This is a genomic window from Mycobacteroides sp. PCS013, assembly GCF_049532645.1.
Taxonomy (GTDB): domain Bacteria; phylum Actinomycetota; class Actinomycetes; order Mycobacteriales; family Mycobacteriaceae; genus Mycobacterium; species Mycobacterium gwanakae.
Window position 1 is genome coordinate 57672 of sequence record NZ_CP150131.1, and the last position, 57671, is coordinate 115342.

The window sequence follows — 57671 nt, forward strand, 5'->3', positions numbered from 1 at the left end:
GATTGCGATCTGGCGGTTGCCGGTGGTGTGAACGTTCTGTTGAGCCCGGTGACAGTCATTGCCGCCTCGCGCGCCAGGATGCTTTCACCGGTCGGTCGCTGCAAGACGTTCGATGCGTCCGCCGACGGCTATGTGCGCAGTGAAGGCTGCGGGATTCTTGTGCTCAAGAGATTGAGCGATGCGGAGCGCGACGGGGACCGGGTCCTGGCCGTGATTCCGGGTAGCGCGGTGAACCAGGACGGCGCATCCAGCGGACTGACCGTTCCCAACGGAGGGGCGCAGCAACGACTCATCGGAACGGTCCTTGCGCGTGCCGGTCTGGCGGGCGGGGACGTCGATTACCTTGAGGCGCATGGAACGGGCACCCCGCTGGGTGATCCGATCGAGGTGCAGGCGGCGGCTGCGGCCTACGGTGGCTCGCGCGAGGCAGACCGGCCGCTGCTGATGGGCTCGGTCAAATCCAACATCGGCCACACCGAATCGGCTTCCGGTGCAGCAGGTCTCATCAAGGTGGTGCTCTCGCTCCAAAACGGGGTGCTGCCGCAGAGTCTGCACTTCGAAAAGCCGTCCCCGCACATCCCGTGGGAGTCGCTGCCAGTTCGGGTGGTGGACAAGGCCATTCCATGGGAGCCCAACGGTCGGCCACGGCGCGCCGGGGTGAGCTCGTTCGGATTCACCGGCACCAATGCCCACGTGCTCATCGAGGAGGCACCGCGACGGGCAGTGGTGACGGATGAAGGTGGCCCCGACGGCACCGCCGCTACACCAGAAGTTCAGGGCGACAAGGTGAACGTCCTCCCGTTGTCCGCCAGGTCGCCGGAGGCGCTGGCCGCGGTGGCGCAGCGTTATGAGTCCTGGTTGAGCGCCCATCCAGAGGTCGACATCGAGGATGTCTGCCTCACCGCGGGGAGTGGGCGGTCGCACTTCGAACATCGTGCCGCTCTCGTCGTGGACTCGGTGGAGTCCGCGCGCGAGGGGCTGGCCGAGTTGGTTCAGAACCGGCTGCGCCCCGGTGTGGTTCGTGGCGAACACACGAACCATCCGACAACGGCCTGGCTGTTCACCGGACAGGGCAGTCAATATCCCGGTATGGCGCGTGAGTTGTTCGACGCAGAGCCGGTTTTCGCCGAGACCGTCACACGCTGCGCGGAAGCCGTCAAGGACATCGTCGAGCGCCCCTTGCTGGAGGTGATGTTCGCCACCGATCGCGAAACGGGCGGAGAAGCCGGGAAGGTGCTGCGGCACACGTCATTCGCGCAGCCGGCCATCTTCGCCGTAGAGATGGGTCTGGCCCGGCTGTGGCAGTCGTGGGGCATTGAGCCCGACGTGGTGCTGGGCCACAGTGTTGGCCAGTACGCGGCCGCATGCGTCGCCGGAGTGTTCAGTCTGGAGGACGGTGCGCGACTGATCGCCGAGCGCGGCAGGCTCTTCGGAAGTCTGCCCGCGGGCGGGCGCATGGTGGCCGTCTTCAGCGACGCCAAGCATGTCGAACAGATCGCGAGTGATTTTCCGCGTGTGTCGGTGGGCGCCTACAACGGACCGAACACCGTGCTGTCGGGTCCGGGCGAGGATGTGGAACAGGCGGTCGCGCGCTTCGAGGAGGAGGGAATCCGGTGCACCTGGCTGGAGACCAGCCATGCGTTCCATTCCGAGCTGCTGGACCCCGTCCTCGACGAATTCGAGTCGTACGCAGCGCAAGTACAGTTCGCGACTCCCACGTTGCCGCTGGTGTGCAACCGCACGGGTGCGGTGCTGACGGCACAGACCCCGATCGACGCCCAGTACTGGCGACGGCATTCCCGTCAGCCGGTGCAGTTCGCCGAGAGTGTGCGCACCGTGGCCGCGCTGGGTTGCTCGGTGCTGATGGAGATTGGCCCGCAGCCGGTGCTGACCGGCGCCGCGGTGCAGGTCTGGCCGGAGCACTTGGCCGCTCCGCGGGCGATTGTCTCGCTGCGCAAGGGTGTTGGCGACCGACGCCAGATCGCCGAGGCGCTGGCCGCGGCGTACGTCGGCGGTCATCGGCCCAATTTCGCCGCGCTGCGGCGCCACCCGCGTAACACGCTGGAACTGCCGACCTATCCCTTCCAGCGCCGCCGCTTCTGGCCGAAGTCGTCCGGCGCCGCCATCGAAGGCGGGGGCGGCTTGTCCGCGGGCATCCTGGGTCGAGGTGAGGACCTGGCCTCCGGCGATTCTGTCTACATCAGCCGGTTGTCGGTCAGGTCGCAGCCCTGGCTGTCCGACCACGTTATCTACGGCACCGTCGTCGTACCCGGCGCAACGTATGCCGCGATGGCCCTGGCGGCCGTCGGCACTCCGGCACGGGCCAAGGATGTGTTCTTCTACGAGCCGATTATTTTGCCGGAGAAGAGCTCTCGTGAGGTGCAGCTGACGCTGCATCCCCTGGAGGATGGCAGTGGGTCGAAGTTCCAGGTTCACAGCCGTCCCTATGGCGAACGCGATGTTGACTGGTCACTGAACGCCGAAGGCACCGTCGTGCCGGGTATCGATGACAGCGCCGACGATGCGGCCGGCCAGTCCTCGGAGGCCGAGCCGGTTGACGCGGCCATAGAGCGGATGGAGCGCATGCGTCCGAACGAGCTGTTCGAAACCTTCGCTGATCTGGAACTGTCCTGGGGCCCAACCTGGTCCGGCTCTCTGAAGTCACTCTGGCTTGGTCAGGGTGAGGCCATCGGCGACGTCCTCGTCGGTGAGGAACTCGCAGAACAGCTCGGTACCGAGCCGATGCACCCGGTGCTGATGGATCTGTGCACCGGTGTGGCCTTCCCGGCGTTCCCGGCCCTGCTCGCGGCTGAGCAGGGCATCAACGACCTGTTCCTGCCCTTGCGGTACGGCCAGGTGACATTGAAGGAAAAGATGCCACGGCGCTTCTACTGCCGGGCCCGGTGGCATGAGAGCGCGCTGGACAGCGAGACCCAGGTCTTCGATCTCGATTACCTCGATCGCGATGGACGTCACCTCGGTGGGATTCGCGAGTTCACGGTGAAACGTGCGCCGCGCGAGGCATTGCTGCGTGGGCTGGGCGGCGATGCCACCCGTCTGCTGTACACCCTTGGCTGGCACGAGGTTCCGGTGCCAGCCGCCGCGGAGGACGGCACCGCGACGGCAAGCGGTACCTGGCTGATCGCAGGGTTCGACGAGCTGGCCGCCAGGGTGCCGGGCTGCATCCCGTTCGATCGGACGAGTAATCCGGAACTTCTCGGACAGGTGCTGGCAGAGGCCAAGGAGCGCGGCGTGCCGTTCTCCGGTGTCGTCTGGCGTGCCGCCGCACCGGGTGCGCAGGAGTCGAGCACCGATGAGATCGCGCGTCTGGAGACCGAGATCGCCAACCTGCTCAGTGCTGTGCATACGGTGCAGAACGGCGCACAAAATGGCGTGAAACTTCCCGACGGTCTCTGGATCGTCACCGAGCGCGCCGTGGCCACCGAGTCGGGCGAGCCGGTTGATCCGGTGCAGGCCTCCCTGTGGGGATTCGGGCGCACCACCATCAACGAGGAACCGGCGCTGCGCGCCAAGCTCGTTGATGGTGACGGCTCACCCGAGGCTGTACAGGCGCTGGCGAATCTATTGGTTACGCCGGTCGAGGAGCCCGAAATTGCTGTGCGGCAGGGCAAGCTGCTCGCCTCGCGGTTGTTGCCGTGGTCACGCAGCGGCAATCTCACGGTGCCGCGCGGGAGCGACTACGCCCTGTTGCCCACCGAACGGGGTGCCATCGACAACCTGCGGATCACCGAGAAGGAGGTCGAGGCGCCGGACGAGGGCTACGTGCAGGTGCGGGTGGAGGCCGCCGGTCTCAACTTCCGTGACGTGCTCAACGTGCTGGGTCTGTACCCGGGTGACCCGGGCCCGATTGGCGGTGACTTCGCCGGTGTCGTCACGCAATTGGGTGAGGGTGTTACCGAGGTCGCGGTGGGTCAGCGGGTCTATGGCTCCATGCAGGGTGCCTTCGCCAGCCGGTTCAACGCACCGGCTCAGTTCCTGGCGCCGATTCCGGACGGGATTAGTGCGGTCGAGGCCGCCACGATTCCCGCTGCGGCGCTGACGGTTCGGCTCGCCTTCGACTGGGCGCAGCTGAAGCCCGGCGATCGTGTGCTCATCCACGCGGCCAGTGGTGGTGTGGGATTGGCTGCGATACAAATGGCGCAACAGTGCGGTGCCGAGGTTTATGCCACAGCGAGCACCTTCAAGCGGGCGACCGTGCGCAAGCTCGGCGTGAAGTATGTGTATGACTCGCGTACAACCGATTTCGCCGACCAGATCCTCGCCGACACCGATGGGCACGGCGTTGACGTGGTGCTCAACAGCCTCACCAGCGAAGGGTTTGTCGAGGCGACCGTGCGGGCCACCGCCAAGAACGGCCGTTTCGCCGAGATCGCCAAGCGTGATATCTGGACTTCGGAGCAGATGGCCGAGGCCCGCCCAGATATCGCCTACGAGATCGTCGCGCTGGACACGGTGATGTTCCAAGAGCCCGAACGTATTCGGGGCTTGCTGACGGAGGTTTCGGACGGTTTGGCCAAGGGGGAGTGGACACCACTGCCCGCCGAGATCTACCCGCTGACGGAGGCCAGGACGGCGTTCCGCCGCATGCAGCAGGCCCGCCATATCGGCAAGATCGTGTGCCAGATGCCGAATCCACTGGCACCACAGCAGGATCGGACCTATCTGATCACTGGTGGACTGGGCGCGATCGGCCTGCACACCGCGTCGTATCTGGCTCAGCTCGGTGCCGGCGACATCGTGCTGACCAGCCGCCGTGCTCCAGATGTGGACGCGCAAAGGTTGATCGAGGAGATCAGCGAGCGCTCCAAGGCCCGCATCCACGTCTTCACCGCCGATGTCGGCGAGGAGTCCGAGGTTGTGAAGCTGCTGGAGCGGATTCGGGCGGAGCTGCCCCCGCTCGGCGGCATCGCGCATCTGGCAGGCGTGCTCGATGACGCCCTGCTGGGTCAGCAGAGCGTGGAGCGGTTCCGGACCACCTTGGCGCCCAAGGCGTTCGGTGCCGATTACCTTGACAGGCTGACGAAGGACGAGGACCTGGACTTCTTCATCGTGTCCTCCTCGGTGTCGAGCTTGTTCGGTTCGCCTGGTCAGTCCAACTACGCGACGGCCAATGCGTGGCTCGACGGTCTGATCGCGCGGCGCAGGTCGCAGGGTCTGCCCGCCACCGGCGTCAACTTTGGGCCCTGGGGGCAGGGAGGTATGGCCTCCTCGGAGGCGGCGACCGCGAACATCAGTGCGCAGGGCTTGATTCCGCTGGATCCCTCGGCGGCACTCGCGGCTCTGGCCGAGGTCATTGCCAACGGCACGGGCCAGGCCACCGTCATCAAGGCCAACTGGCAGCGTGCGGCGAAGGTGCTGGGCAGTTCGCGTCCGCCGATCCTGGACCTCGTGTTGCCGAGTGCCGTGGGCGAGGTGACCGGTGACAGCGAGTTGCTCAAGCAACTGATGGAGATACCGGTGCCGCAGCGGGCTGGTTTCGTGACCGAGTTCCTGCAGCGCGAGGTGCAGAACTTCCTGCGCCTGGCGCAGCCGCCGGCCGCGACGAGCCGGTTCTTGGACCTCGGTACGGATTCGCTGATGGCGATCGAGCTGCGTAACCGGCTGCACAGCCAGTTCGGCGGCAAGTTCACCATCAACGCGACGGCGGTGTTCGACTACCCGACCATCGGTGGGCTCGGTGAGTACCTGGTGGCGCAATTGCCGGATGCGGAATCCGAATCGCAGGAAGCACAACCCGCGGCGGAGCCAGCGCAGTCCGAGTCAGAGCCGGACACGGTGCTCGCGCCATCTGACGAAGTATCCGAGCCGGCGCGGTGAACCCGTAGCCGTCCAGGTAAGTTAGCCAGCCTGGACGGCTACGGTATCTGTTGGCCGGTGACTAGTGGAGCGGGTGCGGTCTGAGTCGATTTTTTGCGGACATCACTCCTCTGCGCAACGCCGATTTCCGGCGTCTGTGGCTGGCCGGGGTCGTCACGGTCATCGGCGCTGGGCTCACGCTGTTCGCGGTCCCGGTTCAGATCTATGCGCTTACCCACAGTTCGGCGTACGTGGGACTGACGGGCGTTTTCGGTTTGGTGCCGTTGGTGGTGTTCGGACTGTGGGGCGGCGCGCTGGCGGACCGGATGGACCGACGGACCCTGCTGATCATTACGGCCATCGGGCTGGGTGTTTCTTCGGTGCTGTTGTGGCTGCAGGCCGCGTTATCCGTCGACAACGTGTGGGTGGTGCTGTGCCTGCTCTCGGTACAGCAGGCCTTCTTCGCGGTGAATTCACCGACGCGCGCCGCGGCGATTCCACGGATGCTTCCGCTCGATCAGCTGCCGGCCGCCAACGCGCTGAACATGACGGTCCAGCAGTTCGGGTTCATCGCGGGGCCGCTGCTGGCCGGGGTGCTGCTGAAGTGGGTGGATCTGTCCACCTTGTATCTGATTGACGCCATCGCGTGTTTGGCGCCGATCTGGGCGACAGTCCGGCTGCACAGGATGCCGCCGAGTAGTGCATCAAAAGATCTGCAAGCCAACACTTCTGGCCTTCGTGACGTCCTCGAGGGTTTCCGCTATCTGGCCGGGCACAAGATCGTCCTGATGTCTTTCGTGGTGGACCTCATCGCCATGATCTTCGGGATGCCGCGCATCCTGTTCCCGCAGATTGCCCACGAGGGGTTCGGTGATCCAGCCGACGGCGGCACCGTGATCGCGCTGCTGTCGGCGGCGATATCGGTGGGTGCGGTGATCGGCGGGGTGTTCTCCGGCTGGTTCCATCGGATCGACCGCCAGGGTCTGGCGGTGGTGGTCAGCATCGTGGTGTGGGGGCTGGCGATGGTGGGTTTCGGGCTCACCGCGCACGCGCCGCTGCTGTGGCTGTCGCTGGTGTTCCTCGTGATCGGCGGCATCGCCGACATGGTGTCGGCGGCTTTCCGGACAACGATCCTGCAATCGGTGGCGACGGACGATGTGCGCGGCCGCTTGCAGGGTGTGTTCACGGTGGTGGTGGCCGGAGGGCCGCGGGTTGCCGACTTCACGCACGGTGCGGCCGCCGCGGTCGTGGGTACGACGGCGGCCGCCGCCGGCGGTGGTGCGCTTGTGGTGGTGGGGGTGATCGTTGCCGCGCTCCTCGTTCCGGTGTTCGTGCGGTTCCGGACGTCGGACGAGATCACAGCGGAGGATGCGAGCGAGGCTGACCAGGACAAGGTGCAGCCCCAGTAGGTTTCACCCCATGGACGCTCTGACGCCAGTGGACTTGCGGCGACTTCCCCGGGACAAGCAGCTTGCTCTGGGCCGCGGGCTGCGTGACCAGATGCCGCGGCGACGCCTCGCGGAACTTCCCGATCAACCGCACCGGGATCCGATCGCGGTGCTCGCCGCGCAGAACACGTCCAGGATCCCGTCGCTGGTTCCGGTGCGCCGCGAGCGCATGTCGGAATCGCCGTTCGCGTTCTATCGTGGGGCGGCCGCGGTCATGGCCTCCGATCTTGCCGGCACGGCAACCACCGGGGTACCGATTCAGATCTGCGGTGACGCACACCTTTCCAACTTCGGGCTCTTCGCCTCGCGTGAGCGTGCGCTGCTGTTCGACGTCAACGATTTCGACGAGACCGCGATCGGTCCGTGGGAATGGGATGTCAAACGACTGGTCACGAGTGTGGCGATTCTCGGCCAGGAATTCGGGATGTCAGACGACGCGGTGCGCGCCAGCGCCACCAAGACCGCCGCCGCCTACCGCACCCGGATGCGCGAATTGGCGCAGCTGTCTGCCCTGGAGCGGTTCTATCTCAAGACGACCGCGCTCGAGGTGCTGGATCTGGTCTCGCGACTGTCCAAGAGCGCGTCCAAGCTGGCAACCGAAACGGTCTCGAAGGCCTCCCGCAACACCTCGCATCGTGCGTTGAAGAAGCTGACGGCGACCACCGTCGACGGTCATTACCGAATCGTGGAGCAGCAGGACATTGCGGTCCGGGTCCCGGAGGTGGGTTTCTCCGAAGCCGCCGCGATGGTGGAGGAGTACTTCGGTTCGGTGCCCGAGGACGTCGTAGCACTGCTGGCATGCCATCAGTTCGAGGACGCCGTGGTGCGGGTGGTCGGTGTCGGAAGTGTGGGCACCCGTTGCTATCTCGCCCTGCTCACCGACGCCGATGGGTCGCCGCTGTTCCTGCAGATGAAGGAGGCTTCGGCCTCGGTGATCGAGCCGTATTTTCCGCAGGAGTTACGGCTGGATCATGGGCGCCGGGTGGTGGCGGGCCAGCGGATCATGCAGGCCAGCGGTGATCCCTTCCTCGGTTACGTGTCCTCGACGCGTCGCGGCAGCTTCTACGTGCGGCAGTTCCGCGATATGAAGGGATCGGTGGAGATCGCCAGTCTCACGGATCCCAACGACCTGGCGCTGTACGGGTCTCTGTGTGCGATGGCGTTGGCGCGTGCCCACGCCCAATCGGGTGTACCCGGGGTGATCGCGGGCTACCTCGGCGCGGGGGCCGATCCGAATACGGCTGATGCGGCCTTCGCTGACTTCGCCGATGCCTACGTGCGCGTCAATCGTGCGGATCACCAGCGGCTGCTCGATGCTTCTGCGGAGCAGTGGCTGCCGAGCTCCTGATGTCCTAATTTGTGGGATACCCGACCTGGACGCCATTACCCAGGTGGCGAACACTAAGAGGCGTGACGCGTTCGGTGGTGATTCTGGGTTTTCCGGGAGTTCAGGCCCTCGACCTGGTGGGGCCGTATGAGGTCTTCTCGACCGCATCCCAGTACTTGACCGGTACCCCCGGCTACGACGTGTCGCTGGTGTCGAGCAATGGCACTCCGATCGCTACCGGTTCGGGTATGGAGTTGGTCACCCGACCGCTGCCTGATCCCGGTGCGGGATGCGACACCTTGGTCTTGCCTGGCGGCGTCGGCGTGCCTGCGGTTCAGCGGGATCCGGCCGTCATGGAATGGATCCGTGCTTCGGCACGCTGCGCGCGACGGGTGGTCAGCGTCTGCAACGGTGCGTTCCTGGCCGCCGAGGCCGGTCTGCTCGACGGTTGCCGGGCCACCACCCACTGGGCTATCGCCGAGACCTTGGCTAGTGAATTCCCAAGCGTCACAGTAGATCCTGACCCAATCTTCATACGCAGCTCGGACAAGACGTGGACGGCGGCCGGGGTGACGGCGGGTATCGATCTGGCGCTGGCCCTCGTCGAAGACGATCACGGCGCGGAGGTGGCGCAGACGGTGGCGCGCTGGCTTGTTCTGTATCTGCGCCGTCCGGGTGGGCAGTCGCAATTCGCGGCCCCGGTGTGGATGCCGCGGGCCAAGCGCATGCCGATCCGCGATGTGCAAGAGGCCATCGAGGCGAAGCCTGGCGGATCACACCGAGTGCCCGAGCTGGCTCGTCTGGCCGCGATGAGCCCACGGCATTTCACCCGGGTCTTCACCGCGGAAGTCGGCGAGGCGCCGTCGGCCTACGTGGAACGCATCCGTTCCGAGGCCGCGCGCCGTCAGCTCGAAGAGACCGACGACACCATGGTGGTGATCGCGGATCGCTGCGGGTTCGGATCTGCGGAATCCTTGCGCCGCAACTTTGTTCGCCGCATGGGCGTATCGCCCGATCAGTACCGCAAGACCTTCTATCGCACCGAAAGGGCTTCGTTATGACTCAAATCGCCATCGTGCTGTACCCGGATTTCACCGCACTGGACTTCATCGGTCCCTACGAGGTGTTGCGGTTCATGCCCGACACCGAAGTCCGCTTCGTCTGGCATCAGCCCGGACCCATCACCGCTGATTCGGGCGTGCTGGTCATCGGTGCCACGCACTCGTTCGAGGAGACCCCCGCACCCGATGTCGTGCTGGTGCCCGGTGGGCCCGGAACGACCATGGCGGCCCGTGATGAAGAGCTACTGGAGTGGTTGCGCCGAGTGCACCCGACGACCACGTGGACCACCTCGGTGTGCAGTGGTTCGCTGGTATTAGCGGCAGCCGGTCTCCTCGAGGGCCAGCGGGCCACCTCGCACTGGTCCACGCTGCCGCTGCTGAAGCCGTTCGGGGTGACCCCGGTCGGTGATGAGCGCATCGTGCGTGCGGATCACGGCGGTGTGGTCACCGCGGCGGGGGTGTCCGCGGGTATCGACCTGGGGCTGTGGCTCGCGGGCCACATCGCCGGGGAGGAGCGGGCCAAGGCGATTCAGCTGAGTATCGAATACGACCCGCAGCCGCCCTTCGACTCCGGGCACATGTCCAAGGCCAGTGCCGCCACCAAGGCCACGGCGACCGCCGGGCTTGCCAAGGACACGTTTAAGCCGGCGATCATCACCGCGGGCGCGATGTTGTTGTGGGACGGTGCACTCGCGACGGTGCGCCGGAAAGGGAGCCGCCGCCGGTCGCTCAGCACCCGGGTGGACCCCCGACCTCGACCCTGACCAGGCGCCGTGTGGAGGGAGCGACTACCTTCTCTATGAACGTTCTCATGGAGCCGCTGAACCTCAGAAGGGATGCCTGTGGCCGACAACAACGATTTCGCTACTCTCCAGTACCCCGGAGGCGAAACGAAGCTGGATATCGTCCGCGCGACCGAAGGCTCGGATGGCTTCGCGCTGGGGAAACTGCTGGCTGATACCGGCTACACCACGTTCGATGCGGGGTTCGTCAACACCGCGTCGACCAAGAGCGCAATCACCTATATCGACGGCGACGCCGGCATCCTGCGCTACCGCGGGTACCCGATTGAGCAGCTGGCCGACAAGTCCACCTTTATCGAGGTGAGCTACCTGCTGATCTACGGCGAGCTGCCCACGCCGCAGCAGCTGGAGGACTTCACCACCAAGGTTCAGCGCCACACTCTGCTGCACGAGGACCTGAAGCGGTTCTTCGACGGCTTCCCGCGCAACGCGCACCCGATGCCGGTGCTTTCCAGCGCCGCGAACGCGCTCAGTGCCTACTACCAGGACTCGCTGGACCCGCATGACGACGCGCAGGTCGAGCTGTCCACGATCCGGTTGCTCGCGAAGCTGCCGACCATCGCGGCCTACGCGTACAAGAAGTCGGTCGGGCAGCCGTTCCTGTACCCGGACAACACGCTTACCCTCGTCGAGAACTTCCTGCGGATGACCTTCGGTCTGCCGGCCGAGCCCTATGAGGTGGATCCGGAGATCGTCCGCGCGCTCGACATGCTGCTGATCCTGCACGCCGATCACGAGCAGAACTGCTCGACCTCGACGGTGCGGCTGGTCGGTTCGTCCGACGCGAACCTGTTCACCTCTGTCTCCGGTGGCATCAACGCGCTGTGGGGCCCGCTGCACGGCGGCGCCAACCAGGCGGTGCTGGAGATGCTGGAGCGCATTCGCTCCGAGGGCGGCGACACCCACGACTTCGTGCGACGGGTCAAGAACCGCGAGGACGGCGTCAAGCTCATGGGCTTCGGGCACCGTGTCTACAAGAACTACGACCCGCGTGCGCGCATCTGTAAGGAGCAGGCCGACAAGATTCTCGGCAAGCTCGGCGGGGACGATCAGCTTCTGGAGATCGCCAAGGCCCTCGAGGAAGCCGCACTCACCGACGATTACTTCATCGAGCGCAAGCTGTACCCGAATGTCGACTTCTACACCGGTCTGATCTATCGGGCCATCGGCTTCCCGACGCGCATGTTCACCGTGCTGTTCGCGTTGGGCCGACTCCCCGGCTGGATTGCGCACTGGCGTGAGATGCATTCGGAGCCGGGCAAGATCGGTCGCCCGCGTCAGATCTACACCGGTTACGGAGAGCGTCAGTACCCGTAGCCTCCCTCGGGAGATGACAAAGCTCACATAAATCTGTTTGCATCGCTAACAGTTGTAGTTTCACAATGGTTGTGTGGAAGCAGCCGTCGGTGCGCTCAGTGAGCGCCGCAAGATCGTCATCCTGGGTTCTTGCTGTCTGAGTCTGCTCATCGTGTCGATGGATTCCACCATCGTGAACGTGGCGCTACCGACCATCCGGGCCGATTTCGGTGCCAGCACCTCACAGCTGCAATGGGTCATCGACATCTACACCCTGGGGCTGGCCTCGTTGCTCATGCTCTCGGGTGCCGCGGGCGACCGGCTGGGGCGGCGGAAGGTTTTCCATATCGGGCTGTCGATCTTCGCAGTGGGTTCACTGCTGTGCAGCGTGGCGCCCACCGTCGGGTTGCTTATCGCCGCGCGTCTGCTGCAGGCGGTGGGTGGCTCCATGCTCAACCCGGTGGCGTTGTCCATCATTTCGCAGGTCTTTACCGGGCGCGTGGAACGTGCCAGGGCGCTGGGCTTTTGGGGCGCGGTCGTCGGGATATCGATGGCGCTGGGCCCGATAGTCGGCGGGCTGCTGATCGAATGGGTGGGCTGGCGTGCCGTCTTCTGGATCAACCTGCCGGTGTGTGCGCTGGCGTTCACGCTGACGGCGATCTTCGTGCCGGAGAGCAAGTCGGCGACCATGCGTGACATGGACCCGGTGGGGCAGGTGCTCGCCGTGCTGTTCCTGTTCGGCATCGTGTTCACGCTCATCGAAGGGCCGTCGCTGGGGTGGGCCGCGCCACAGCTCATCGCGGTTCTGATCACCGCGCTGGCGGCATTCGCGGTGTTCCTCAGGTATGAGTCCCGGCGGCGGCACCCCTTCATCGATCTGCGGTTCTTCCGCAGCATCCCGTTCGCGTCGGCCACTCTCACCGCGATATGTGCGTGCGTGGCATGGAGCGCGTTCCTGTTCACGATGTCGCTGTACCTACAGGGCGAGCGGCACTTCTCGGCCATGCACACCGGTTTGGTCTATCTCCCGATTGCCGTTGGCGCGCTGGTGTTCTCACCGATCTCGGGCCGTATGGTGGGCCGGTTCGGCGCCAGGCCGTCACTGTTGGCGGCGGGCGCGCTGTTCTTCACGGCCTCGCTGTTGCTCACCCGGGTTACGACGGCGACACCGATCTGGGAGCTCCTGGTGGTCTTCGCCATCTTCGGCGCGGGATTCTCCATGGTGAACGCACCGATCACCAATGCCGCGGTCAGCGGTATGCCGCTGGATCGCGCCGGCGCGGCCTCGGCGGTCACCTCCACGAGTCGTCAGGTGGGCGTAAGTATCGGTGTGGCACTGTGCGGTTCGATCGGTGCACCCGCGCTGTGGTTCATGTGTGCGGGCCTCGGGCTCGCCATCGCTACGCTCGGTATCGTGTCCACGTCACCGTTCGCGCTGCGCTCGGCGCAGCGACTCGCACCGCTCATCGAGAGCACTGCCTCACGGGAGGTTTCTCGTGTCGGATAGGCCCCTCGCGGATGAGGTCTGGCGCACCATGGCGAGCCTGGTACTGGACAATCGCGATGGTTGGCGTCGGACGGTCGTCGAGGCGACCGGCCTGCCGTTCAGTCGGGTGCGCATCCTGAGAAGGCTTGCGCGACAGTCTATGACAGTGAAGGGAATCGCGGAGGCCACGGCGCTGGATGCTCCAGCGGCAACGGTCGCGGTGAGCGATCTGGAGCAGCGCGGGTTGGTGGTGCGTCGCGTCGACCCCGACAATCGACGGTGCAAGCGTGTGTCGTTGACCGACGAAGGCCAGCACCTGATAGCGGTCATCGCAGAGATGGACGATCCCGCACCGGCAGGTCTGGCGGCGCTGAGTGAGGCCGAACTGAAGAACTTGCGGGCGATCCTGGAGCGGGCGGCGTCCCTCAGTTAGCGTCGAGCACGGCCATCGCCGCGTGATATCCGCCGAGACCTGAGACGCCGCCGCCGCGCCGCGAACCTGAGCCGCACAACAGGATCCGGTCGTGGTCCGTGGCCACGCCCCAGCGTTGTGCGGCGGTCGCCAGCGGGTCGTCGTCCTCGGCGAACGGCCAGTGCAATCCGCCGTGGAAGATGTTGCCCGTCGTCATGCCGAGGGCGTGCTCCAGATCTCCGGTGGTCTTGGTCTCGATACACGGGTTGCCGTGTGAGTCGGTGGCCAGCACATCGGTGATCGGCTCGGCCAGAACCGAATTCAGCGATGCGAGCACGCCGGCCTGCAGTTCCTCGCGCGTTGCGGACAGTCTGTGCGGTGTGTGCAGCCCGAACACTGTCAGCGTCTGCACGCCGGATGCCTGCAGCTCCGGCGACAGAATGCTGGGATCGGCCAGTGAATGACAGTAGATTTCACACGGCAGCGGGTCGGGGGCGGCGCCCGCCTGTGCCTGCCGGTAGGCGTTTTCCAGCTGCGTGTACGTCTCGTTGATGTGGAAGGTGCCGCCGAAAGCCTGCTCCGGCGTGACCTTTTCATCGCGCAGGTGCGGCAGGCGGGTCAGCAGCAGATTGACCTTCACCTGTGCGCCAGGCTGACCCTCCGGTGGATCTTCGCCGAGGAGACGGGCCAGCACGGTAGGCGTGACGCCGCTGAGTACACGCTCGCCGATTACGGTGTGCTCATCGTCACCGGCCCGATAGCGCACCTCGCCCTCGGGATTGATCGACAAAACCTCTGCCCCGGTGCGCAGTTCGGCACCGTACCGTCGGGCGGCCGATTCCAGCGAGCCCGTCACGGCGCCCATGCCGCCGATGGGTACGTCCCACGGATTCATCTGGTGATACAGGAAGCAGATGTTCTGCTGCAGAGAAGGATCATCGGCACTGGCGAAGGTTCCGATCAGTGCATCGGTGAGCAGGACTCCGCGTTGCAGGTCGTTGGGTGTGGCCGCACGGATCACCTCGCCGATGGGTGCCTCGATCAGCTGCTCCCAGGCCCCCGTGCGGATGTCGCTTCGGCGCCGCAGTGGCTCCAGCATCGAGTCCCACAATGGCCGGGTGACCGAATCGCAGAGTGCTCCGAACTCTGCGAAATCATTTGTGCTGGCGAGAAACCCGCTTCGGCCGCCGTCCTCGGGATCCGGCGTGTACGACGCGTATTTGCGTCGAGCCAGGCGCACATTCAATCCCAGGTCATCGATGATCTGCCGCGGCATCAGGCTCACCAGGTACGAGTAGCGCGACAGCCGGGCGTCCACGCCCTCGAATGCTGGTGCCGAGATCGCCGCCCCGCCGAGCACGTCGAGCCGCTCCAGTAACAGCACCCGCTTGCCTGCGCGTGCTAGATACGCCGCAGCGGTCAAGGCATTGTGCCCGCCACCGACGATTACGGTGTCATAGCTATCGGTCATGACCTAACGATAGGGTCGATCGCATGACGAAACCCGAGATCGATTTTCAGCCAGGTCCAGCGCCCACCGAACTGGTCATCAAGGACATCACCGTCGGTGATGGCGCGGAGGCCGCGCCCGGATCGGTCGTCAACGTTCACTACGTCGGTGTCGAGTTCGAGAGCGGCGAGGAGTTCGACAGCTCGTGGAACCGCGGCGAGTCCATCGAGTTCCCGCTCGATGCGCTCATCCAGGGTTGGCAGGACGGTATCCCCGGCATGAAGGTGGGCGGACGCCGCCAGCTCACGGTGCCGCCGGCGCAGGCCTACGGCGAGGCGGGTGCGGGGCATCAGCTGTCGGGTAAGACGCTGGTGTTCGTGATCGACCTGCTCGGCGCGCGCTAGGGCTAGTGCCCGGGGAGGCGCAGCACCAGTCGTGCGCCTCCCAGCGGGCTGGACTCCAAAGCGGCTGTACCGCCGTGGAGTTCGGCCTGCTGTGCTACCAGCGCCAGCCCCAGGCCGGAGCCGGTGTGTGATGCGGTGGAGCCGCGGGAGAACCGTTCGAAAACCAGCTCGCGCTCGGCCTCGGGGATACCGCTGCCGTTGTCGTCGATGGCGATCTCCACGCCGTGCACGGTGCTGATCGCGGAGAGCCGGACTTCCGATGCGCCTCCGTGGCGGACCGCGTTCTTGATCGCGTTGTCGATCACCAGCCGCAGCCCGGCGGGCAACCCCAGCATCAAGATGGTCGACGAGGGGACCAGAGACACCTCGACATTCGGATAGCTGCGGTCCGCATCATGCGCGGCGCGGTCCAGCAGCTCGGTGATATCGACCGGTACGTGGTCGTCCTCGGTGGTCAGGTCGCCCTGTGCGAGCCGTTCGAGCGCAGAAAGCGTTGCCTCGATGCGGGTTTGGGTCCGCACGGTCTCTTCGAGGATTTCGGCCCGCTGGTCCTCGCTGAGGTTCAGGGTGGAGAGCACCTCGAGGTTGGTCCGCATCGCGGTGAGCGGGGTGCGCAGCTCATGTGAGGCCACCGCGGAAAAGTCGCGTGCGGTTTCGAGGGCCGCCTTGGTCTTTTCCTGTTCAGTGTTGATGCGTTCGAGCATTCCCTCGACCGCCTCGGAGATTTCGACGGCCTCGCGCACGCCGCGCACGTTCACGTCGTCGGGGTTGGATTGTGCGTTGATGAGACGGGCCTGCTGCGCCAGCAGCCGGAAGGGGCTCACCACGATGAGGGAGATCACCCAGCCCACGATCACGGTCCCGATCAGTACGCCGCTACAGATCGCGAGGATGCGGATGTGGTACCGGTCGATCTGCCGCTGGGTCTCGGCGATCGGGGCACCCACCGCCACGGGGATGTTGCCCGGGGCGATGAACGACCGGACCCGGTATTCGACGCCGTTGATAGTGGTGTTGGCGTAGCCGGGTTCCAGTAGCGGCAGTTCCACTTCACTGGGAATGGACTTGGTCAGCCCGGCCACGCGGGCGGTGAGCACCAGACCGTCGGGGGTGTCGATCTTCCCTTCCGAACTGATCACCGAATTCAGCAGGCTTGAGACGGCACCCAGGCTGGACACCGAGTCCAGCCGACGATCCAGCTGGCTGTTCTGGTCATCTTCCACACCGAGCCACACCCAGGTGCCCAGCGTGACGACGAGTGCCATCACCCCGAGCGCGGCGATCGCGACAAGGGTGCGCAGTGAGAAGACCCGCATGGGCCGCTCCAGCAGTCGGTATGCCAGATCGGTGATCCGCTGGCTGCGGTGCTTACTGGGAGTGGTCATCGAGAGTTACTGCGAACGCAACACGAACCCGACACCGCGCACGGTGTGCAGCAGGCGAGGCGCGCCACTGGTCTCCAGCTTGCGGCGCAGGTATCCGATGAAGACGTCGACGACGTTGGTGTCGGCGGCGAAGTCGTATCCCCACACCAGCTCGAGCAGCTGGGCCCGGGACAGCACCGCGGTCTTGTGTTCGGCCAATACGGCCAGCAGATCGAACTCGCGCTTGGTGAGGTCCACCTCGACGCCGTTGATCCGGGCGCGCCGGCCGGGGATCTCGACCTCAAGAGGGCCGACGGTGATGGTCTCGGTGGACGAGGTCGCCACCGCGCCGCGGCGGCGCAGTAGGGCCTTTACCCGGGCCACCAACTCGGCGAGCACGAAGGGTTTGGTCAGGTAGTCATCGGCGCCCGCCTCCAGGCCCGCGACCCGATCATCCACCGAGGTGCGCGCGGACAGCACGCAGACGGGTACGTCGTTGTCCATCGCGCGCAGCGCGGTCACCACGCTGACGCCGTCGAGGACGGGCATGTTGATATCGAGCACGATCGCATCCGGGCGATGCTCGGTGGCGCAGCGCAGCGCTTCGGCGCCGTCGCTCGCGGTATTCACCTCAAAGCCGGACAGGCGCAGGCCACGCTCCAGCGAGGCGAGCACGTCGGCGTCGTCGTCCACCACCAGTACCCGCGGGGAGGGGTGCCCGGCATCTGGTGATGAGCCGCTTGCGCGAAGTCCATCAGGCATGTCTGCCATCTTGCCCGATGCAGTGCTCAAAACGTTCCATCTGCGGACGTCGGTGCCGTCCCGTGCGTCGCCAGTATCATGAAAGCTGATAATCCGGCGACCCATACCGAAAGCTTGCGCATGCCAACAAAAGCACCTGTAAAGCTAGTCTCCTCTGTTGCTGGCGTTTGCGCCGTCCTTGGTTTGGGGCTGCTTTCCGGGGGTGTGGGCGTCGCTCACGCCGACCCCGCCTTCCCGGATCTGAACGGGTTCGCCGCGGTGGCACCCGACGGATTCTTCGTGACCAACGAAAACTCTTCGGTCCGCTCGATCCACTTCTCCACCCCCGACGGAATCGGTTGCATGTTCCGTGCCTCGGCGAACATCACGCCCACCTCGCGTCAGCGGCTCAGCTGCGACGGTGCCGTGCCCGGGATTCCGGGCGATGCCCAGAACGCCCCGAACGTGCCCGGTGTCGGTGGCGCGAGCGCCAATGTGCCCGGACTGGGTGGCGTGAACATCCCCGGTGTCGGTACATGCCCGATGGGCACCGTCGCGCAGAAGGGCGATGGCGCCTTCGAAATCAGCAAGGGCGCCTGGTCCTGTGGCACCAAACCCGAGGCACCGGTGCTCAACGTCGGGCAGAAGCTCACCTACGGCAACGTCACGTGTGCTGTCGGTGCGGGCAGTCTGACCGCATGCCAGGTGACCATGGGCGATCAGAAGCACGGTTTCGTGCTGCAGCCCTCAGGCAGCACGTCCTTCTAGGTAGTTCATCAGCTCGACGACGGCGGCACGCGACGCCCGGTTGGCGCCGATGGTGCTGGCCGAGGACCCGTACCCCAGCAGATGGACGGCGGGTTGTCCCGCGACCTGAGTGAGCAGCCGGCCGGTCATGGTGATGCCGCCCCGGCTGTTGCGCAGGTGTAGCGGCGCCAGGTGATCCAGTGCGTGCCGGAATCCGGTACACCACAGGATCACGTCGACATCCAGTGTGCTGCCGTCCGGCCAGGTCACACCGGTCGGGGTGATGCGGCTGAACATGGGCAGTCGGGCCAGCACACCGCGCCGCGCGGCTTCGGCGATCTCGGGTGTCCAGGGCAGTCCGGTCGCGGACACCACCGAGCGTTGCGGTTCCCCGTGCCGGGACCGTTCATCGACGCCGGCGACCGCGGCCCGCAGTCGGTCGACGGTGAAATCGGTGACGAACACCGGCTCGCGCCGGGTCACCCACGACGTGCGGGTGACCGTCGATATCTCGGCCAACAACTGGACCGCCGACACTCCGCCCCCGACCACCAGCACGTGCTTGCCGGCGAACTCCTCCGGTGTCCGGTAGTCGTGGGTGTGCAGCTGACGTCCCCCGAAGGTGGCCGAGCCCGCGGCGAAGGGGATGAATGGTTTGTCCCAGGTCCCGGTCGCGTTGATCAGTCCGCGGACCGTGAAATCGCCCGCGGAGGTTTCGAGCGAGAAGCCGCCCGCAATTGCCTGCACCTCGCTCACGTGCACGGGCCGACGGACATCAAGGGCGTAGCGATGTTCGTACTCGTCGAAGTAGCGGGGCATGGCGGTCGACGCCTTGATGGTGCCCGTCTCCTCGAACGGCAGTCCGGGCAGTTGATAGATGCGGTTGGTGTTGTCGAGCGTCAACGTGGGCCAGCGGAACTGCCACGCTCCGCCCGGGCCGGGGGAGTGATCGAGGATGACAAATCCGCCGCCGGGCTCAAGGCCGCGCCGCCGGAGGAAGTACCCCGCGGCGATCCCGGCCTGCCCGCCACCAATCACGGCGACGGTAGTCATGGGCGCCATATTAGGGTGGTTGCCATGATCGGTGTAACTAGCGACGGTCCCGTCACCACCATTGAGCTGCAGCGCCCAGAACGGCGTAATGCGGTGACCTACGAGTTGGCGCTCGCCTTCGCCGAGGAGGTCCGCAAGGCCGCCGAAACGGCACGCGTCATCGTCATCACCGGGCAGGGCACCTCGTTCTGCGCGGGTGCCGACCTGTCCAGCGGCGCTCCTGATCCCGATAAGTTCGCCGATGCCTGGCAGCACTCGATCAAGAGCATCGACGCCGCCGACATTCCGGTCATCGCCGCCGTCAACGGCCCCGCCATCGGTGCCGGTGTCATGCTGGCGATGGTGGCCGACCTGCGTGTGGTCTCCGAGACCGCGCGCTTCCAGTTCCCGGTCGCCAAATACGGTATCGCCCTGGATAACTGGAGCATCCGCAGACTGTCTTCGTTGGTCGGCTACGGACGCGCACGCGGCATGCTGCTGGCCGCCGAGCCGCTCGACGCGCAGGCCGCCTTGCAGACCGGCATGGCCAACCGGATCGGAGAGCTTGCCGACGCGCAGGCATGGGCGGCCGAGCTAGCCGGGTTTGCGCCGCTGGCCCTCAAGCATGCCAAGCGGGTACTCAACGACGACGGTGCGTTCGAGGACCAGCTGCCCGAGCACAAGGTGCTGTTCGACAAGGCGTGGAGTAGCCAAGACATCATCGAGGCTCAGGTCGCGCGAATTCAGAAGCGTCCCCCGAACTTCCAGGGAGCCTGAGCGTGCGGGCGCTCTGGGTTGGCGCCGGCGCAGCTCTTGCGTCGACGTGGTTCGGGCGCGCCCTGCGTGACGTCCCGCGAACGCTGGGCGCCAGCAAGGAGCGCATCGCCGAGGTTGCGCAGGGGTCACCGCAGTACCGTGGTGGTTCCTTCCATAACGCCGAACCGGCACGGCAGTTTTCGCCTGATGCCGAGGCCACCACGGTGGTGTGGGATGTGATCACCCGGCGTAGCGCGGGTGCGCCTAAAGGCCAAGTGCCGCTTGTGGTCCCTGAACTTGGCGGTCCGCCTGCCGATTTGGCCGCCACCTGGTTCGGGCATTCCAGTGTGCTCGTAGAGGTCGACGGGTATCGGGTGCTCACCGATCCGGTATGGAGCGACAGATGCTCGCCCTCTCGAGCCGTTGGGCCGCATCGTCAGCATCCTGTCCCGGTGGAGCTGTCGGCATTGCCCGCGCTGGACGCCGTGGTGATCAGTCACGACCACTACGACCATCTCGATATGGACTCCATCATCGCGCTGACCCGGAGCCAGAACGCGGTTTTCGTGGTGCCGCTCGGGGTAGGCGCGCACCTGCGCAGCTGGGGTGTCTCACCGGCGCGGGTCATCGAGCTCGACTGGGACCAGAGTCATCAGCTCGGAAAGCTCACGCTCACCTGCACGCAGGCCCGGCATTTCTCCGGCAGGTCGCTGTCCCGCAACACCACGCTGTGGGCATCTTGGTCCATCGCCGGACCGAAACATAAGGTGTTTTTCGGTGGCGACACCGGATACACCAAGGCTTTCAAGGTCATTGGTGACACCTACGGGCCCTTTGATCTGACGCTGTTGCCGGTCGGTGCCTACAACACCTCGTGGGCCGATATCCACATGAACCCCGAAGAGGCCGTCCAGACCCACCTGGATCTCGCGACGTCTCAGGCCCCACTCCTACCGATCCACTGGGCGACGTTCAACCTGGCCCTGCATCCGTGGGCCGAGCCGATCGAGCGGTTACTCACCGCCGCCGACGAGCAGGGCGTCACTGTCGTGGCGCCCAAGCCCGGGCAACGGGCCGATATGCGGCAGCCCGTTGCCCCCGACGGCTGGTGGCGTCTTTCCTAACGCTTGTGCGCTTGAAGCAGGAACGCGGGCTGCTTGTTGCGTCCCTTCTCGTCCTTGTGGAACAGCGGCATGTCGAAGTTGGCGCCGGGTATCACCTCGGGGATGTTCGAGTGGATGAATGCCGGACTCAGCTCGTCGATTACCCAGTACGGTTCGACCGCCGCGCGTAGCTCGTCCTCGGTGACGGCGTTGGGGCCGATTCCCGGTGGGAAGGCGCCTACCGCGAAGACCAGCACGTAGTACGACGCCTCCGGCGCCGCTGCACGGGAAATCGACCGTTGGTAGGCCTCGCGGGCCTCGACCGGGATCGAGTGGAACAGCGTGCTGTCGACGATGGTGTTGAAGCGCCCGTCGTATCCGGAGAACTCGGTGATGTCGGCGACCTCGAAGCTGGCGTTGGACAGTCCGCGTTCGGCCGCAGCGCTGCGAGCGGCCTCGATGGCCGTCGGCGATAGGTCGAGCCCGACAGTGACATGTCCCAATGCCGCCAGCCGCAGCGCGGTTTCGGCGTGGCCGCATCCGACATCCAGGACAGAGCCATGGAACTTGCCCGCATCGATCAGCGCCGCGAGTTCGGGCTGAGGCTCGCCGATGTTCCACGGCGGATCGCCTTGGAAGAGCTCACCCTTGCCTTGATATGTGGCGTCCCAGTCCGGAAGTTCATTCGATGTCATACCACCTGACATTACCCGCGTCGACCGGGAATGTGGCGTGACAATCTGGCCAAATAATTGCGCAAGGTTCCCACTCGGCAGCCGTGCCAGGCGCGCGCCGGTCGCTACTCTGCAGGGGTGGCAACGATCGAGGGATTGACCGTTGGCGGATTGACCGCCGCTGACGTCGCTGAGCGCGTGGCGCAGGGGAAGACCAATGACGTCCCCTCGCGTGCGGCACGCAGTGTGTCGGACATCGTGCGAGCCAACGTGTTCACCCGGATCAACGCCATTCTCGGGGTGCTGTTGGTCATCGTGCTGTCCACCGGCTCGGTCATCAACGGTGCGTTCGGTCTGCTGATCATCGCCAACAGTGCCGTCGGCATCATTCAGGAGCTGCGCGCCAAGCAGACGCTCGACAAGCTGGCGATCGTCGGTCAGACCCGTCCCATGGTGCGCCGCGACGGTGCCGCGACAGCACTCGCGCCCAACGAAGTGGTTCTCGACGACATCATCGAGCTGGGGCCCGGCGATCAGATCGTGGTGGACGGCGAGGTCATCGAGGAGGCCGCTCTTGAGGTCGACGAGTCGCTGCTGACCGGAGAAGCCGACCCCATCGACAAGACCGTTGGCTCTCCGGTGCTTTCGGGCAGCTTCGTGGTGGCGGGCAGCGGCGCGTACCGGGCGACCAAGGTGGGCCGTGAGGCATACGCGGCCAAGCTGGCCGAGGAGGCGTCCAAGTTCACCCTGGTGCATTCCGAATTGCGCAACGGCATCAACAAGATCCTGCAGTTCATCACTTACCTGCTGTTGCCCGCGGGTGCGCTGATCATTTACACCCAGCTGTTCACCACCGATGACAGTTGGCAGGAATCGGTACTCCGGATGGTGGGTGCCCTGGTCCCGATGGTTCCCGAGGGGCTCGTGCTGATGACGTCAATCGCCTTCGCGGTGGGTGTGATTCGCCTGGGTCGGCGCCAGTGCCTGGTGCAGGAGCTGCCCGCCATCGAGGGGCTGGCCCGGGTGGACACGGTCTGCGCCGACAAGACCGGCACCCTCACCGAGAATGGGATGCGGCTCTCGGATGTGAAAACGCTGGACGGCGGCGATGATCAGGCGGATGCGCTGACGGCGCTGTCGCAACTGGCGGCCGATGACCCGCGGCCCAACGCAAGTATCGCCGCTATCGCCGAGGCATACGCCACCCCGCCGGGCTGGAAGTCGACGGCGATAGCGCCCTTCTCGTCGGCCAAGAAGTGGAGCGGCGCATCCTACGGTGAGTACGGCAACTGGGTGATCGGTGCCCCCGATGTACTTCTGGACCCGACCGACCCGATCGCTACGGCGGCCGAAGAGATCGGTTCCCGGGGCCTGCGGGTGCTGTTGCTCGCCTCGGCGGAGCTGCCGGTCGACGACGCCCACGCACCCGGTGCCATCACCGCACGTGCGCTGGTGGTGTTGGAACAGAAGATTCGCCCCGATGCGCGCGACACCCTTGAATACTTTGCCTCTCAGCATGTCTCGATCAAGGTGATTTCCGGTGATAACGCGGTGTCGGTGAGCGCGGTGGCTCAGACGCTGGGGCTCTCCGGCGCCGCCATCGACGCGCGCACCCTGCCTTCTGATACCGACAAGCTGGCCGACACCCTTGCCGATGCCACCACCTTCGGGCGGGTGCGGCCCGACCAGAAGCGGGCGATGGTCAAGGCGCTGCAGTCGCACGGCCATACCGTGGCGATGACCGGTGACGGTGTCAACGACGTGCTCGCGCTCAAGGATGCCGACATCGGTGTGGCGATGGGCGCCGGTAGCTCGGCCTCGCGCGCGGTGGCTCAGATTGTCTTGTTGGACAACAAGTTCGCCACCCTGCCCTATGTGGTTGCCGAGGGGCGGCGCGTCATCGGCAACATCGAACGGGTTTCCAACCTGTTCCTCACCAAGACGGTGTACTCGGTGCTGCTTGCGCTGACGGTGGGGCTCGCGGGACTGGGCTCGAAGATCTTCCACTACGGTGCGGTGCCGTTTCCGTTCCAGCCGATACACGTCACTATCGCCGCCTGGTTCACCATCGGTATTCCGGCGTTCATCCTGTCGCTGGCGCCGAACAATGAACGCGCACAGACGGGATTCGTGCGTCGGGTGATGATGTCGGCAATCCCGTCCGGCCTGACGGTGGGCATCGCGACGTTCCTGTCCTATCTGTTGGCTCGTCAGATTCTCCACGTCACGGGGAACAGCACGCAGGCGTCGACCGCCGCGCTGATCACCGAACTTGTTGCGGCGGTGTGGGTGCTCGCCGTGGTGGCACGTCCCTATCGCTGGTGGCGGGTGGCGCTGGTGGCGTTCTCGGGCCTGGGCTACGCGGTGATCTTTGCGATCCCCTTGGCGCGAGAGACATTCATGCTCGATCCGGGCAATCCGGCGGTCACCGGGCCCGCGTTGGGCATCGGTGTTGCGGCGGCCGCCGTGATCGAGGTGTTGTGGTGGCTGCAGGGCAAGTGGTCTGGTCAGCCCCGCCATTTCTGGGCCACCGACGACGACTAAGTCGCCGCAGATAATTCGGGTGCGCGGCATCGCAGCTGTTCGCTATCTTTGCTGACGCGGAGATCAAGCGGCGTCCCGGCATCGCCGGTCGGCGTACCGCGTGTTGGGTCTTCGCCTTGTCGGCACGCCTCCTCAGGCTAGGGGGTTCGAGTCCCTCACGGGATGGCTTCCGGGCCGTGCGCCTTACGGTTCACGGATCGGCCCTGCGGGGAACGCTACGGCGACTTCCCCCCGCCGGCTCGCGATGCGGCCCGGAAGTCGTTCCTCCGCAACGGAATTACAACGTCAGAGGTAAGAGAGGTGAATAAGGATGAGTATGTGGGAAGAGATCTTCGGGCAGAAGATCACGATCATGCAATGGCAGCGCGGTGTGCTGTACCGCGACGGCGTGTTCAAGGCGGTGCTGACACCAGGCGTGCATTACACGCGCCCGCGTACCGACACCTTGGTCACCGTGGACATGCGTGCGCAGTCGATTCAGGTGGTCGGTCAAGATGTGCTGACCGTCGATGGTTTCACCGTGAAGGTATCGGCGGCGGTCGAATACAAGGTGTCCATGCCGGACGTTTTCGCCACCGCCGAGAATGGCTCGGTGCACTGGGGCATCTACCTGCGTGCTCAGCTGCGGGTGCGTGACGCCGTCGCTGCGTTGACGCTCGATGAGCTGTTGGCTCAGCGGGGACAGTTTCTGGGCGCCGATGCCGTTGCGAGGCTCGCGGCCGAGGCCGAGGACTTCGGCGTCACGGTGACCCGGTTCGTCGTCAAGGACATCATGCTGTCCGGCGAGGTACGTAAGGCACTGGCCGGGCCGCTGTTGGCCCGGGAGGCGGGTAAGGCCGAGTTGGAGCGGGCCCGCGCCGAGGCTGCCGTGCTGCGCTCGATGGCTAACACCGCCAAGCTGCTGCGGGAGAATCCGGAGCTGCTGCAGCTGCGGACCCTGGAGTCGGTGGCGGACGGCAAGGCCATGGTTGTCCTCAACCGCTGAGTGCCCTAGAAGGAGAACCGCATGATCCTGCCGATATCGCGCAGGGCAGGGATATGCGAGATCACCTTCATCTGGATGCGGCCCGACAGTGGCAGGTGCTCCTCACCTGCCACGTCGGTGCTGCGCAGGTCGTCGAGGCAGTGCAGCCCGGGATGTAATGCCTCGATCTGGCCGGGGTCGTCGATACCCCAGTGCAGGGTGGCGCCCGCGTTACGCACCGCGGGGACAAGCTTCTGCAGCGTGATTCCGATGCTGCCGTAACAGTCGAAAGCCAGCTGTCCGCTGGGGAATCGGCCGGTGATCCGCCGGATCAGGGACTGTCCCTCGGCCTGCGTCAGGTACATCGTCAAACCCTCGAACACCGCGAGCGTGGGGCGATCTGCGGGGATATCGTCCAGCCATGACTCCTCGGTGACCGAGCTGCCCAACATCCGGTAGTCCCCACCGCGTTCGGGGAGCAACGCGCGCCGCAGCGCGATGATGTCGGGGTAGTCGACATCGACCCAGCGCACCGTCTCGGGCGGATTGATCCGGAAGATACGGGTGTCCAGCCCGCAGGCCAGATGCAGCACCGTCGCTTCCCGGTGTGCGGCGAGGAACTCCGAGGTCCAGACGTCGAGTTGGCGGGCGCGTAATGCCACCCCAATCGCCTGGGTTCCTTTGATCTTGGTTTTGGAGAAGTCGTAGTCGATACGACCGACGGCCTCGGCGGCGTAGTGGTCATGAAGAACCGAATTCGGGGACACGGCGTCCTGTGCCCGGCCGTACAGGGTGGCCAGCATGGTCTCTGGGGCGCCGCTCAGCGTGATTTTCACGCGGTCCGTCACTCGACCCAACATACGCCGCGAACTCGTACTACAGTTGCGCCGTCCCAGACCGAAGGAGAACCTCACATGGCTGATTTCAAGGGCCTCATCGACAAGCTCAAGAGCCTGTTGGCGGGCAACAAGGACAAGGTGAACCAGGCCGTCGACAAGGTCGGCGACGCCATCGACTCCAAGACCGGTGGCAAGTACTCGGCGGTGGTGGACAAGGTGCAGGACGCCGCCAAGGGCGCGGTCGAGAAGGTCGAAGGGGCCGCAGCTCCTAAGGACGGCGACGCTCAGTAACCGACTGGCGCCGCTGCTGGCGGCGCTGGTGTTGGTCACGGCGGCCTGCGCGCGGGTAGAGGCGGAAGGTGTTGCACCTCCGCCTCCCTCGCCGCCGCCGGGTGAGGTGCTTTCCGATGCGCCGTTGTCGCTGGCTCCTGATCTGGATGCCCTCGCCGACGGCCACCTCATCCGCTACATGTCGACCTCGGGTGCCACCGGCACCCCCACTGAGGTGACGGGTGTCGTGTTTTCACCGAAAGGTCAACCTCCACAACAAGGTTGGCCCATTGTGTCGGTGGGACACGGCACCACCGGTCTGGATGACGAGTGCGCGGTCTCGCGTGCTCCCGATCTGCGCGGCTACATCTGGTTGGTGCGCAACCTCACCAAACGCGGCTGGGTGGTGGCCATCACGGACTACGAGGGGCTGGGCGTACCTGGCCCGCATCCGTATCTGGAGCCGCGATCCGAAGGATTCAACGTCGTCGACGCGGCGCGTGCCGCGATGTCGCTGATTCCCGGGTCGTCGACGACATGGGCGGCGATCGGTGCGTCCCAGGGTGGCCAGGCGACCTGGGCGGCCGCCGAGCTCGCAGGCGACTATGCCCCGGAGCTGGACTTTGTGGGTGCGGCCAACCTGTCCCCGGCGGCAGATCTGACCGAGATGGCGACGCACGTCGGTGACGGACGGTACGACTGGAGCCAGCTCTCGATGATGCCCACGCTGCTCACGGGGCTGTCGGTCACGGTCCCCGAGCTGAGGCCGGAGAACTTCCTGCACGGCTCTTTTCAGGACAATCCGCACGATAAGGCGCTGCTGCTGGGATGTCATAACGGGCTGGATCCGGCGCGGGCGGCGGCCATAGGTAGATTGCGCGCCAACGATTTTCACCGCACCACGCCGCAGGATGCGGAGATCTTCGCGCGCGCGTTGAAGCGGATCTCGTTGCCGTTGGGGCCGGCTTCCGGCCCGATGCTCGTCTACGCGGGTGGGGCCGATCGGCTGATCGACGCGCGCTGGATCCACACCGCGGTGCGACGGGCCTGCGCATTGGGCGACACCGTCCAGGAGATCGTGGCGCCTGGTAAGGGCCATGTGGACCCCGAAGGGGAGCGGCTGGGGGTGCAGTGGATCGCGGATCGGTTTGCCGGGATCCCGCCCCCTAGTAACTGCTAGCCGTCTGTTGAAGTCGCTCCGGTATCGTCTGCCGACGTGGCAGCCAAACTGAATTCCTCCATCGATGTGCCCCTCCCTCCGCAGGAGGCCTGGGAGCACGCCTCGGATCTGCGGCGTTTCGATGAATGGCTGAGTGTTCACACCGCCTGGCGCAGCGCGTTGCCCGAGACGCTGGAAACGGGCACGGTGATCGACTCGATCGTGTGTGTGAAGGGCATGTACAACCGGGTCAGGTGGACTCTTAAGAAGTACGACCCTCCGACGGGACTGTCGCTGGAGGGACAGGGCAGAGGTGGCGTGAAGGTCAAGCTCCGGGTGACGATCACCCCGAAGGGGCCGGGTTCGGTCGTCGACTTCACCCTGCATTTGGGCGGTCCCGCGATGTTCGGCCCGATCGGCGCGGTGGTGGCGGCAGCGTTGCGCAGTGACATCGACGCCTCGCTGTCGAAGTTTGTTCAAGTTTTTGCGTCCGCCTCATAATCGCCGTTTTTTGCGTTCTACCTGCGAAAACGTAAGCGACCGTTTGTGATTGGCTCCGTATCGAGTTGGTGTCGGTTGTTGGCATGCTCCCGAACAAGGAGCAATATGGATATATGTCAATCACACGGAAGTTCATCGGAACGGTGTTCGCCGCAGGTGCTGGCGCGGTACTGATCGCTGCTGCGCCCGCCGCCGTGATGACCACCGGGGTGCCGACAACCACGTCTAACCAGGTGGTTCTTGCCGATCCCGGCGGCTCAGGCAGCGGTGACGCAGGTGGCGGCGGTGGCTGCTACAACGGCGTATGCGGCGGATGGAACCCAGGGCAGGGTGGCTGGGGCCACGGCTGCTACAACGGCGTTTGTGGTGGCTGGGACGGCCAGCGCGGCTGGGGCAACTAAGCCCTCTCGGCCGGACGTCAGTCCGCGAGCGGCCTAAGGGCCTGCGCCAGGGCGTCGTAGGCGTCCCGGCGAGCTGACCCGGTGCCCAACAGGTGATCCGGCAGGATCACCTCGTCAACACCCTCCTGTGCCCACGGTGCCATCTGCTCCGCGATGCGGTCTGCGGTGCCGTACAGCACCGGAATCGGTGATGTCGCAGCAGTTTCCGCGGCGCGTGCCTCGGACTGCGGGCTGTCGGTGACGATGATGCGGGCCTGGGTGGAACGCCAAATCGTCGCAGGATCGCGGCCGATCTTCTCGGCTGCGGCGTCCAGACGGCCCGAGACGTCACGGAACGCTCCGGGCGTGGACCACTGATTCCACTCCTGGGCGTAACGGGCGGTTAGGCCGAGCATGCGCGGCTGTGTGGCGCCGATGAGGATGGGTAGCGGGCGCTGCAACGGCTTGGGTTCGCAGATGGCCTCCGCCAGCTGGTAGTACGCGCCGTTCGCCGTGGTGGCTTGCTCATTGAGCAAGCCGGTAATCACTTGCAGCCCTTCGGAAAACCGGTCGACGCGCGGTCCGGGCTTGCCGAGTTCGAGCCCGTAGCGCTGGTGTTCGTTCTCTTGCCAGCCGGCGCCCAGTCCGAGTGTGAAGCGCCCCTGGCTCACGTGATCGACGGTGGCCGCCCAGTTGGCAAGCACCGCCGGATGCCGGAAGGTCATCGACAGCACCAGGGGAGCGAGCCGGATCCGTGAGGTGGCCGCGGCGAGCGCGGCAAAAATCGCGGTGGCTTCGTGGAAGTCGGTGCGCTGTTCGGCGGTGTCCGAGTGCGCCATGAAGTGGTCTGCGGCGTAGAAGGCACGCCACGATCCGCCGTCGGCGTACTGGGCGATATCCAGCAGATCTGTCCAGGATTGGTTGGTTTGTCCCCATATCGAGAAGCGCATGTTTTCCAGCCTAGAGCCGGTGCACATATCGCCGTTATTGCGTACTACCCTCGAAACGGTGGAGGAGCAACCAAGGGGTCGGCGGGCAGAGGTGATCGCGGCCGCCATTGAGGTGGCGGGCACCATGGGTGTCGGGGGTCTTACGTATCGCTCGGTGGATGCGGCGGCGAACGTCCCGAGCGGTACTACGTCGAATCATTTCCGTACACGCGATGCGCTGCTGCTGGGTGTCATTGTGGAGATCGAGAAGCTTCGCCGGGCCTTCTGGCGGGCGCTTGTCACCGAGATCAATCCGACGACAGTGGCTGATCTGGTCGGTATCGGCACTGCGTACGCCAACGGGGCCGTCGGAATGATGAGTACCCGGGTGCGCGCGTACATGGCGCTTCTCATGGAGGGGTGGAGCCATCCCGAGCTGCGAGAGCCGCTGCAGCGGGGCCGGGATGCGCAGATTCCCCGCACACTGCAGCTCATGCGCAAAGTCGACCCGATAACCCCTGAGCTGCATGCGGAAATCTTTCAGGACTATCTGACGGGCATCATCTACCAGCAGCTGGCCAACCCGTCGCCGAATTTCAATCCGCGCCCCGGGATTGAAGCGTTGCTCACCGGCCTGGTGACGCCCCAGGTAACGCAGGAATAGGGTTCTCGCGCCAATCGGTGTCGGTGACGATTCGCCGCGAAATGCGTTCAAGTGCTGCCTGAATCTGCTCACGGTCTGCCCGATCTTCGAAATCGGGTGTGCGGGAGAGTCGTTCGACCAAGTACTGGTTTATTGCCTCGCTGATCTTGTCGACTTCCTGGCGTCCGGGATCGGTGAGCCAGACGTGGTCGTTGGTGCGCAGGGCGTACCCGTTTTCGACGAGTTCGTTGAAGGCGGGGTCGATGACCTCCGGCGGTATCCGGTACCACTGCGCGATTCGGGACACCTCGGCAGACCCGGTGGCGCGCAGGAATCGGTTGGCCTGCACCAGGGCCCACAGTGGCGCGATGGGCATCGACACACCCGCGTGTTCGCGTAGCTTATGCAGGCCGATATGCGGGAATCCGCGCATGGCATTGCTGATCGCGATCTCCAGCAGTTTGTCTGGTGAGAACGAGTTGGGCATGCCGAAGCCCTCACCCATATCGGCGGCAAGGGCCGAGTCGGTCCCGCGCAGCGGGACCTCTTTGAGGAACAGTGCGACGACGAAGCCGATGACGGCAACAGGTGTGGCGCAAAGGAACACAAGGTCCAGTGAGTCGGCGTAGGCGTTGATGACCGGTATCGCGGCATCGTGTGGCAGTGCGTGCAGTGCCTGCGGTGACGCGGTGGCCTCGGGTGGCACTTTTACTGAGCTGATCTCGCGTGCAAGGAAATTGGAGAACAGTGACCCGAATATCGCGGCGCCGAATGAGCTGCCGATGGTGCGGAAGAACGTCACACCGGAGGTCGCGACGCCCAGATCGTCGAATCGGGCCGTGTTCTGCACGATGAGGGTGAGTACCTGCATCGAGGCGCCGATGCCCACTCCCAGAATGAGCAGATACAGCGACTGCAGCAGGAAGGGCGTCGAATTGTCCATCCTGGACAGCAGCACCAGTGCGACAGCCATGGTGGCGGTGCCGAGGACGGGATAAATCTTGTACTTGCCGGTGCGGCCCACCAGGATGCCGGTTCCGGTGGAGGTGATGAGCATGCCCGCAACCATGGGCAGGGTGCGCATGCCCGACACGGTGGCCGAGACACCGTTGACGAACTGCATGAACGTCGGGAGATATGTCATCACTCCGAGCATGGCGAAACCAACGACAAAGCTCAGCACGCAGCAGATCGTGAAGACCGGGTCGCGGAATAGCCGCGGTGGCAGGATCGGTTCGGACACATGGGATTCCACCCAGACAAACACGCCTATCGCGGCGACCGCGCTGACGAACAGTCCGATGATCACCGGTGAGGACCAGGGGTAGGTGGTGCCGCCCCAGCTGGTCGCCAATGTCAGTGCCGAGGCGCCCAATCCGATGAGCACGATGCCCCAGTAGTCGATGACGGGGCGCGTCGCCTTGGCGAGAGCCGGGATGGCGGCAGCCGCGACCACGATCACCACCACCGAGATGGGCAGGTTGATGTAGAAGGCCCAGCGCCAGCCCAGATGATCGGTGAACAGTCCGCCCAACAGCGGGCCGATCACGGTCGTCACCCCGAAGACCGCCCCGAGCATGCCCTGATAGCGGCCGCGCTCGCGCATGGGAATGATCTCGCCGATGAGGGCGGTCGCCGTCACCATGAGTCCACCCGAGCCGAGGCCCTGGATCGCACGCGCACCGACCAGCATGGCCATCGATCCGGCCATGCCGCAGAGCAGTGATCCGGCCGCGAAGATGACGATGCAGGCGATGAAGACTGCGCGCCGTCCGAAGAGATCACCGAACTTGCCCATGACGGCTGTGGCCACGGTGGAGGCCAGCAGATAGCTGGTGACCACCCACGACTGGTGCCCGGCATCTCCGAGATCGGCGACGACAGTGGGCAGGGCGGTGGCGACAATGGTGCCGTCCAGCGCGGCCAGGAGCATCCCGAGCAGGACCGCGACGAAGATGAGGTTGCGGCGCTGCACGCTGATCATGGAGCTCGCGGCTTCCTGATCGACTGTTTCGGGCTCAGGTGACTGCGTAGACATCGTTACCCACTCTAAGGTATTCGATTTGCTATTCGCCTATTCTTGCCCACATGGCCGATGGGCCCAGTACAAGACGTAGTTCGGTAGTTGCTGCGTTGCCAAGGGTGTTTCCTCGGCTTCATATCGAGCCGGTCGGATCGGATACGCCAGGCCTTCCGCAGGCGTGGCGAGGTATCGCGTCTTTGTCCGGACGCGAGGCGGCGAGAGAAGCACTGGTGTTGTGGCGTGAGGTGGCGCCGGACGGCTTCTTCCGGTTGATCGGACTGCTGGATGCGCACTGTGCCGACGTCGTGGTGGTTCGTGTGAGCGGTAAGGAGGCAGAGTTCTCAAGCCTCGCCCTGATGTACGCCATCGCGGGGAGTGGGGATCAGGAGTCTGATTGGCAATTCCGGTTTGGGCTAGCCCCTGTGGATGATTCCACTGCGCGAGGCCGTGTTGGTGTGAACTGGGCTCGGCAAGTGGTCTTCATACCCGCGCTTGAACGGTTCGGCGCCTGGCAGGCGGTCAATGTCGTGGTGAGACCGGTCATCTGGGAGCGGATACCGCGTGGCCTCCGTCGCATCTATACGGATCTGCACAACGGCTTCCTTAAGACATTGCACGGTGACGACCGCGGTCTGGTCACCATCGAAAGTCTGTGCACCATCGACAACTTCTACAAACATGACGACTTCGCCGGCGACTTCTGGGTCAGTGCGATGGGGGCCGACGGACAACTCATCCTGCCGCGAGACCAATGGCCCGACCTGGTTGATCTCCTCCGTATCGCAACTGTGCAGTGGCGTGGATGGATGTGTAGATATCGGCGACGCCGATTCTGGGCGGGTGTGGGAGTTGTGGCAACGTGACGGGCTTGAACGCGGGAGCGGCGACCTTTTCACGCGTCTGGATGACTTGTTGGTCGGGTCCTTCCACGCGCCTCCCGGTGGGTGGGAATGCATGTGAGCGGCGGCCGTACCCCCACTCCCGACCTGGGTGTAACGTACGTCACAGGGCTCGCATCGATGACCGACAGGAGCAGGCAATGAAGCATGCAGCACCCGGAACCGAAGGCAGCGCAGTCACTTTCGCGCCCCGGTACGAGAACTTCATCGGTGGCGAGTGGGTTGCCCCGTCGGATGGCCAGTACTTCGATGATTCCTCGCCGATCGACGGCAAGGTGTTCACTCAGGTCGCCCGCAGTACCGCGCCGGATATCGACAAGGCACTGGACGCCGCCCACGCCGCGGCCGAGGCATGGGGCAATACGTCAGCGGCCGAGCGGTCCAACACGCTGCTCAGGATCGCCGACCGCATGGAACAGAACATCGAGCGACTCGCGGTCGCGGAAACCTGGGATAACGGCAAGCCGATCCGCGAGAGCCTCAATGCCGACATACCGCTGGCGATCGATCACTTTCGCTACTTCGCCGGAGTGCTGCGCGCTCAGGAGGGATCGATCTCAGAGATCGACCACGACACCGTGGCCTACCACTTCCATGAGCCGCTGGGGGTCGTCGGCCAGATCATCCCGTGGAACTTCCCGCTGTTGATGGCTGTCTGGAAACTGGCGCCGGCGCTGGCGGCGGGAAACTGTGTGGTCCTCAAGCCCGCCGAGCAGACGCCCGCCTCGATCCTGGTGCTCATGGAGCTGATCGCCGATCTACTCCCGCCGGGAATAGTCAATGTGGTCAACGGGTTTGGTGTCGAGGCGGGTAAGCCGCTGGCCTCCAGCCCGCGCATCGCCAAGATCGCCTTCACGGGTGAGACCACCACCGGGCGCCTCATCATGCAGTACGCGACCGAGAACATCATCCCCGTCACTTTGGAGCTTGGCGGCAAGAGCCCCAACATCTTCATGCCCGACGTGATGGCCGCCGATGACGCGTTCCTGGACAAGGCGCTCGAAGGCTTCACGATGTTCGCACTCAATCAGGGCGAGGTATGCACGTGTCCCTCACGGGCGCTGGTGCATTCGTCCATCTATGACGAGTTCATCGCGCGTGCGATCACGCGTGTCGAAGCCATCGTGAGTGGGGATCCGCTCGATGAGGACACCATGATCGGTGCGCAAGCCAGTAACGATCAGTACGAAAAGATCTTGTCCTACATCGATATTGGGCGAAAAGAGGGCGCACAGGTGCTCACCGGTGGGGACGCCCGAAAGGTTGCCGACTACCCGGATGGTGCCTATATTCAGCCGACCGTGTTCGCCGGCACCAACAACATGCGCATCTTCCAGGAAGAAATCTTCGGCCCGGTGCTCTCCGTGGCGAAGTTCGACTCACTGGACGAGGCGCTGAAGATTGCCAACGACACGTTGTACGGCCTCGGCGCGGGGGTCTGGTCGCGCGATATGACCAACGCCTACCGGCTGGGCCGCGGCATCAAGGCGGGCCGGGTGTGGACAAACTGCTACCACCAGTACCCTGCGCACGCCGCGTTCGGCGGTTACAAGAAGTCCGGTATCGGCCGCGAGAACCACAAGATGATGCTCGACCACTACCAGCAGACCAAGAACCTCTTGGTGAGCTACTCGCCCGACGCCGCGGGCTTCTTCTGATGCGCGCTCACGCGAAGGAAGTCCGGCCCTGATCAATCGAGTAGAGCTCACTGCGGCGGCGGCCGAGCTGTTGGCTTCGCTGGTGGCTCGACATGGGCCTGTGATGTTCCACCAGTCCGGCGGCTGCTGTGACGGCAGCGCGCCGATGTGTTACCTGCGCGGAGAATTTCGTGTGGGTGCCTCGGATGTGTTGCTCGGCGAGGTTAGCGGGGGTACACCGTTCTGGATGAGCGCCGACCAGTTCGAGTACTGGTCACATACACATTTGACGGTGGACGTGGTGCCTGGGCGAGGGTCTGGATTTTCGCTGGAGGCGCCGGAGGGGGTGCGTTTCCTTATCCGGTCGAGGTTGTTCACCGATGACGAGGTGCTCGCGTTGGCGAATCAGCCGGTCAGGACCGGCGCCGACGGGTGAGGCGCTGCCGATTCCTTCGTGTTGTCGGTTGCCCGCAGAGGTAGTAGTTTGCCCTTGTCGGAGGCTGTCTGGTCGGGTCGGTCGTAGGGGAGTGTCATCCAGTGTATGTAGCTATTCGAACTGCTGCGGTTGCTGCGGTGTGCAGTCTGTGTGTCGGGACAGGTCTGGATGCGCGCACCGTGCGGCCGGTCCCTTCTCTAACCGCCACGGCCACAACACATTCCGTGACGAATCGGGCAGTTTCTCTCACGTCGTTCTCTGACTTGCTGGCGGTGGCTGCCCCGCAGAATGATGCTGGGGCGCAATCGAATCCGGTGGCTACCGGGGTGCCGAGTAGCGGCGAACTCATCGGGACAGTCGCCAAACTCCTCAAGGCGTCACAAGCCGCGTCGACCGGTTCGGCTCCGGCGATCACCGCAGCCGCCGTCGATCCTGTCGATCCGCCGGTGGAGCAGCCGGTAGATCCGCCCGTCGAGCAGCCCACAGATCCGCCCGCGGCCGACGAGCCGGCGCCACCCACCAACTTCCCGGGGACCCATTGGCCTGCGTTTGGCACCCCGTCCTACTTTGCGCAGTTGGCCTTTGCGGTGTTCCACGTTGTGGCCTTGCCGATCACGGTGCCTGTGCAGTTCTTCCTGGGCAGTGCCGAGGGTGTGCCGACGGTGATAGCCGCGGCACTCAATGACTTATCGGGCTTGCTGGGCCAGATACCAGGGTTCTCATCGCAGCAACCGGCGGCGGAAACGCAGCAGAAGGTCGCAGAGGCCTCCTCGCTGTTGCCGAAGACCGCGGCGGCGGAGGCCGAAGCGCCCGCCACTGAGGAGCCGGCTCCGGCTCCGGCGCCAGATCCCTTGCCGACCAACTTCCCGGGCCCGCGCCCCGCGTTTGGCACGCCCTCCTACTTTGCGCAGTTGGCGTTCGCGGTGCTGCATGTGCTGGCGCTGCCGATCACGGTTCCGGTACAGGCGATCATCGGCAACACCGAGGGTGTGCCGACGGTGATTGCCGCCGCGCTCAACGACTTGTCCGGCCTGCTGGGGCAGGTCCCGAAGATATCGCTACCCGGGACCGATCCAGGGACCACGCCGGAGACCTCCTCGAAGCAGGTCGATCAGGCTGTCACCAAGCCGGAAACCGCGTCCGAGAAGTCCGAGACCACAAAGCGCGACGTTGATGCGAAAACTGCCAGTACCGAGCACACGGAGCACGGAGCGAGGCCTGGCGAGACGCCCGCAGAGGCGCCCAAAACCGAGCATGAGGCCAAGCCCGCTGACGCCCCTGCCGATGCGACGAAGGCAGATCCGGCTAAGGCTGTTGAGCCCAAGGTTGATCCGGCTAAGGCCGTCGAGCCTAAGGTTGACCCGGCTAAGGCTGTAGATCCGACGAAGGTCGTTGACCCCACGAAGGTCGTCGAGCCGGCGAAGGCTGTCGATCCCACGAAAGCCGTTGACGCGACGAAGGTCGTTGACCCGACGAAGGCTGTCGAGCCGGCTAAGGCTGTTGAGCCCAAGGTTGATCCGGCGGCGGCAGCGTCTACGAAGCCCGAGCCTGCCAAGCCGGTTGCGGTCAAGCCGGAGACCAAGCCCGAATCGGTCAAGCCGGAGACTAAGCCGGAACCCGCCAGCAGCCCGGTGAAGGTCGTCCGCGACAGCCTGAAGTCGACACCCGGTGGAACCACCACCACCGGCGGCACCAAGACGACCGAGGGATCCAAGGGGGCAGAAACGGACAGCAAGACGCCCGCTGCGTCTACGGCGACCAAGGTTCGCGAAGGATCGACCCCCTCCGTGGGTGGTACGTCCGATAAGCCTGCGGAGAAGCCCTCGACGGAGAAGCCGTCGACCGGCAAGAGCTCACCGTCGTCGGAAGGGAGTTCGCATTCCTCCGAAGGAAAGACGCATTCCTCCGAGGGCAAGTCACACTCGGGGTCTACTGACTGACGATGATCGTGAGCGTGTTGCCGTCGCGTTCGATATGAAGTCCGGCGCGACGGGCAACCGCAGCCACTGAGGCGGCGTCATTGGGTTCGGCTCTGCTGCCGGCGAGGATACGTGCCAGTTTTCCCTTGTGCGCCTTGTTGAAATGGGTGATCACCGTGCGTCGCCCATCGGGATGCTCTGTGAGGCAGTCAACGGTTATCGCCTGCGGTAGCCGCCCCAATCCCGCGTACGAGCCTGAGCGCAGGTCCACCACCAGTTCGTCGGCGGCCAGCTCCGCCAAGACAGGTTCCAGTACCGGCTTCCACCGGGCGGATAACGACGGCTTTCCGGGCAGCTTGGACGAGGCCGACAGCCGATAGGCAGGCACCGGATCGTCGGCGCGTAGCAGTCCGAAGAGTGCCGAGCCGACAGCGAGGCGTTCGCGTGCACGTGTCGCGGAGGCGCCGCGCAGAGACGTCACGTCCAGGGCGTCGTACAGCACGCCGGTGTACCGCTGCAGGGCAGGCATCGTGGGGGAGACCCGCAGCTCGGCATTGCGCTGGATTTCGGCGTCCTGAGACGCCGAGATGCCCAGCGCCTTCCTGCATGCCGGAGGGTCGGCGGCGAGGGCGACGAGTTCGTCGACGAGTGCCGCGCGCACCGGATTCAGCGACGGCGTGGCCAGCTTGTCCAGGCGCAGAGGAACATGATCTCCACCTTCGCGTTTGGTTTCTGAGGGTGGTAGCAACACGATCACGCCACAGACCGTAGCGAACTGGCCGCCGCTTACGGCGCAGCGGGTCAACAGCTGCGATGAGTTTTGGCGGTCCGGATGGTCGATATGGGTGAGCGCCCCATCCAGTACAAGGAGACCCCATGCCCACTCGTGAAGAAACTCCACTCGGTGCCCCCGCGTGGATCGACCTTGCCTCGTCGGATGTCGAGAAGTCGAAGGCCTTTTACAGCGCGTTGTTCGGCTGGACCCTGCAGGATGCGGGCCCCGAGTACGGCGGCTACATCAACGCGCACAAGGACGGTAAGGCGGTCGCGGGAATGATCGCGAACAATCCGGAGTGGAATGCGCCCGACGGATGGACAACCTATTTCGCCACCGACGACATCGACGCCACGCTCCAGAAGGTGGCTGACAACGGTGGCGGAAACTGCATGCAGGCCATGGAAGTTCCACAGCTCGGATATATGGGCCTTTTTGGCGACCCCTCAGGAGCTGTGGTGGGACTGTGGCAGCCCTTGGCCCACAAGGGGTTCCAGCTGGTCGCCGAGGCGGGTGCACCGGTGTGGCATGAGCTGAACACCCGTGAATACGACAAGGCGGTCGACTTTTACACCAAGGTGCTTGGTTGGGATACCAAGGTGGAAGGCGATTCCGAGGATTTCCGGTATGCGTGTGCCCAGCACGGCGGAGAACCGATTGCCGGGGTCAACGACGCGACAGTGGGTCAGTGGACGCTTCCGGAGGGCGTTCCGGCGCATTGGGCGGTCTATTTCGGTACGTCGGACACCGACGCCAGTGCGGCAAGGGCTACCGAGCTCGGGGGCGTGGTGCTCACACCTGCGCAGGACACCCCATATGGCCGGATGGCGCTGGTTCGGGACACCACCGGCGGTACCTTCTGGTTGTGCTCCGTCGATTCCTGATCGCGGATAGGGCATCCCGGCGTCGTTAAATGTCTTCGAAGGTCGGGATGCCCCACTCCTCATGCCCGCCGCCGTGCAACAAGGTGGCACGGGTGACCGAGCGGGCACCGAACCTCTCGCGTAGCTCGTCCAACGTGCTGTCCAGCGCTAGTGTGTTTGTCTGCGAACTGTCGAATGGCAACTCCAATTGCGTTACGCCGCAGGAGTCGAAGTTGGAGACAGAGAAACCGATCAGGGTGATGCCCCGTTCCGCGACCAGCACAGCGGCCTCGGCGACAAGCTGGCGTGCCACGGCCAGTAGGTGTTTCGTGGAAGTCGTGGGCCGTGACACGGTGTGTGAGCGCGTCGCGCGCGTGTAGTCGTCGAACCGTAGCCGGAGTACCACCGTTCGGCAGCTGCGGCCGGTGCCACGCATCCGGCGCGCGATCCGTTCGATGAGTTGTGTGGCGATCGCGTCGATCTCGTCGCCGGTGCGCCGCCGTCTGCCGAGCGCACACTGTGCGCCGATTGAGCGCCGCCGCCGACCACCCTGCACCCGTCGCGGATCGACATTGTGTGCCAGGCAATGCAATTGATGCCCCATGGCGCGGCCAACCATCGACGCGAGGGTGGACTCGCCAAGATCGGCGATGTCGGCGACGGTGTGGATTCCGTACACCCGCAGCTTCTCGGCGGTGATGGTGCCGACGCCCCACAGCGCCTGCACCGGCAAGGGGCGCAGGAATGTCATTTCTTCGTGAGGTTCGACCACCAACAGTCCGTCGGGCTTACCCTGACGGCTGGCGACCTTGGCCAGGAACTTGGTGCGGGCGATGCCGACGGTGATCGGTAGACCGGCTCGACGGCGCACCTCCGCACGTAACGTCTCCGCGATATCACGCGGAGTGCCCGAAATGCGCAGTAGGCCAGCGACATCGAGAAATGCCTCGTCGATAGACAGCGGTTCGACCAGCGGGGTGGTGTCTCGGAAGACCTCGAAGACCTTCTTGCTCGCGGCACTGTACGCATCGAAACGCGGCGGTACCACCACGGCCCTCGGACATAGCTGTCGTGCCTGTCGGCCCCCCATCGCGGTGCGCACGCCGCAGCGCTTGGCTTCGTAGCTGGCGGCCAACACGACACCGCCTCCAACGATCACCGGGCGGCCGCGCAACGCCGGATCATCACGTTGCTCGACAGAGGCGTAGAACGAGTCCAGATCCGCGTGCAGGATGCTGGCTGACCCGGTCATGAACAGATGCTCGCACCGGGGTCCGACACCTAGATCCGGTTGATTTGCCCAACAGTCAGTTGATTCGGAGAATCGCGGGTCAATCCTTGATGGCGTCTGGGAGATATTTGACTTACGGCTAGGAAAACTATCGAGTCCGTGGTCGGCGGCATGGTGCAGTGTGCCCTACGTTTATCCCGAGTTCTCCAGGTTACTTCCAGCCTATTCACATTCTTTGCCCAGAAGGGGTGGTTCACGTGCGCGTACGACTTCGTGCCACGGCTGCCGCGGCGGTTTGCAGTGTCTGCATCTCCGCGTCGGCTTCCGTGCCTACGATTCAATCTCTCAGCGCCAGTCCAGAACAGCACCGGATCGTCTCGACGCAGTCCTATGCGCTGACGTCGAACGAAGGCTCACTGGCGCCGTCGAGCATCGGCTCGCTGGCGACATTGCCCGGCGTGTCAGGTTCGGCCGCGACACCTTTGGCCGCGGCTGCTACTCCGGCTCCGAGTTTGTTCCAGGCGATTCAGCCGGTGTTCACGGTGTTGGGTGGGGCGTTGACGCTGCCGTTCAATATCCCGTTCTGGTTTGTGACGGGGCAGCTGAACGCGGCCGCGAACCAGACCCAGATCAACAACTTTGTGACGGCCATCGGTCAGTTGCCGGGTGTGCCTGCTGCGGTGTTGTCGTATCTGGCGGGTATTCCGTCGCAGACGCTGCCGACCATCCCGTCGATTCCGGGTTTGACGTCGACGGCGGCTGCTCCGACGGTGAAGACGGCTGCGGCTGTCACGCCTGCCGCTGCTGCGGCTGCTGCTCCGGCTCCGAGTTTGTTCCAGGCGGTTCAGCCGGTGTTCACGGTGTTGGGTGGGGCGTTGACGTTGCCCTTCAATATCCCGTTCTGGTTTGTGACGGGGCAGCTGAACGCGGCCGCGAACCAGAAGCTGATCAATGATTTCGTGACCGCTATCGGTCAGTTGCCGGGTGTGCCTGCTGCGGTGTTGTCGTATCTGGCGGGTATTCCGTCGCAGACGCTGCCGACCATCCCGTCGATTCCGGGTTTGACGTCGACGGCGGCTGCTCCGACGGTGAAGACGGCTGCGGCTGTCACGCCTGCCGCTGCTACTCCGGCTCCGAGTTTGTTCCAGGCGGTTCAGCCGGTGTTCACGGTGTTGGGTGGGGCGTTGACGCTGCCCTTCAATATCCCGTTCTGGTTTGTGACGGGGCAGCTGAACACGGCGGCGAACCAGAAGCTGATCAATGATTTCGTGACCGCTATCGGTCAGTTGCCGGGTGTGCCTGCTGCGGTGTTGTCGTATCTGCAGGGGATCACGACTCAAACGGCTCCGACCATCCCGACCATCCCGGGTCTCACCTCCCTGGTCACGCCCTCGTCGAAGCTGGTCACGAACTCTGCGGTGGCGCAGTCCGATACCGCGAAGGTTGACGTCGCCAAGTCGGAAGTCACCAAGACCGGAACCGTGGAGGAAGCGGCGAAGCCCGCTACCGCGGCCACCCCGGCGGAGTCGGTGAAGGTCACGACTCCGGCCGAGCCGGCCAAGCCTGCGGAATCCGTCACCCCGGCGGAGTCGGTGAAGGTGACGACTCCGGCCGAGCCGGCCAAGCCCGCGGCCCCGGCTACACCCGCGGATTCGGTGAAGGTGACGACCCCGGCTGAGCCGGCCAAGCCCGCGGAAGCCGCCACCCCCGCCGAACCGGTCAAGGTGGCCACCCCGGCTGAGCCCGCCAAGCCGGCTCCCGCTGAGCCTGCCAAGCCCGCTGCCCCCGTCGACGCCGCCAAGCCGGTGGAGTCGAAGATCAATGTGCCCAAGGTCAAGCTGCCCACCCCGGTCACCAAGGTCGGCGAGGTCAGCGGTGGAGTCGCGACGAAGGCCGATGAGTCGGCCAAGGCCGACAAGAGTGAGAAGGCCGATTCCAAGGACACCAAGTCCGACAAGGGGTCCGCGCCGAAGAAGTCTGAAAATGACTCTTCAGCTGCGAAGAAGCCTGAGAGCGCGGCCTCGTCTACCGGGAAGTCGGAGTCCGCTTCGAGTTCCTCGCCGAGCTCGTCATCGAGTGACTCGCACTCGAGCGCCTCGAATGGTTCCTCGTCCGGTTCCTCGCACAAGGCGTCGTCGGACTAGTCCGCAATCGCAAGCTCAAAGGTCCCCGCGCCCGACATGGCGCGGGGACCTGCTTGTAAGCGGAACTGACATAAGTCAACATCATTGACATGGAAATCGATGGAACCGCGACCCTGGGGTACTTGCTGACCCGTACCGCGACATCGCTGCGCGGCAAGGTGGCGGCCCGTTTGGAGCCGATGGGCCTCAGCCTGCCGGAGTACATCTGCATGCAGATCCTGCGCACCTACCCCGGCATGTCCAACTCCGAGCTGGCGCGGCAGGCGATGGTCACCCGGCAGGCCATGAATGCGGTACTGCACCGGTTGGAGCAGGAAGGCTTGATCAGCCGTCCGGAGAACGCGGACCACGGCAGGTCGCTGCCAGCCCGCCTCACCCGGCGTGGCAGCACTCAGCTGGACAAGGCGGTTGAAGCCGTGACCGCGGGCGAGAACGAGGTCATGGAGAAGTTGACCGCTGACGAGCGCCGCGCGTTGAAGGTGATGCTGGCCAAGTGCGTTCCGAGCCAACTGCCATGAGACGCGCCGGGTGGCTGATCGCCTTCACCGGCCTGGTGATCGGGTTCAGCGTCTGGCTTCCGTGGTTGCGAACATCGGCCAGCGGCGGGGGCAGGGCCAATGCCATCGGCGGCGCCACCGGATCGGTGGTGCTGCCACCGGGATTCGGTGCGGGACAGATGATCTTGCTGGTTTCGGCGCTACTTGTGGTGGCCGGATGCATGGTGGGGCAGCACATTCTTCACCGCATCGCCCCGATCGCAGCAGGTGTACTTGCGCTCGGGCTGCTGGGGCTCGAATTGCTGTATTACCGCATCAACGTCAAGGTGCCGATTGTGACCGGCTACGGATTCTGGATCGCGATCGCGGGATCGGCCATCGCGGTCGCATTGGTGATTGTTGCCCTGTTGTCACGACCCCAGGCCGGCGAGCAGCAGTGGCACGATTGACCCGTACATCCCGTATTTGACGGTGCCCAGCGTATCCCGGTTCTTGCCTACCAGGGGTGCCACGAAACTCGTTGCGGTGGAAAGCACCTGGTCCTCGGCAACGGCCGCGTCAACGATCTGGTAGTTCAGCGATTCGGATCCGCCGAGCCGACGGCCGCTGGGCATGGTGGCCGATGCCGCCTGCGGCGTCATCTTGCCCTGACACAGCGCGGACATACCGGGAGTGAACGGCATGCCGAGGTCAACCTCGGGCAGGCAGAAGAAGCCGCGATCGGTGCGCATCACCCGGTAGTCACATGCCAGCGCGACCATGGCTCCGGCACCGAAGGCGTGACCATTGACGGCGGCGACGGTGGGGGTGGGGAACACGAGGAAACGCGCCAGAATCTTCTGGACCTCGGTGATGTACCAGCTGAGTTTGTCGGGGTTGGCGCCCAGGAAGTCGACGTCGAGCCCATTGGAGAAGAACTTGCCGCTGCCGGTCACCACCAGCGCCGAGGGGGTTTCGTCGGCAAGCACCTCGTCGAGCAGTGCGTTGATCTGCTCGATATTCGCTGTCGTGAAACGGTTCTCGTCGGTGCCGAGCTCTAGGGTGTAGATGCCTTCGGTGCGCTGCAGGGCTGGCATGTGTATTTACCTCAACTGTTCGAGAGCTGTCGCGACTTGCTCGGGAATGGGGACAGGTGTGCGGGCCTCGGAGTCCACGTAGACATGGACGAATCGGCCCAGGGCGCGGGGAGTGTCTTCGACAACACCGTCGATGACCTTGAACACCGCGAGCTTATAGATCACGCTGGTGCGACCGCGATGCTCCAGAGCCAAGCCGATGGACAGCTTGTCTGGGAAGGACACCTCGGCCAGGTACTTGCACGAGGTTTCGGCCACGACGCCGATGGCGGGCAGGTCGCGAATATCGCACCCAGCGGCCTCCATCAGCCAGCCGTTGACGGCGGTATCGAACCAGGCGTAGTACACGACATTGTTGACGTGCCCGTAGACATCGTTATCGGCCCAACGGGTTTGGTGCCGACGGTGCACCGGGAAGTCGGTTTTGGTGGGCAAGTCCGGCTTGGTCATGGGCGCAGCACCTGACGCACCGCGAGTCCGTCGGCCAGTGCGTCCAGCGCGATGTTGATGTCATCGAGGGGCAGCTCGCCGGACTTCAGCTTTTCCACCGGCAACCGTCCGACGCGCCACAGTGCCAGCATCGCCGGGATGTCCTGTTGTGGTTGTGCCGATCCCATGTAGGAGCCCAGGATGCTGCGGCCCTCGGCGACGATGCTCAACGCGGGCAGGCTGATTCGTGCATCCGGATGTGGCAGACCCACCGATATGGTGCCCCCGCCACGGCCGGTGAGTGCGTATGCCTGTTCCAGCACGGCGGCCGATCCGACCACCTCGAACACCCAGTCGTGTCCGCCGGGCGCTTCGTCGGGTGCACACGCGCTGGTGGCTCCGAGTTCAAGGGCCAGCTCGCGTTTGGCCGGCACCGGGTCGATGGCCAGCACCTCGCCGGCGCCGGCGGCTGCCGCGGACATCACCACGGCCTGCCCCACACCGCCCAATCCGAGGACCGCGACCGAATCGCCGGGGCGCACGGACGCAGTGTGGGTGACCGCTCCGAAGCCGGTCAGCATGGCGCACCCGAACAGCGCTGCCGTGTCCAGTGGTACGTCTTTGTCGACGACGACCACCGAATTACGGTCCACCACGGCATGATCGGCGAAGCCTGAGACGCCCAGGTGATGGCGGACCTCAGAGCCGTCGAGGCCGTGCAGTCGCGTACCCCCGCGGATGAGGTCGCCGCGGCCGTTGGCCGCCGCGGCGTCCGGGCACAGCGCGGGGCGGCCCGACGAGCAGTACCTGCAGGCGCCACAGCTCGGTACGTACACCAGCACCACGTGGTCGCCGGGGGAGACGTCGCGAACACCGGGGCCGACTTCGGCGATGACGCCGGCGGCCTCGTGTCCGAGTGCCATGGGCACCGGACGTATCCGGTTGCCGTCGACGACTGACAGATCCGAGTGACACAGCCCCGCGGCTTCGATCCGGACCAGCACCTCACCGGGACCCGGTGGGTCGAGCTCGAGTTCAACGACTTTCAGTGGGTGTGTGTCGCGGTATGGCCTTTCGATCGGTGCCGCGTGCAGCACCGCACTACGAATTCGCACAGACCCCTCCATAAATCGCATTGAGCCAGACGTGGAGCAGCGTATCGACCACCTTGCGGTCGTCGACCGCGGGCTGCTGCCCGGTGAAGGTGGCTCGCATCATCGCCTGGTTGATGAGGTTGAGAGCAATGGCGATATCGCGGGCCGGGATGGTGTTCGGCGCGGCGCCGCGTATGCGTTCGGCCTCAATACCCAGCGTCGTGTTGGAGACCCAGTTCTCCGTCACTTCGGACCAGCGTTGATCCAGCTCGGGGCTTGTTCCTTGCATGCTGGACAACGCGACGGTGAGGGCCCGGTGAGAACCGAAGGCGTCGAAGTAGGCCTTGATCACGGCGCGCCAATACTCGGCGGGGCTTGTCATGGCCGCGGGGTTGATCCCGGCGACGTTCGCGTCGGCCTCTTCGATGATTCGCTCGGCCAGCGTGAGGAGCACGGCCTCCTTGGAGGAGAAGTAGAAGTAGAACGTGGGCCGCGAGATGCCGGCTCCACGCGCTAGATCATCGACGGAGATATCCGTCAGTGGGCGTTGCCCGAGCAATTCCTCGGTGTTGGTCAGGATGGCCTGTATCCGCTCGTCCCCGGAGGGGCGCGTGGTTTTGCGGCCTCGCGTTGCCGGTTTTGTCACGTCTACCTGCGCATTCTATAAAGTTATCGACACACTGTTGACTTTCTCAACACTGCGTCGATAGCCTAGCTCTCATGACCGAACATGTCGAGATTGTCATCGTGGGCGCCGGAATCTCGGGGATCGGCATGGCCTGCCATGTCGCCCGTGACCTGCCGGGTAAGGACTTCGTGGTGCTCGAGGCGCGCGAGCGTATCGGTGGTACCTGGGACCTGTTCCGCTACCCGGGCATCCGCTCCGACTCCGACATGTTCACCCTGGGCTTCAACTTCCGCCCGTGGACGAGCACCAAGGGCATCGCTGACGGAACCTCCATCCGTGAGTACGTCACCGACACCGCCCGCGAGTTCGGCGTGGACAAGAAGATCCGCTTCGGTCACAAGGTCGTCGGCGCCGAGTGGTCGTCCGAGCAGGGACTCTGGACGGTGCGGGCCGAGCACGCCGGTGAGATCGTCGAGTTCACCACGCGGTTCTTCTTGGCGTGCACCGGCTACTACAACTACGACAAGGGCTTCACGCCGGAGTTCGAGGGTGTCGAAGATTTCACCGGCCAGGTGATCCATCCGCAGCACTGGCCGGAGGACCTGGACTACGCCGACAAGAAGGTCGTTGTCATCGGCAGTGGTGCGACAGCCATGACATTGGTTCCCGCGATGGCCGGAACCGCGGGGCACGTCACCATGCTGCAGCGTTCGCCTACCTACGTGGTGTCGCTGCCGTCGACGGACGCGCTCGCGGTGGCGCTGCAGGGCAAGCTTCCGGCCTCGATCGCATATCCGATCGTGAAGTGGAAGAACCAGATGGTCAGCTTCATCAGCTACCAGACGAGCCGCCGCGACCCGGAGCGCATGAAGGGCATCCTGCGTGCACTCCTGAAGCGGCAGCTGCCCGACTTCGATCTGGACAAGCACTTCACCCCGAAGTACAACCCGTGGGATCAGCGGTTGTGTGTGGTGCCGGACTCTGATCTGTTCCGCGCGCTGCGCAAGGGCACTGCCTCCATAGCCACCGACCGCATCGCGCGGTTCACGCCCAAGGGCATCCTGCTGGAGTCGGGCGAAGAGCTCGAGGCCGATATCATCGTGACCGCAACGGGTTTGAATGTTCAGCTGGCCGGCGGGCTCAAGCCTGTGGTGGACGGTGTGCCGGTGAACCCCGCGGACTCGGTGAGCTACAAGGGTTTGATGCTGACCGGGCTCCCGAACTTCCTCTTCACCTTCGGTTACACCAACGCATCGTGGACTCTCCGTGCCGATCTGGTATCGCAGTACGCCTGCCGCTTGCTCAAGTACATGGACAAAGAGGGCCAGACGGTGGTGTGGCCCGTCGAGCCCCCGACCACTGAGCGGCTGCCGTTCCTGGAGGACTTGGTCTCCGGGTATGTCACCCGCGCGGAGAGCGCGGTCCCGCACCAGGTGCCGCTGGCGCCGTGGCGCTCGTACCAGAACTACTTCCGTGAGCTGCCCGTCCTCAAGTACGGCAAGGTCGCCGACAAGGGTGTGCGATTCAGCAAGGTAAAGGTCTCGCGTGAGGCCCCCGTTGCAATAGGCAGGTAAATACCTGCATAATGGCCGGGTGCAGCCAGCACCCGGCCATTCTCATTGGGACATGGTGTTCAAGGCGCTCGCCGACCGGACTCGGCGGGAGCTGCTGGACCGGCTGCATGAACGTAATGGCCAGACCCTCAGTCAGCTGTGCGACGGCGTTCGGATGACGCGGCAATCGGCGACTCAGCATCTGGGTGTATTGGAATCTGCCAACCTGATTACTACCGTGCGACAGGGCCGGGAGAAGCTGCACTATCTCAATCCCGTTCCACTGCATGAGATTCAGGAACGGTGGATTGACAAGTTCGAACGCCCGCGGCTGCGGGCGTTGAGCGCCTTCAAGCAGCGAGCCGAGGAGCCGGAGATGTCGCAACCAACTTTCGTCTACACCACCTACATCAACAGCACGCCTGAGAAGGTGTGGCAGGCCATTACCGACCCCGAACTCAGCGGCCGGTATTGGGGGCACTCGAATGTGTCTGACTGGCAGCAGGGTTCACGTTGGGAGCATCAGCGGGTGGACGGGTCCGGCGTTGCCGACGTCGTCGGCACGGTCGTGGAGGCCGATCCGCCCCGAAAGCTGGTCACTACGTGGGCGGACCCGGCCGGCGGCGCCGACGCTCCCGTATCCACCGTCACCTTCCTGATTCAGCCGTATCAGGACATCGTGCGGCTGACCGTTCAGCACGCCGACCTTGCGGACCCGTCGGAGTATGCCCAGGCCAGCGGTGGGTGGGCCGCGGTGCTGTCAAACCTCAAGTCGTTCTTGGAGACTGGGGCCCCGCTGCCTACGGAGCCGTGGACCCAGCCCGGCTAGGCGGCACGCTTTTCACAGGCCCATCTCAGCAGGGATGTGCATTATGTAGACATGCGTGTACAAACTGACGTAGATCCGCTGCTCCGCCGTCTCCTGGATGAGGGCGATAGGGCGAATCCCTATCCGCTCTATGGAGAAATCCGGGAGTTGGCCAGGACCGGCGCTGTGCGCCCGCAGGGCCTGCCGGTCAGCGTGCTGGCGACTTTCGATGATTGCAATGCCATGCTTCGGCATCCGCTGGCCTCCTCGGACGCTCGTCACGCCCATATACGCCAGCGGGCGGGTAGTCCGGCGCCCGCACGCGAGCCGTCACTTCTGGGTCTGGACGGGGCGGCCCACGCCAGGCTGCGCGGCCTCGTCCAGAAAGCGTTCAACGCCAAGGTCGTCAATGCGATGACCGAGAGTGTTCAGCTGCTCATCGACGAATTACTCGACAGCGCAGCAGAAATGGGCACATTCGATCTTATTGCCGACTACGCGTACCCGCTGCCGGTGACCGTGATCTCACGGATCCTGGGGGTGCCGCCCGGCGATGAGTCGATGGTGGTTGACACGACCAAGCTGCTCAACGGCTCACCCGGACTCGTGTTCGCGCTCACCGGTGAGGCCCCGGATAACACCGCTCAAGTACAGGCGGATGCGGACATGCGTGCCTATTTCTCGGAGCTGGTTGCCTCGCGGCGACGTCACCCCGGTTCGGACTTGCTGTCGGCGCTCATCGATGCCGAAGCCGGTGGCGATCGCCTCACCGACGAGGAGATCGTCACCATGTGTGTGATCTTGTACCTGGCCGGCCACATCACCACGGTCAACCTGATCGGGAACGCGGCGCTGGCCATGCTGCGTCAGCCGCGGCACTGGCGGGAACTGGGAGCCGACGCGGAGTATGCCTCGGCGGTGGTCGAAGAGACACTGCGTTTCGACCCTCCCGTACAGATGGTCATGCGTACCGCGGCACAGGACATGACCGCCGGTGCGGCGACCTTGCCGGAGGGGGAATTGGTTCTGATATTTCTTGCTGCGGCACAACGTGATCCGGCTGTCTACGAGGACCCCGACACTTTCCGCCCACGGCGTTCCGATGCCAAACACCTGGCGTTCGGCCTTGGTCCGCACTTCTGCCTCGGTGCCCCGTTGGCGCGGCTGGAAGCAAGGCTCGCGCTATCTGCTCTGACCGCCCGGTTTCCCCACGCCCACATGGTCGCTGAGCCCACCTACACATCCAATGCAGCGCTGCGGGGAATCAGTACGTTCCCGTTGAGCGTTCGTTGATCCGCCACGGCTAACGCGCACGAACCACGGAGGCTAAGCATCCTGAGCCCGATTCGGGCCCTCTAGACTGTTGTGTTGTGTTATCTGCCACCCCACAGCGTCTGTTTCAGCTGACCGATCCGGCGACAGCTGCCATATGCCGATGGGCGCGGTTGCCATGAGCAAACGCGAGCCGGATCACGATAGGCCGCTCGGCCGTGCCGAGATCGTGCAGGCCATCCTTGCTTCAGCTGCAGAACTCTTCGCCGCGAAGGGGCCTAGTTCGACCTCGTTGCGCGATGTGGCGACGCATGCGGCCGTCAATCACAGTCTGATACACCGATATTTCGGTACTAAACAGCAGTTGCTGGCCGCCACACTGCAGCATCTCGCCGATAGGGGCGTCGAGCTGGCTGCATCTGGCGAGTTGGACGCGGAGCGCCAGGAACTCGGCGACCTGCACATGCGCGTTCTCGTGCGGTCTGCCCTTGATGGTTATCCGATCGCCGAGCTGCAGGAGCGCAGACCGGGAATGGAGTGGGTCCTGGATCAGGCGCGCCCCAACTTTCCCACCGAGCGTGGGGCGCAGCTTGCCGCGGCGCATGCGACAGCGCTGCAGTACGGCTGGCGTCTGCTTGGCCCGGTTTTGCGTGCGGGGTTTGGGCTGGCAGACATGGATGATGAAGCGTTGCGCGCCGAGGTAATCGCCGAGATAGGTCGTACGCTCTCGCTACCGCGAGACTGATTAGAGCCCAGCATATTTGGGCCAAGAGGCCAAGCATCTTGACCATTTTGTGCACAGTTGTGTACATTCAGGTCGAGATGTTAGACGAACCCGAAAAAAGCGAGACGGCCAGCAGTGACGCCGCATTGTGGCGTGTGCTGGTTCGTCGGCTGGGTGGCGCGGCAGCCATCTTGCACGCGGCGTTGCCCACGGCGGTGTTCGCGGTCCTTGCGCCGGGAGCTGGATTATTGGTGGCAAGCGTTGCGGCCCTGGGAACTTCCCTGGCGATCGTGTGCTTTCAGATCGCAATGGGCAGGACGGCCCGTGGTGCATTGATCGGGGCCGCTTCCGTGGGTGTTGCACTACTCGTTGCGTGGGGAATGGGCGATGCGCGAGGCTACTTCGTCATAGGAATCTGGAGAAGTCTGCTCGCGGCGATTGCGGGAACGGTGTCAATCCTGATGCGATGGCCTTTGGCGGGCTGTGCGTGGGGTTGGCTGCTTGACCACGGGACGCGTTGGCGCAGTGTTCCGCAGGCATTCCTGGCGTACGTACTGATGACATTTTCGGGAGTGCTTGCCAATGTCGCGCGATTCGTTGTGCAGCAAGATCTCTACGACACGGACAGCCTGTCGGCGCTGGCTGCGGCGCGAGTCCTTATGGGCTGGCCGTTAGGTGTCCTGCTCATCGTGATCGCTTACCCGTTGTTACGCCGGGCGCACCACGCGATGCGTGTTGCGGGTGACTGAGTCGCAGAACCGGCCAGGAAGGCGCTATGTGCCCACCGAGATCGGCCCGGTCGCGTCATCGGGCGCAACTGGTTTTGGCCCAAAGGGTTTGGGAGTTGGACGCGTGCGCACGTTGAGGGGCCACCAGAACCAGCGGCCCAGCATGGTGGCGATCGCCGGGGTCAAGAACGACCGCACCACCAGGGTGTCGAACAGCAGGCCGAGGCCGATGGTGGTACCGATCTGGCCGAGCACGCGCAGATCGCTGAAGATGAAGGACGACATCGTTACCGCGAAGACCAAGCCCGCGGCGGTGACGACGCCGCCGGTGCCGGCGATGGCGCGGATGATTCCTGTCTTCAGGCCCGCACCCGTTTCCTCCTTGAATCGGGATATCAGCAGCAAGTTGTAGTCTGCTCCGACCGCCAGCAAGATGATGACGGCCAGCGGGAAGATGACCCAATACAACGGAATTCCGAAGATGTACTGCCACACCACTACTGACATCCCGAACGATGCTGCCAGCGACAGTGCGACGGTCCCCACGATCACGAGTGCCGCGACCAGGCTGCGGGTGAGGAACATCATGATGAGCAGGATGAGGCCGAGCGAGGCCAACGCGGCCATCAGCAGATCGTATTTCTGGCCGTCGGCGATGTCCTTGTACGCCGAGGCGGTTCCCGCCACATAGATCTTGGCGTCAGCCAATGGTGTTGCTTTGACAGCATCGAAGGCCGCCTCTTTAATCGCGTCAATGTGTGCGATGCCCTCGGAGGTTTGCGGGTCCCCTTGGTGAGTGATGATCATGCGCGCGGCCTTGCCGTCCGGGGACATGAACAGTTTCATGCCGCGTTTGAACGCGGGGTTATCGAACGCCTCCGGTGGCAGGTAGAAGGAGTCATCATTCTTCGCATCATCGAAGGCCTTGCCCAACTCTGTTGCGGTGCGGGTGGATTCCGCATTCTGCGTATTGGTACCGTTGTTGATGGCGTAGTTGGACTGGGTCAGGTCGCGGTTCTTCTCCTGTATCTCGATCTGGGGCGGAATGAGATCCACGAGTTTGGGCTGCAAAGCGTCGAGTTTGTTGAGGCTTCCGGTGACGGTTTGGAGTGCGTCGACGAGTTCGTCGATACCGTCCAGCGCGTCGAAGACCGATCTCAGCGCCGCGCAGAAGGGGATGTCAAAACAGTGCGGCTCCCAGTAGAAGTAGTTGCGTATGGGCCGGAACTGGTCATCGAAGTTCGCGATCTTGTCCCGCAGGTCCTGCGCGACCGCCACGGTCTGCTGGAATCCCTGGGTTTGTTCATGCGTGATCGCCGCACTTTGTTGTTGAAGTGCCAGCTGCTGTTTCAGCACGGCGATGGTCCGCGTCATCTGATCAGCCTGTTGGGACAGATACAGGGCCTGGTTCTCCTGCTGCGAGAGATTCATCAGCTGGCTGGCACTTGATGCACTGATCTGAAAGGGAATAGAGGAGTGGGTGATCGGTGTTCCGAGCGGGCGGGTGATCGATTGGACCAGCGCCACGCCGCGGGCGTGCAGAACGGATTTGGCGACGCGTTCCAACAAGACCATTCCCGCGGGGTTACGCATATCGAAATCGGTTTCGATCATCAGAAGCTCGGGGTTCAGGCGCGCGACGGAGAAATGTCGCTCGGCGGCGGTATACCCCACGTTGGACGGAACCGAGCTTGGCATGTAGATGCGGCCGTCGTAAGTGGTTTTGTACCCCGGCAATGCGAGCAATCCGACAAGCGTGACGATGCATGAGACGACGAGAATAGGTCCGGGCCAGCGCACGATTGCGGTTCCGACACGGCGCCAGCCGCGGGTACGCATCGCGCGTTTGGGGTCCAGCAGGCCGAAACGGCTTCCGATTACCATCACTGCCGGTGCCATGGTGAGGGCCGCCGCCAATGTCACCAACACCCCGAGCGCCGCGGGCAGGCCCAGGGTCTGAAAGTAGGGCAACCGTGTGAACGACAGGCAGAGTAGTGCGCCCGCGACCGTGAGACCCGATCCGACGATCACGTGCGCGGTGGACTTGAACATCGTGTGGTAGGCGGCCAGGCGATCCTCACCGGCCGAGCGTGCCTCTTGATAGCGGCCGACGAAAAATATCGCGTAGTCGGTACCGGCGGCAATGGCGAGCATGGTCAGCAGATTCGTGGCATACGTCGAGAGGCCAATGACGCCCGTATGTCCCAGTGCTGCAACGATTCCGCGGGCTGCCGACAGTTCCACCAGGACTGTTACCAGAACCAGTGCCGTGGTGGTGAGTGATCGGTAGACGACCAGCAGCATGATCGCGATGACAGCGAAGGTGATGATCGTGACTTGGGCGGAACCTGCGTTACCTACCTCGAACTGATCGGTGATGGTGGGAGCCTCACCGGACACGTAGGCCTTGACCCCGTCTGGAGCTGGTGTGTCAGCCACAATGCGACGCACGGCGTCGACGGACTCATTGGAAAGCGCCTCGCCCTGATTACCGGCGACATAGACCTGTACGTAGGCGGCCTTGCCGTCCTTGCTCTGGGAGCCGCCTGCCGTGATCGGATCGCCCCAGTAGTCGGCGACGTGCTGCACGTGCTCGCGGTCGTCGTTCAGCCGTTGCACCAGTGTGTTGTAGTACTGGTGTGCTTCCGCGCCAAGGGGTTTGTCGCCTTCCAGGACAACCATTGCGGAGCTGTCCGAGTCGAACTCGTTGAATACCTTGCCGATATGTCTCATCGCGAGTGTCGACGGCGCATCGGCGGCGTTCAGCGGGGCGGACCGTTCTTCACCCACCACCTCCAGTTGGGGCACGGTGGCGTTGGTTACCGCTGCGATGGCCACCCAGAACAACACAATCGGCACCGCGAGGCTGCGAATGATCCTCGCTGCCCGCGATTCTTGGGTGTGGTCGGCGCTCATGCGGACTTGTCCAGGCAGGTGGTGTAGCCATTCACGATGGTGACAGTCCTTTCGTCTTTGACGATGCCGTCGACGGTGATGCGGCAGCCCGTCACGTCACCACTGCCCTGCGCGCGCAGGTCGGCGAACAAGGTGGGGTCGTTGGTCACGAGTTCGTGAGACCAGGGCAGCGCGGCGTTGTCGACGCGGTGCGGCTGAGCCATCTCATCGAGGAAGTTGATGGTGGCTGTGCTCCCCGACGTGCCGAAGACCTCGAGAAGGACGCGCTTGGGGTTGTAGTTGGTGTTCTCCATGGCCTCGGTGCCAGGACGTGACAGTTCGATGTTTGAGCCGAAAATGCCGTGGAGCCGTGTCACTCCGAAGGCCACTACTGCCACCACGGCTGCCGCGACGATGAATGTCCACCAGCGTTTGAGGAAATTCCAGAACCAGCCCTGCACCAGCGTCCACGCCCTCTCGATAGTCGCTGACCGACTTGTGTAGAACGGTACGGTACCGTACTCCCATGACGAAGGGCGTGTCAACGGGGTTGACTAAGGCGGAGAAGAAGCGACAGGCCTCCCAGTGGACGCCGCGCGAGGTGGAACTGCTCGCTGTCACCCTGCGGCTGTTGCAGCAGCATGGGTACGACCGGCTGTCGGTCGACGAAGTCGCCGCGGAGTCGAAGGCGAGTAAGGCCACGATCTATCGCCGTTGGCCGTCGAAGGCGGAGCTGGTGCTGGCTGCCTTTGTCGAAGGCATGCGTGCACAGCTGGTCCGACCGAATACCGGTTCGCTCCGTGAGGATCTGCTGCAGATCGGGATGAACGCACTCGCTGACGTTCGGCGCAATACGCCCGTCATGCGTGGTCTGCTGATCGAGATTGAGCGAAACCCAGACTTGACCAAGGCATTTCGGACGAAGTTCATCGATCAGCGCAAGTTGTTGCTCGATGACGTACTTACCGCAGCTGTGGAACGCGGCGAGATCGAGGCGGCCGCCATCAATGAGGAGCTTTGGGATCTATTACCGGGGTACCTGGTGTTCCGTTCGTTGATGCCCGTGAGATCGCCGACGGCCAACAGCGTTCGCACCCTGGTGAACGATGTCATCATGCCCAGCCTGACCCGGGAGCTCTGAAGCTCCGATCTTTTGTGTTGGTGGGGTTTACGCTCTGGCGCTTACGGCACCGCATTGATCGCGGTGTTCGATGTTTTGTGCGCCGCCCTCAGAATCCCATTGGTTCTGCGCTGCGAACGTATCGATCCACGTACCGGGCTCTGTTCGGTTGGCCGGTAGCAGTTGGGCGACGGTCGCCGTGTTGCCGGGAGCAGCCGCCGTCATCATGGTGGTGTGAGCGGGCAGGGTCTCCGTGTCCGGTGGGACGATCAACAAGGTGAGATGCGATCCATCTGCTCCCTCGACACTGACGGTGTTGCCCGGCTGACTAAGTGACCAATTCAGATGTGTTAGGCGATTGTGAAACAGTATCCGTCTCGAGACCGTCGACCACTCCGAGACCTGGTATGTGATCCGGTCGATAGAGCCCAAGCGGACACTGAGAATCCTGAGCAGCTGTGGCAGCTCGCCCATCAGATCCCTGGAGTAAGGCCACCATGCGCCATCGACGTGTCCGGTTGGTGGCGCCTTGGGCTTCAATCGCAGACGAACGGCCGGTCCGCTTCGGGGTTTAGAAAACACATGATGCGTCATCAGACGCTCCTGCCTTGGGCCCGCAACCGGGACCAGTTTTCCGACGGCACAGCACCCTATCGGTGAGCGAGTATCTGAACACCGCCGTATACGCCAGTTTACTCCTATCGATGGAAGGAATGAAGAAGGATCCGGTTGCCGGTTTCCCACTCCGGTACGCCAAATCCATTGGATATCTGCAATTTTAGGATTGTTCCGCTTGATGTAGACGCCACTTCACAGCCCCTGCTAAGGGCGTACGAGAAGAACTGAGCAGCATTGTTCACGTGATGATCGGCAGAGCCGAGCCGCCTGCCCGGCCTCCGACGCACCGATCACCGCGACCGCAATCGGTTCGTGGCAGCGGGCGACGAACCGGGCGATTCGGGCGCGAGTTGTCACCGGGTAGATGTGAACGTCGCGGTACTGCTCGTGCAGGCTGGCGACGCGGCGCTCGAGTTCATGATGCATCCCCTCACCGAGTTTGTGCGGCCAGGTGCCTATCGCAAGTACCGGTAGCTGACGTAGCCGCGCCTCCCGTATGGCGTGGTCAATGACATTCCGGTTTCCCTTAGATCCATTGACAGACACTGCGATCCAATTCTGTCGGTTAGTGTTCCAGCTGCGACCATCTGCCGCGTTTTCCAGCACTGATAGCTCCGACGGCTGGTCCGGAAGCGTTGCGCGAGCGATCAGAACGGGACAATGGGCCTGCTCGGCGAGCCTAGTGGCCGTCGAGCCGAGGGGCGCATGCACAAATCGGCCGGCGCCGATACAAATGAGACTGGCACTTCTTGACTCGAAGACAAGCGCGTCAGACGGCAGTCCGCGGACGAGGATGGTATCCACTTTGACCGGCTTGCCGGTCGCCTCAATCGCAGCTGCGGCTGAGCGTAAAGATGATTCGGCGAACCGCTCATCATGCCGACCTTCGGCTACGAGTGATTTCGTGGTCGCGACCGGTCGCATGACGTGGACAAGGCTTAGTGGCACATCACGACTGATCGCCTCGTCTATCGCCGATTCCGCAGCGAAAAGGGCGGCCTTCGATCCGTCGATTCCCACCACTACCGGCCCGCGCTGGTCAGTGCTGGACATCAGAGCCTCCAGTTTTCGGGCTCCGTGGAGTCTGCGCGTCGTCCGGTTTCGGCTGAGAAGCCGTTGATCTCGGTCGCAACCTGAGGGGACGGAGACAACGACCTAGCGGCGGCCGCGCCCTCGTGTGAGAGGAACGCACCGAGCTCGGCAATGGTTGACATCAAGGGAGCCGGGAACACAACCGTGGTGTTTTTGTCGACGCCCAGCTCGACCAGGGTTTGCAGGTTGCGCAGCTGCAGTGCCAGCGGATGGTCCATCATGGTGTCAGAGGCTGCACCGAGCGCGGCTGCTGCGAGGGATTCTCCCTCCGCGGCAATGATCTTCGCGCGCTTTTCGCGCTCTGCTTCGGCCTGGCGTGCCATCGCGCGTTTCATGCTATCGGGCAGCTGAATGTCCTTGAGCTCCACCAAGGTGACCTGGACACCCCACTCGATGGTCGTGACGTCGAGAATCCCGCGAATATCAAGGTTGATTTTCTCGGTCTCGGCCAAGATCTCATCCAGCGTGTGCTGACCAACCACTTTGCGCAGCGTCGTCTGTGCGATCTGATTGATCGCTGTATGCACATTCTCAATCGCTACAACGGATTTCACAGCACCGACAATCTTGAAGTAGGCCACGGCAGACACATCGACGCTGACATTGTCGCGGGTGATGATGCCCTGAGACTGAATCGGCATCGTCACGATCCGCAATGAAATCCGGTGCAATACATCGACAAATCGGAAAATGAACCGTAGGCCGGGTGCTCGTTGGCCGATCACTCGGCCCAGTCGAAACAGCACGCCGTTCTCATATTGCTTGACAACACGAACCGACATTGTTAGCGCCAGCATGCCCAGTAGTATCAGGATGGCTGCCACGATGATCGGAGTCTTCATGGCCGTGCCCCTGGTGCGTCAGGTTGGAGTCTGGGCGGCGCGCGCTGTGACAGGCGGGGGGGCAAATCAGTCAAGGTGGGCATGGCGATCCTGACGGGCAGACGATCACCGGGTATGTCAGGACTCGGAGCTCGCGCTCCTCGAGTTCTACGGCGGGCAGCAGAACCTTTCTCAGACCAGCTGTAATTCTCAGCTGCCTTCAACGCTACACCTCAAGG

The 57671-nt window shown here is 64.2% G+C and carries 52 protein-coding genes (1 of these 52 only partly in view); 33 read left to right on the top strand and 19 right to left on the bottom strand.

Features of this window, described 5'->3' with window-relative positions; genetic code table 11:
* From RHO23_RS00265 to RHO23_RS00300, 8 genes are all read left to right on the top strand, one after another.
* On the top strand, positions 1-5838 hold the 3' portion of the coding sequence (locus RHO23_RS00265) for an SDR family NAD(P)-dependent oxidoreductase (RefSeq protein ID WP_423488496.1). It extends 5277 nt beyond the left edge of the window; the window shows 5838 of its 11115 coding nt (coding positions 5278-11115); its start codon lies off the left edge, out of view; it ends in the stop codon at positions 5836-5838.
* Between the two features lie 140 nt (positions 5839-5978).
* Positions 5979-7226: an MFS transporter gene (locus RHO23_RS00270; protein ID WP_234796222.1), complete on the top strand. Its 1248-nt coding sequence runs from the start codon at positions 5979-5981 to the stop codon at positions 7224-7226.
* Between the two features lie 10 nt (positions 7227-7236).
* Positions 7237-8613, top strand: coding sequence for a DUF2252 domain-containing protein (locus RHO23_RS00275; RefSeq protein ID WP_070916616.1), 1377 nt, complete (start codon positions 7237-7239; stop codon positions 8611-8613).
* Between the two features lie 62 nt (positions 8614-8675).
* Positions 8676-9653, top strand: a complete 978-nt coding sequence (locus RHO23_RS00280; RefSeq protein ID WP_423488497.1) for a GlxA family transcriptional regulator — start codon at positions 8676-8678, stop codon at positions 9651-9653.
* Complete coding sequence (locus RHO23_RS00285) at positions 9650-10417, top strand: DJ-1/PfpI family protein (protein ID WP_423488498.1); 768 nt, start codon at positions 9650-9652, stop codon at positions 10415-10417. Before RHO23_RS00280 ends, RHO23_RS00285 begins: the two co-directional genes overlap by 4 nt.
* A gap of 72 nt (positions 10418-10489) precedes the next feature.
* The gene (locus RHO23_RS00290; protein ID WP_162269697.1) at positions 10490-11773 is read left to right on the top strand and encodes a citrate synthase; all 1284 of its coding nucleotides are present in this window, start codon (positions 10490-10492) and stop codon (positions 11771-11773) included.
* 73 nt (positions 11774-11846) lie between these two features.
* Positions 11847-13259: a DHA2 family efflux MFS transporter permease subunit gene (locus RHO23_RS00295; protein WP_418035958.1), complete on the top strand. Its 1413-nt coding sequence runs from the start codon at positions 11847-11849 to the stop codon at positions 13257-13259.
* Between the two features lie 28 nt (positions 13260-13287).
* Positions 13288-13671, top strand: a complete 384-nt coding sequence (locus tag RHO23_RS00300; protein ID WP_064410153.1) for a MarR family winged helix-turn-helix transcriptional regulator — start codon at positions 13288-13290, stop codon at positions 13669-13671.
* Here RHO23_RS00300 and RHO23_RS00305 read toward each other — a convergent pair.
* A complete protein-coding gene (locus tag RHO23_RS00305; protein ID WP_423488499.1) occupies positions 13664-15121 on the bottom strand; it encodes a phytoene desaturase family protein in 1458 nt (485 codons plus the stop codon). The two genes, RHO23_RS00300 and RHO23_RS00305, sit on opposite strands and share 8 nt — an antisense overlap.
* 23 nt (positions 15122-15144) lie before the next feature.
* On the opposite strand from RHO23_RS00305, the gene RHO23_RS00310 reads away from it, so the two are divergent.
* Positions 15145-15504 carry an FKBP-type peptidyl-prolyl cis-trans isomerase gene (locus RHO23_RS00310; protein ID WP_030094367.1) on the top strand — a complete coding sequence of 120 codons (360 nt, stop codon included), beginning with the start codon at positions 15145-15147 and terminating at the stop codon, positions 15502-15504.
* 2 nt (positions 15505-15506) lie between these two features.
* Here the strand turns inward: RHO23_RS00310 and RHO23_RS00315 are convergent, their stop codons facing one another.
* Positions 15507-16820 (bottom strand): sensor histidine kinase, encoded by a 1314-nt coding sequence (locus RHO23_RS00315; protein ID WP_046255527.1) that lies wholly within the window; start codon positions 16818-16820, stop codon positions 15507-15509.
* A 75-nt stretch (positions 16821-16895) separates the two neighbouring features.
* The gene (locus RHO23_RS00320) at positions 16896-17630 is read right to left on the bottom strand and encodes a response regulator transcription factor (RefSeq protein WP_046255528.1); all 735 of its coding nucleotides are present in this window, start codon (positions 17628-17630) and stop codon (positions 16896-16898) included.
* A gap of 120 nt (positions 17631-17750) precedes the next feature.
* Between RHO23_RS00320 and RHO23_RS00325 the strand changes: the two genes are divergently transcribed.
* Positions 17751-18377 (top strand): hypothetical protein, encoded by a 627-nt coding sequence (locus tag RHO23_RS00325; protein WP_044104166.1) that lies wholly within the window; start codon positions 17751-17753, stop codon positions 18375-18377.
* Here RHO23_RS00325 and RHO23_RS00330 read toward each other — a convergent pair.
* Positions 18357-19418: an NAD(P)-binding domain-containing protein gene (locus RHO23_RS00330; protein WP_423488500.1), complete on the bottom strand. Its 1062-nt coding sequence runs from the start codon at positions 19416-19418 to the stop codon at positions 18357-18359. The genes RHO23_RS00325 and RHO23_RS00330 overlap by 21 nt on opposite strands.
* Positions 19419-19433: 15 nt before the next feature.
* Between RHO23_RS00330 and RHO23_RS00335 the strand changes: the two genes are divergently transcribed.
* Both RHO23_RS00335 and RHO23_RS00340 read left to right on the top strand, forming a co-directional pair.
* Positions 19434-20165: an enoyl-CoA hydratase gene (locus RHO23_RS00335; protein ID WP_057966573.1), complete on the top strand. Its 732-nt coding sequence runs from the start codon at positions 19434-19436 to the stop codon at positions 20163-20165.
* 2 nt (positions 20166-20167) lie between these two features.
* Positions 20168-21268, top strand: a complete 1101-nt coding sequence (locus RHO23_RS00340; RefSeq protein ID WP_070916611.1) for an MBL fold metallo-hydrolase — start codon at positions 20168-20170, stop codon at positions 21266-21268.
* Here the strand turns inward: RHO23_RS00340 and RHO23_RS00345 are convergent.
* On the bottom strand, positions 21265-21942 hold the full coding sequence (locus RHO23_RS00345; RefSeq protein WP_064407884.1) for a class I SAM-dependent methyltransferase: 678 nt from the start codon (positions 21940-21942) through the stop codon (positions 21265-21267). The two genes, RHO23_RS00340 and RHO23_RS00345, sit on opposite strands and share 4 nt — an antisense overlap.
* A 117-nt stretch (positions 21943-22059) precedes the next feature.
* Here RHO23_RS00345 and RHO23_RS00350 point away from each other — a divergent pair, with 117 nt between their 5' ends.
* Together RHO23_RS00350 and RHO23_RS00355 are read left to right on the top strand one after the other, a co-directional pair.
* Entirely contained in the window at positions 22060-24465 is a 2406-nt protein-coding gene (locus RHO23_RS00350) for a cation-translocating P-type ATPase (protein WP_423488501.1), read from the top strand.
* 310 nt (positions 24466-24775) lie between these two features.
* Positions 24776-25450, top strand: coding sequence for a slipin family protein (locus RHO23_RS00355; protein ID WP_423488502.1), 675 nt, complete (start codon positions 24776-24778; stop codon positions 25448-25450).
* 5 nt (positions 25451-25455) lie between these two features.
* Here RHO23_RS00355 and RHO23_RS00360 read toward each other — a convergent pair whose 3' ends face one another.
* Entirely contained in the window at positions 25456-26289 is an 834-nt protein-coding gene (locus tag RHO23_RS00360) for a class I SAM-dependent methyltransferase (protein ID WP_070920501.1), read from the bottom strand.
* A gap of 54 nt (positions 26290-26343) precedes the next feature.
* Here RHO23_RS00360 and RHO23_RS00365 point away from each other — a divergent pair, with 54 nt between their 5' ends.
* The 4 genes from RHO23_RS00365 to RHO23_RS00380 all read left to right on the top strand — a co-directional run bounded on the left by RHO23_RS00365 (position 26344) and on the right by RHO23_RS00380 (position 28599).
* Positions 26344-26559, top strand: a complete 216-nt coding sequence (locus RHO23_RS00365) for an antitoxin (protein WP_030094378.1) — start codon at positions 26344-26346, stop codon at positions 26557-26559.
* Positions 26560-26665: 106 nt separating this feature from the next.
* Positions 26666-27718 (top strand): lipase family protein, encoded by a 1053-nt coding sequence (locus RHO23_RS00370; RefSeq protein WP_423489138.1) that lies wholly within the window; start codon positions 26666-26668, stop codon positions 27716-27718.
* Between the two features lie 36 nt (positions 27719-27754).
* On the top strand, positions 27755-28198 hold the full coding sequence (locus RHO23_RS00375) for a type II toxin-antitoxin system Rv0910 family toxin (RefSeq protein ID WP_030094380.1): 444 nt from the start codon (positions 27755-27757) through the stop codon (positions 28196-28198).
* Positions 28199-28311: 113 nt separating this feature from the next.
* On the top strand, positions 28312-28599 hold the full coding sequence (locus RHO23_RS00380) for a hypothetical protein (RefSeq protein WP_030094381.1): 288 nt from the start codon (positions 28312-28314) through the stop codon (positions 28597-28599).
* 17 nt (positions 28600-28616) lie between these two features.
* On the opposite strand, the gene RHO23_RS00385 is transcribed toward RHO23_RS00380, so the two are convergent.
* Positions 28617-29528 carry an LLM class flavin-dependent oxidoreductase gene (locus RHO23_RS00385; RefSeq protein ID WP_423488503.1) on the bottom strand — a complete coding sequence of 304 codons (912 nt, stop codon included), beginning with the start codon at positions 29526-29528 and terminating at the stop codon, positions 28617-28619.
* 91 nt (positions 29529-29619) lie between these two features.
* On the opposite strand from RHO23_RS00385, the gene RHO23_RS00390 reads away from it, so the two are divergent.
* A complete protein-coding gene (locus tag RHO23_RS00390; protein WP_057966564.1) occupies positions 29620-30171 on the top strand; it encodes a TetR/AcrR family transcriptional regulator in 552 nt (183 codons plus the stop codon).
* On the opposite strand, the gene RHO23_RS00395 is transcribed toward RHO23_RS00390, so the two are convergent.
* The gene (locus tag RHO23_RS00395) at positions 30134-32134 is read right to left on the bottom strand and encodes an MDR family MFS transporter (RefSeq protein WP_064407890.1); all 2001 of its coding nucleotides are present in this window, start codon (positions 32132-32134) and stop codon (positions 30134-30136) included. The two genes, RHO23_RS00390 and RHO23_RS00395, sit on opposite strands and share 38 nt — an antisense overlap.
* 236 nt (positions 32135-32370) lie before the next feature.
* Between RHO23_RS00395 and RHO23_RS00400 the strand changes: the two genes are divergently transcribed.
* The 4 genes from RHO23_RS00400 (at position 32371) to RHO23_RS00415 (ending at position 37085) form a co-directional block, all read left to right on the top strand.
* Positions 32371-33036 (top strand): hypothetical protein, encoded by a 666-nt coding sequence (locus RHO23_RS00400; protein WP_423488504.1) that lies wholly within the window; start codon positions 32371-32373, stop codon positions 33034-33036.
* 176 nt (positions 33037-33212) lie between these two features.
* Entirely contained in the window at positions 33213-34730 is a 1518-nt protein-coding gene (adh, locus tag RHO23_RS00405; RefSeq protein WP_070923755.1) for an aldehyde dehydrogenase, read from the top strand.
* Positions 34731-34758: 28 nt separating this feature from the next.
* Entirely contained in the window at positions 34759-35145 is a 387-nt protein-coding gene (locus RHO23_RS00410; protein ID WP_198536807.1) for a DUF779 domain-containing protein, read from the top strand.
* Positions 35146-35246: 101 nt separating this feature from the next.
* On the top strand, positions 35247-37085 hold the full coding sequence (locus RHO23_RS00415) for a hypothetical protein (protein ID WP_423488505.1): 1839 nt from the start codon (positions 35247-35249) through the stop codon (positions 37083-37085).
* Here the strand turns inward: RHO23_RS00415 and yaaA are convergent.
* Positions 37075-37821 carry a peroxide stress protein YaaA gene (yaaA, locus tag RHO23_RS00420; protein WP_057966560.1) on the bottom strand — a complete coding sequence of 249 codons (747 nt, stop codon included), beginning with the start codon at positions 37819-37821 and terminating at the stop codon, positions 37075-37077. The genes RHO23_RS00415 and yaaA overlap by 11 nt on opposite strands.
* Before the next feature lie 119 nt (positions 37822-37940).
* Here yaaA and RHO23_RS00425 point away from each other — a divergent pair, with 119 nt between their 5' ends.
* Positions 37941-38723 (top strand): VOC family protein, encoded by a 783-nt coding sequence (locus RHO23_RS00425; protein ID WP_423488506.1) that lies wholly within the window; start codon positions 37941-37943, stop codon positions 38721-38723.
* 25 nt (positions 38724-38748) lie between these two features.
* Here the strand turns inward: RHO23_RS00425 and dinB are convergent, their stop codons facing one another.
* Positions 38749-39954: a DNA polymerase IV gene (gene dinB, locus RHO23_RS00430; RefSeq protein ID WP_423488507.1), complete on the bottom strand. Its 1206-nt coding sequence runs from the start codon at positions 39952-39954 to the stop codon at positions 38749-38751.
* 227 nt (positions 39955-40181) lie between these two features.
* On the opposite strand from dinB, the gene RHO23_RS00435 reads away from it, so the two are divergent.
* From RHO23_RS00435 to RHO23_RS00445, 3 genes are all read left to right on the top strand, one after another.
* Positions 40182-42077 carry a hypothetical protein gene (locus tag RHO23_RS00435; RefSeq protein WP_423488508.1) on the top strand — a complete coding sequence of 632 codons (1896 nt, stop codon included), beginning with the start codon at positions 40182-40184 and terminating at the stop codon, positions 42075-42077.
* Between the two features lie 89 nt (positions 42078-42166).
* The gene (locus RHO23_RS00440) at positions 42167-42595 is read left to right on the top strand and encodes a MarR family winged helix-turn-helix transcriptional regulator (protein WP_423488509.1); all 429 of its coding nucleotides are present in this window, start codon (positions 42167-42169) and stop codon (positions 42593-42595) included.
* Positions 42592-43023, top strand: a complete 432-nt coding sequence (locus RHO23_RS00445; RefSeq protein ID WP_423488510.1) for a hypothetical protein — start codon at positions 42592-42594, stop codon at positions 43021-43023. The genes RHO23_RS00440 and RHO23_RS00445 overlap by 4 nt, the downstream gene beginning before the upstream one ends.
* Here RHO23_RS00445 and RHO23_RS00450 read toward each other — a convergent pair.
* Genes RHO23_RS00450 through RHO23_RS00465 form a run of 4 tightly spaced genes read right to left on the bottom strand, consistent with a single transcriptional unit; the run spans position 42985 to position 45819 of the window.
* Positions 42985-43650: an enoyl-CoA hydratase/isomerase family protein gene (locus RHO23_RS00450; protein ID WP_046252654.1), complete on the bottom strand. Its 666-nt coding sequence runs from the start codon at positions 43648-43650 to the stop codon at positions 42985-42987. The genes RHO23_RS00445 and RHO23_RS00450 overlap by 39 nt on opposite strands.
* A 6-nt stretch (positions 43651-43656) precedes the next feature.
* Positions 43657-44100, bottom strand: coding sequence for an acyl-CoA thioesterase (locus tag RHO23_RS00455; RefSeq protein ID WP_423488511.1), 444 nt, complete (start codon positions 44098-44100; stop codon positions 43657-43659).
* Positions 44097-45194, bottom strand: coding sequence for an alcohol dehydrogenase catalytic domain-containing protein (locus RHO23_RS00460; RefSeq protein ID WP_423488512.1), 1098 nt, complete (start codon positions 45192-45194; stop codon positions 44097-44099). Before RHO23_RS00460 ends, RHO23_RS00455 begins: the two co-directional genes overlap by 4 nt.
* Positions 45181-45819 carry a TetR/AcrR family transcriptional regulator gene (locus RHO23_RS00465; protein WP_423488513.1) on the bottom strand — a complete coding sequence of 213 codons (639 nt, stop codon included), beginning with the start codon at positions 45817-45819 and terminating at the stop codon, positions 45181-45183. The genes RHO23_RS00460 and RHO23_RS00465 overlap by 14 nt, the downstream gene beginning before the upstream one ends.
* A 74-nt stretch (positions 45820-45893) precedes the next feature.
* Here RHO23_RS00465 and RHO23_RS00470 point away from each other — a divergent pair, with 74 nt between their 5' ends.
* The 5 genes from RHO23_RS00470 to RHO23_RS00490 all read left to right on the top strand — a co-directional run bounded on the left by RHO23_RS00470 (position 45894) and on the right by RHO23_RS00490 (position 50907).
* Positions 45894-47375, top strand: coding sequence for a flavin-containing monooxygenase (locus tag RHO23_RS00470; protein WP_423488514.1), 1482 nt, complete (start codon positions 45894-45896; stop codon positions 47373-47375).
* Between the two features lie 52 nt (positions 47376-47427).
* Positions 47428-48183 carry an ArsR/SmtB family transcription factor gene (locus tag RHO23_RS00475; RefSeq protein ID WP_057966553.1) on the top strand — a complete coding sequence of 252 codons (756 nt, stop codon included), beginning with the start codon at positions 47428-47430 and terminating at the stop codon, positions 48181-48183.
* A 51-nt stretch (positions 48184-48234) separates the two neighbouring features.
* Complete coding sequence (locus tag RHO23_RS00480; protein WP_423488515.1) at positions 48235-49455, top strand: cytochrome P450; 1221 nt, start codon at positions 48235-48237, stop codon at positions 49453-49455.
* A gap of 157 nt (positions 49456-49612) precedes the next feature.
* Entirely contained in the window at positions 49613-50179 is a 567-nt protein-coding gene (locus RHO23_RS00485; RefSeq protein ID WP_057966614.1) for a TetR/AcrR family transcriptional regulator, read from the top strand.
* Between the two features lie 77 nt (positions 50180-50256).
* Positions 50257-50907 (top strand): DUF3159 domain-containing protein, encoded by a 651-nt coding sequence (locus tag RHO23_RS00490; RefSeq protein ID WP_423488516.1) that lies wholly within the window; start codon positions 50257-50259, stop codon positions 50905-50907.
* Between the two features lie 24 nt (positions 50908-50931).
* Here the strand turns inward: RHO23_RS00490 and RHO23_RS00495 are convergent, their stop codons facing one another.
* The gene (locus RHO23_RS00495; RefSeq protein WP_423488517.1) at positions 50932-53802 is read right to left on the bottom strand and encodes an RND family transporter; all 2871 of its coding nucleotides are present in this window, start codon (positions 53800-53802) and stop codon (positions 50932-50934) included.
* Positions 53799-54242, bottom strand: a complete 444-nt coding sequence (locus RHO23_RS00500; protein WP_064407910.1) for an MmpS family transport accessory protein — start codon at positions 54240-54242, stop codon at positions 53799-53801. Before RHO23_RS00500 ends, RHO23_RS00495 begins: the two co-directional genes overlap by 4 nt.
* Before the next feature lie 65 nt (positions 54243-54307).
* Between RHO23_RS00500 and RHO23_RS00505 the strand changes: the two genes are divergently transcribed.
* Complete coding sequence (locus RHO23_RS00505) at positions 54308-54922, top strand: TetR/AcrR family transcriptional regulator (protein ID WP_423488518.1); 615 nt, start codon at positions 54308-54310, stop codon at positions 54920-54922.
* 27 nt (positions 54923-54949) lie between these two features.
* Here RHO23_RS00505 and RHO23_RS00510 read toward each other — a convergent pair whose 3' ends face one another.
* The 3 genes from RHO23_RS00510 to RHO23_RS00520 all read right to left on the bottom strand — a co-directional run bounded on the left by RHO23_RS00510 (position 54950) and on the right by RHO23_RS00520 (position 57408).
* Positions 54950-55495: a DUF5994 family protein gene (locus tag RHO23_RS00510; protein ID WP_064407912.1), complete on the bottom strand. Its 546-nt coding sequence runs from the start codon at positions 55493-55495 to the stop codon at positions 54950-54952.
* A 228-nt stretch (positions 55496-55723) separates the two neighbouring features.
* Positions 55724-56572: a universal stress protein gene (locus RHO23_RS00515; protein WP_064407913.1), complete on the bottom strand. Its 849-nt coding sequence runs from the start codon at positions 56570-56572 to the stop codon at positions 55724-55726.
* Positions 56572-57408, bottom strand: coding sequence for an SPFH domain-containing protein (locus tag RHO23_RS00520; protein ID WP_423489139.1), 837 nt, complete (start codon positions 57406-57408; stop codon positions 56572-56574). The genes RHO23_RS00515 and RHO23_RS00520 overlap by 1 nt, the downstream gene beginning before the upstream one ends.
* Positions 57409-57671 lie beyond the last annotated feature (263 nt).

Excerpts from the sequence above, each read along its gene's own strand:
- RHO23_RS00355 (WP_423488502.1), top strand. The coding sequence starts at position 24,776 with ATGAGTATGTGGGAAGAGATCTTCGGGCAGAAGATCACGATCATGCAA.
- RHO23_RS00315 (WP_046255527.1), bottom strand. The coding sequence starts at position 16,820 with ATGCGGGTCTTCTCACTGCGCACCCTTGTCGCGATCGCCGCGCTCGGG.
- RHO23_RS00470 (WP_423488514.1), top strand. The coding sequence starts at position 45,894 with ATGACCGAACATGTCGAGATTGTCATCGTGGGCGCCGGAATCTCGGGG.
- RHO23_RS00425 (WP_423488506.1), top strand. The coding sequence starts at position 37,941 with ATGCCCACTCGTGAAGAAACTCCACTCGGTGCCCCCGCGTGGATCGAC.
- RHO23_RS00365 (WP_030094378.1), top strand. The coding sequence starts at position 26,344 with ATGGCTGATTTCAAGGGCCTCATCGACAAGCTCAAGAGCCTGTTGGCG.
- RHO23_RS00445 (WP_423488510.1), top strand. The coding sequence starts at position 42,592 with ATGAGACGCGCCGGGTGGCTGATCGCCTTCACCGGCCTGGTGATCGGG.
- RHO23_RS00305 (WP_423488499.1), bottom strand. The coding sequence starts at position 15,121 with ATGACCGATAGCTATGACACCGTAATCGTCGGTGGCGGGCACAATGCC.
- RHO23_RS00285 (WP_423488498.1), top strand. The coding sequence starts at position 9,650 with ATGACTCAAATCGCCATCGTGCTGTACCCGGATTTCACCGCACTGGAC.
- RHO23_RS00480 (WP_423488515.1), top strand. The coding sequence starts at position 48,235 with ATGCGTGTACAAACTGACGTAGATCCGCTGCTCCGCCGTCTCCTGGAT.
- RHO23_RS00300 (WP_064410153.1), top strand. The coding sequence starts at position 13,288 with ATGGCGAGCCTGGTACTGGACAATCGCGATGGTTGGCGTCGGACGGTC.
- RHO23_RS00455 (WP_423488511.1), bottom strand. The coding sequence starts at position 44,100 with ATGACCAAGCCGGACTTGCCCACCAAAACCGACTTCCCGGTGCACCGT.
- RHO23_RS00510 (WP_064407912.1), bottom strand. The coding sequence starts at position 55,495 with ATGACGCATCATGTGTTTTCTAAACCCCGAAGCGGACCGGCCGTTCGT.
- RHO23_RS00440 (WP_423488509.1), top strand. The coding sequence starts at position 42,167 with ATGGAAATCGATGGAACCGCGACCCTGGGGTACTTGCTGACCCGTACC.
- RHO23_RS00325 (WP_044104166.1), top strand. The coding sequence starts at position 17,751 with ATGCCAACAAAAGCACCTGTAAAGCTAGTCTCCTCTGTTGCTGGCGTT.
- RHO23_RS00490 (WP_423488516.1), top strand. The coding sequence starts at position 50,257 with ATGTTAGACGAACCCGAAAAAAGCGAGACGGCCAGCAGTGACGCCGCA.
- RHO23_RS00520 (WP_423489139.1), bottom strand. The coding sequence starts at position 57,408 with ATGCTGGCGCTAACAATGTCGGTTCGTGTTGTCAAGCAATATGAGAAC.
- RHO23_RS00380 (WP_030094381.1), top strand. The coding sequence starts at position 28,312 with ATGTCAATCACACGGAAGTTCATCGGAACGGTGTTCGCCGCAGGTGCT.
- RHO23_RS00320 (WP_046255528.1), bottom strand. The coding sequence starts at position 17,630 with ATGCCTGATGGACTTCGCGCAAGCGGCTCATCACCAGATGCCGGGCAC.
- RHO23_RS00345 (WP_064407884.1), bottom strand. The coding sequence starts at position 21,942 with ATGACATCGAATGAACTTCCGGACTGGGACGCCACATATCAAGGCAAG.
- RHO23_RS00330 (WP_423488500.1), bottom strand. The coding sequence starts at position 19,418 with ATGGCGCCCATGACTACCGTCGCCGTGATTGGTGGCGGGCAGGCCGGG.
- RHO23_RS00475 (WP_057966553.1), top strand. The coding sequence starts at position 47,428 with ATGGTGTTCAAGGCGCTCGCCGACCGGACTCGGCGGGAGCTGCTGGAC.
- RHO23_RS00505 (WP_423488518.1), top strand. The coding sequence starts at position 54,308 with ATGACGAAGGGCGTGTCAACGGGGTTGACTAAGGCGGAGAAGAAGCGA.
- RHO23_RS00275 (WP_070916616.1), top strand. The coding sequence starts at position 7,237 with ATGGACGCTCTGACGCCAGTGGACTTGCGGCGACTTCCCCGGGACAAG.
- RHO23_RS00290 (WP_162269697.1), top strand. The coding sequence starts at position 10,490 with ATGCCTGTGGCCGACAACAACGATTTCGCTACTCTCCAGTACCCCGGA.
- RHO23_RS00335 (WP_057966573.1), top strand. The coding sequence starts at position 19,434 with ATGATCGGTGTAACTAGCGACGGTCCCGTCACCACCATTGAGCTGCAG.
- RHO23_RS00515 (WP_064407913.1), bottom strand. The coding sequence starts at position 56,572 with ATGTCCAGCACTGACCAGCGCGGGCCGGTAGTGGTGGGAATCGACGGA.
- dinB (WP_423488507.1), bottom strand. The coding sequence starts at position 39,954 with ATGACCGGGTCAGCCAGCATCCTGCACGCGGATCTGGACTCGTTCTAC.
- RHO23_RS00310 (WP_030094367.1), top strand. The coding sequence starts at position 15,145 with ATGACGAAACCCGAGATCGATTTTCAGCCAGGTCCAGCGCCCACCGAA.
- RHO23_RS00360 (WP_070920501.1), bottom strand. The coding sequence starts at position 26,289 with ATGTTGGGTCGAGTGACGGACCGCGTGAAAATCACGCTGAGCGGCGCC.
- RHO23_RS00385 (WP_423488503.1), bottom strand. The coding sequence starts at position 29,528 with ATGCGCTTCTCGATATGGGGACAAACCAACCAATCCTGGACAGATCTG.
- adh (WP_070923755.1), top strand. The coding sequence starts at position 33,213 with ATGAAGCATGCAGCACCCGGAACCGAAGGCAGCGCAGTCACTTTCGCG.
- RHO23_RS00450 (WP_046252654.1), bottom strand. The coding sequence starts at position 43,650 with ATGCCAGCCCTGCAGCGCACCGAAGGCATCTACACCCTAGAGCTCGGC.
- RHO23_RS00485 (WP_057966614.1), top strand. The coding sequence starts at position 49,613 with ATGAGCAAACGCGAGCCGGATCACGATAGGCCGCTCGGCCGTGCCGAG.
- RHO23_RS00495 (WP_423488517.1), bottom strand. The coding sequence starts at position 53,802 with ATGAGCGCCGACCACACCCAAGAATCGCGGGCAGCGAGGATCATTCGC.
- RHO23_RS00395 (WP_064407890.1), bottom strand. The coding sequence starts at position 32,134 with ATGATCAGCGTGCAGCGCCGCAACCTCATCTTCGTCGCGGTCCTGCTC.